Here is a 57,139-nt window from a genome sequence, read left to right as displayed (position 1 = left end):
CGACCAGATACTCGCGGGTTTCCAACCCCCGGCATTCCCGGCTGTGCCGGCGCAGCAAGGTGATAGCCTTGTAGGAGGGAGTGCGGCTCCACGGCATGGTCGGCTCGCGCGGATGAGTGGTGGCGGGGGCACCTATTACAATGGAGAAATATTACGCGAATGCGAGAGACGCCATGAAAATTCTTCGTTGCGCACGGGACCCTGCTTTGCTCGGAGCGGTTACGTAAGACGGGCCCGCAACGCATCACGCGCAAGCCTGTCTGCCGCCCGGCCGTTGAAAAGAGAGGCGATGCGCGTGGGCACGTCCGGTGCGTTGATGGCGGTGAGCGCTCTCGCCCTTCTGGTGACGGCGGTGTCCTATGATCCGACGCCCTTGCGCGTCCTCGTGACCACCCTGTGCTGCAGGCTGGACGGCTTCTTTCTGGGTCACCGCTGAGAAGCGCGTCGGTTCCGAAGCAAAATGGAGTTATCCGGTCCGTTAATCATTGCATCTCCGCCCCCGTGTGGCATGAACGCCCTGTGGAGTTTGAAGAACATCCACCGCAGACGGTCCTTGTCCAGCTGCCGCCCGCGCCGGCTCGGCCCGTCCGGGCGCAGGGGCGGCAGCCCTCCTTACATCAGATTTTCTTGGCGATGCCCCATTACCTGCGTCTGTTTCTCTTGCTCGTGGCCGCCGTGGTGCCGCTCGCGGCGCTCCAGTTCATGACGCAGCACAGCCTGCGGCAGGATCGGGAAAACGAGGTGCGGAACGACACCCTGCGCCTTCTCGACCTGCTGGACGTCGAACAGCAGCGCATCGCCGCGGAGGCCCGGCAGGTGCTGGCGACGATCGTCGAATCCGGCGTGCCGCAGGCCGGGCCGCCGGACTGCCAGCAGACCATGGACCGGCTGCGCGCCCGCTACCCCGCCTATCTGTCCGTGGAGGTGGCCGACCGGGAGGGCCGGGTGTGGTGCGCGACCGACCCGGTCTCGCTGGGCGTCGATCTCGGCGGCATCCGCACCTTCCAGAACGCGCTGTCCACAGGCGCCCTGACGACGGGAGAATACGGGCTGCGCTACCCCAACCAGCGCCCCATCCTGCCCTTCCGGCTGGCCTATCCGGCGCCGGACGGCACGCCGGGCGCGCCTCCGGGCGGTGTGGTCACCGTGCTTCTCGACGCCCGCTGGCTCGAGGAGAATCTGGGCAACCGCCCCCTGCCCCCGGGCATGGAGATGGTGATCGCCGACCGCCAGGGCCACACGGTCGCACGCCTGCCGGAGGCACCCGACGTCATCGGGCAGCCCCTGCCCACCGCCATGCTCCAGGCCATGCACGCGGCGCGGGGAACACGGTCGGCGGCCGTGTTCTATACCGACGGGACGGAACGGATGGTGGTTTCCGCCCCCCTCGACACCGGCACCCGCGAATCGATGATCGCCATCGGGATCGACCGCGATGCCGCGATGCGCCCGGTCCGGGACGCCATGGCTTTTTCGCTGACTCTGTTCGGCGGGGTGCTTCTGCTCACCTGCCTGGGTGCCGCCTGGGGCATGCGGCAGTTCCTGCGCGTGCGCGATCGGATGCTGGAGACCGTAGTCGAGAAGGCGTCGGTCCTGGAGAGCACGACGGACGCCGTGGCCGAACTCGACCGGTCCTGGCGGGTCGTCTTCGTCAATGAACGGGCCCGGACCCTCCTGCCCGAGTCCGGCGACGCCATCGGCCGGAACGGACGCCAGACTTTCGCGGAACTGATGGCCGGCGAGTCCGGGCGGACCCTGCAGCAGGCCATGGAGAGCCGCGAGGCGGTGGAGTTCGAGACGCAGGGGCCGCGCAGCGGCGTCTGGTTCGCCGTCCGCGCCTTCCCCTCGCGCAAGGGTTTGGCCCTCTACTTCCGCGACGCCACCGACCGCCGGCGCCTGGAGGACGAGCGCACGCACCTGACCCGGCAGCTCGAAGCGGAGCGCAGCCTGCTGACGGCCATTCTAGACCATCTGCCCTCGGGACTGCTGGTGGCGGAGGCGCCGAGCGGGCGGATCGTCAAGGTCAACGAGACGGCGCTTCGCCTGCTCGGTGGTCCGCCGCCGCCGGTCGCCGGCTGCGGCTGCGGCTGCGGCGGCGCGCGGGCCTGCAACGGGGGCGCCTGCTTCGGCGAAGGTCGCTGCCCGCTGTCCCGCGCCCTGCGGCAGGGCGAGACGGTGGAGCAGGAGGATTTCCCCTACAGCCGGCCCGACGGCGCCGCCATGACCCTGTCGGTCAGCGCCACCCCGGTCCGTGCCCCCGACGGGCGGGTGACCCTGGCGATCTGCACGCTGCGCGACGTCGGGGAGCGCAAGGCCATGGAACTGGCGCTCCAGCGCGCCAAGGAGGAGGCCGACGAGGCCAACCGCGCCAAGTCGAAGTTCCTCGCCGCGGCCAGCCACGACCTGCGCCAGCCGATGCAGTCGATGTTCCTGTTCACCGGCATCCTGCACCGTTTCATCAGCGACGAGCAGGGGCAGCGCAGCCTGGAAATGCTGGAGCGCGGCCTGGACACGCTGAAGGGGCTGCTGGACAGCCTGCTGGACGTCTCGCGACTGGACGCCGGGGCGGTCGACCCGCGCGTGGAGCCCTTCGCCCTCAACAGCCTGCTGGATGAGATCGCCGCCTCCTACGCGCCGATCCTGGAAAGCAAGAAGCTGGCCTTCCGCATCGTGCAGGACCGTTCGGTGACGGTGCGCAGCGACCGCGTGCTGCTCGGCCGCATGGTGCGCAACCTGCTGGAGAACGCCGTCAAGTACACCGAGCGCGGGGCGGTGCAGATCGCCATCCGGACCCAGGATGGGAAGACACAGGACGGGAAGACTGGGGACGGGAAGACTGGGGACGGGAAGACTGGGGACGGGAAGACTGGGGACGGGCTGGCGCGGATCGAGGTCAGCGACACCGGAATCGGCATCCCGCCCGACCAGCTGACCCGGATCTTCGCGGAGTTCCACCAGATCAACAACCCGGAGCGGGACCGGGCGCGCGGGCTCGGGCTCGGGCTCGCCATCGTGCAGCGCCTGTCGACGATCCTCGACCATCCCGTGGAGGTGAAATCCCAGCCGGGCCGCGGCTCGGTCTTCGCCATCACGGTCCCTGTGGCCGCCGTGGAGGCCCCGCCGCCGCCGCCACCGGCCGCCTCCCTCTTCACCGGCGGCCGCGATGCCCCGCGCGCCCTGCTGGTGGACGACGACGCCATCGTCCTGCTGGGGCTGCGCGACATGTTCCGCGAATGGGGCTACGAGGTGCTGATCGCCGGCTCCGCCGACGAGGCCGTGGCGAAGGTCGAGGCGGACGGCCGCATGCCCGACGTGATGCTGGTCGACTACCGCTTGCGTGAAGGGCGCGTCGGGACAGAGGCGGTGGTGCGCGTCCGCGCCATGGCCGGATGGGATGTGCCCGCCATGATCCTGACCGGGGAGGCCGGTCCGGAATGCGAGACGGACGCCGCCGCGCACGGGCTGGAGGTGGTCCGCAAGCCGGTGACGCCGCGCCAGCTCCGCCGTGTCCTGGACCGCGCCATGGCGAAGCAGCCCGGAAGGACGGCTGACAGCATGACCGGTGCGGAGGGTGAGCGTCTGTCGCTGTAGAGGGCTCCCGGCCGCCGGAAAAGAAAGTGGCCCGCCGTCCGGTTGAACGGCGGGCCCTTGAGGTGCAAAACAGGGAGGCACACGCCCTTGGGGCAAGCTGAAGATAGCAACGGCGCCCGCTCCGCGCGAAAGGGGGGAAGTCGTAGCGTTCGGCGTGTTCGGAGTGCACCGAAGGGAGCGGACGCTCTCCCCGAAAAAATGATGGCCTCGAAAGATTTCGCTTGAGCGCCGGCGGCGGCACGGCTATATCAGCGCTCCCGCGTCGCCCCAAGGGATGCGGGACAAAGAGCAGACGATGCGCTTGTGGCGGAATTGGTAGACGCGCTAGGTTCAGGTCCTAGTGGCTGAAAGGCCGTGGGGGTTCGAGTCCCTCCAAGCGCACCAACACTTCTTGTGTTGGTCTGATCGAAAAGTGGGGCCATAGCTCAGCTGGGAGAGCGCTACAATGGCATTGTAGAGGTCAGGAGTTCGATCCTCCTTGGCTCCACCATCATGAAGCCAGCAACCTTGACGGGTTGCTGGCTTTTCCTTTTCTCCGGCCTCCCACTTTCAGGCCAGTGCCGACAAGGCTTCACCGGGCATTTCAGGAACAGGCGCCCCGGTACCGCCTTTGAAAGCATCGACGCCCTCTACCTCCCGTTCAGTTGACGGGACCGCGGCTTGCGGCGGCGGCACAACGGGCCATTTTCAATGTTTTAAAGCACAGATGCCGTCAGGAGCGTGCCTTCATGAATCCCCGGTTGCTCGCCGAGGTGCTGGAACCCGTGCTGAACGCCGCGGAGAAGGATGACGCGGCGATGCTCGACGCCGTGAATCTGTCGGCGGAGGCGCTGGCCGCGCTTGGTGCGGTCATTCTGGACCGCGATGGACGACCGGCCGACGGCGTGTCCGATGAACGCGCGGTGGTCGCCGCGCTCAACACCCACGCCCACACGCTGATGCAGTGCGGGCGGCTCGACGACGTGGTCGAAGCGTTGCAACTGGCCGAACGGATCGGCCGGCTGGGCCGCTTGCCCCACCATCCGCGCATGTCCGACGGCTAGCCACCTACGGTTAGGCGGGAGGAACACCGCACCGCCCCGGTTGTTGTGCGAGCCGTGCCGCCCAACAGGGGAGACGTGTCTTGCCGACAGCGCCCAAATCGAATGCATTTTCCGGCCCTATCGAGGGCGAGGCCCTGTCCCTGCTTCAGGACAAACTGCTTCCCGGCTTCCTGACCGGACGGCGCTGGTACGCCGCCAAGGACGCCGGCACGCCCACCGTGCGCATCGTCGATGCGCTCCCTCTTCCCCTCACTTCCGGTTCCGCCCAGCTCTGCCTGCTGCGGGTGGAGACGCCGGGGCGCGAGCCGCAGCTCTACCAGCTTCCCCTGGTGCTCAACCGCGACGGCAAAGCCGATACCGCCGATCCCTTCTCCATCGCCGGCCCCGAGGCGCTCCCCTGGTCGGGCAGCCTGCGCGACGGCTACGGCGACGAGGAGGTGGTTCGCGCCCTGCTCGACGGCATCCGCAAGGGTGGGGAGAGCGGGGGCCTGCGCTTCGGGCAGAGCCGCGCCCTCGACGCCGTGAAGGGGGCGCTGGGCAACGGCGCGCCGCTGCGCTGGACCGGTGTGGAGCAGTCCAACACGTCCGTCCGCGTCGGCGACGCGGCGATCCTGAAGGGGCTGCGCAAGCTGGAATCCGGCACCCATCCGGAGCTGGAGGTCGGGCGCTTCCTGACCGAGGTCGCCAACTTCCGCAACACCCCCGCCCTGCTCGGCTGGGTGGAGCGCACGGGCGACGGCGAGGCCGCCACCCTGTGCATCCTGCAGGAGCTGGTCCCCGACGCCCGTGATGCCTGGAGCCACGTCACCGCCGAGCTGGCGAAGCGCGTCGAGCGCTTTGACGACGACAAGGCGGACGACGTCGCCTTGATGACCTTCATGCGCCGCCTGGGTCGCCGCACGGCGGAGATGCACCGGGCGCTCGGCACCCCCGGCGGCGGCGACGCCTTCACGCCGGAGCCGGTGACCCCGGCCATGCTGAGGGGCTGGGCGGACGGCGTGCGCACCCTCGCCCGCCGCGTGCTGGGCAAGTTGCGCGAGGCCGCCCCACAACTGAACGCCGACCTCGCCCCCTATGCCGCGTCGCTGGCCGACAGCGAGGCGACGGTGATGCGGCAGATCGAGACGCTGACGCCGCCGCGCGGGACCTTCCACGCCATGCGCCTGCACGGCGACTATCACCTGGGGCAGGTGCTGGCCGGCAAGGACGACCTGTACATCGTCGATTTCGAGGGCGAGCCGATGCGCCCGCTGGCCGAACGTCGGGCCAAGCACTGCATCCTGCGCGACGTGGCGGGGATGCTGCGCTCCATCACCTACGCCGCCGCCGGAGCGCGGGCCGCCCTGCCCGCCGACCTGGACGAGACGGCGCGCGGCGCCCGCACCGCATGGTTGAACTGGTGGGAGGGGGAGGCGGCCTCCGCCTTCGTCGCCGGCTACCGCGAGGCCATCGGCGATTGCCAGGGCTGGCCTGCCGACGCGGCCACCGCCACGCAGCTTTTGAAACTCTTCCTGCTGGAGAAGGCCCTCTACGAGATCGGCTACGAGCTGGCGAACCGGCCCGACTGGCTGGCCATCCCCCTGGCCGGGGCCATCGGCATCCTGGGCGCCGACGCCGGGCCGGAGGTGGCCGACCGCGCGTCCGGCCCGGTCGGGCTGGCCGCCCCCGGCGCCACCCGCCTCGGCGAGGCGCGGGCGCACGCCATGCCCTTCGGCGCGCAGGTGCAGCCCGACGGCTCCGTCCGCTTCACCCTGTGGGCGCCGGGGACCGAGCAGGTGTCGCTGTGGCTGGAGGACACCCAGGCCCTGCTGCCCATGGTGCGGCGGGCCGACGGCTGGTTCGAGTGGACCACCGCCCAGGCCCAGGCGGGCAGCCGCTACCAGTTCGAGCTTCCGGACGGGCTGCGCGTGCCCGACCCGGCCTCCCGCCACCAGCCGGAGGACGTGCACGGGCCGAGCGAGGTGATCGACCCAACCGTCTTCCGTTGGTCCGACGCCGCCTGGACCGGCCGCCCCTGGCACGAGACGGTGCTGTACGAGTTGCATGTCGGCACCTTCACCGAGGAAGGCACCTTCCGCGCCGCCATCGACAAGCTCGACCACCTCGTCGAACTGGGCGTCACCGCCATCGAGCTGCTGCCGGTCGCCGATTTCCCCGGCGCCCGCAACTGGGGCTATGACGGGGTGCTGCCCTACGCCCCGGACGCCGCCTATGGCCGCCCGGAGGATCTGAAGGCGCTGGTCGATGCCGCCCACGCCAAGGGGCTGATGGTCTTCCTCGATGTCGTCTACAACCATTTCGGGCCGGACGGGAACTACCTCCACGCCTACGCCAAGGCCTTCTTCACCGACCGGCACAAGACGCCCTGGGGCGACGCCATCAACGTGGACGGGCCGCGCAACGCCACGGTGCGCGACTATTTCATCCACAACGCGCTCTATTGGATCGAGGAGTTCCACATGGACGGGCTGCGCTTCGACGCGGTCCACGCCATCCTCGACGACAGCGACAAACTGTTCCTTCAGGAGCTGGCGGAGCGCGTGCAGGACGCCGTGCGCTGCCGCCGCCACGTCCATCTGGTTCTGGAGAACGACGAGAACGAAGCCCACCTGTTGGAACGCCATCCCGAGGGTGACCCGCGCTGGCACACCGCGCAGTGGAACGACGACCTGCACCACTGCCTGCACGTCTGGGCCTCCGGCGAGGACGCCGGCTATTACGCCGATTACGCCGGCGACGCGGCGAAGCTGGCCCGCGCGATGGCCGAGGGCTTCGCCTTCCAGGGCCACGCCTCCTCCTATCGCGGCGGCGAGGCGCGCGGCGAGCCGTCGGCGCACCTGCCGCCGACCGCCTTCGTCACCTTCATCCAGAACCACGACCAGATCGGCAATCGCGCCTTCGGGGACCGCATCACCCGCTTCTCGCGGCCCGAGGCGGTGCGGGCGGCGACTTCGCTCTATCTGCTGGGGCCGGGCATCCCGATGCTGTTCATGGGCGAGGAGTGGGCGTCCGACCGCCCCTTCCCCTTCTTCTGCGACTTCGCCGACGAGCTGGCCGAGGCGGTGCGCAACGGCCGGCGTGAGGAATTCGCCAAGTTCCCCGAATTCCAGGACCCGAAGGTGCGCGACCGCATCCCCGACCCGACCGCGCCGGAGACCTTCCAGTCGGCCAAGCTCGATTGGGACGACTGCAACCGGGGTGAGCACGGTGCGTGGCTGGACTGGTACCGCCGCATCCTGGCGGTGCGCCGCAAGGAGATCGCTCCGCGGCTGGAGAACGCGCCCGGCGGGGCGGCCGCCCACGAGGTGATCGACGGGCGGGGCATCCGCGTCTCCTGGCGGCTGGGCGACGGCAGCCGCCTGCATCTGCTCGCCAACCTGTCCGACGCTCCCGTGACGGGCATGGGCGAGGCCGTGGGCCGCGTCCTGTGGACCGAGGGGAAGGGCCTCGATGCCGGAACCATGGCGCCGCTGTCCGTCCTGTGGACCATCGAGGAGACGACGGCGCTCGACCGGCTCGGGGAGCGGATGGGAATCGAGACGCACTACACCGGCGCCTCGGGCGAGACCGTCCAGGCGTCGGAGGGCACCATCCGCGCCCTGCTCGCCGCCATGGAGGTGGACGCCGACGACCCGGAGGAGGCGCTGGCGGTGCTGGAGCGGCGCGAGTTGGCCCGCCCTCTGCCCCCGGTGGCGGTGCTGCGCATCGACCGCCCGCCCTTCTCGGTCACCGTCACCCTGCCGGAAGGCAGCGGGACGCTGCGCTGGACCCTGACGCTGGAGGGCGGGGGCGACCGCAGCGGCGAGGCCGATTTCGGCGACCTGCCGCTGGTCCGCAAGGCGGGTGCCGAGGGTCAGCATTTCGAGGTGCGCCGCCTCGACCTCGGCGCGGCTCCGGCGCCCGGCTACCACCGGCTGCGGCTGGACGTCGACGGCCTGCGGGCGGAGCATCCCGGCCTGGAGACGACGGTCATCGCCGCTCCCGCCACCTGTCACCTGCCCGCCCCGCTCCAGATGGGCGAGCGGATCTGGGGCCTGTCGGTGCAGCTCTACGCCCTGCGCTGCGCCGGGGATTGGGGAATCGGCGACTTCGGCGACCTCGTCAACGTCGCGGAGATGGCCGCGGCACGCGGGGCAGGCATCGTCGGGCTGAACCCGCTGCACGCCCTGTTCCTCGACCAGCCCGATCAGGCCAGCCCCTATTCCCCGGCCAGCCGCCTGTTCCTCAACCCGCTCTACATCGACGTGCTGGCGGTGCCGGAACTGATGGGCTGCGCCGAGACCCGCGACCTGATCGCGAACGAGAGCTTCCTCAGCGCGGTGCAGGCGGCGGGGGCCGCCCCGCTGGTCGACTACGCCGCCGTAGCGGCACTGAAGCTGCCGGTCCTGGAACGGCTGTTCGCCCATTTCCAGACCGAGGGAAGCGCGGAGCGGCGTGGGGCGTTCGCCGCCTTCCGGGCCGAGCTGGGCGAGGGGCTGGACCGCTTCTGCACCTTCCAGGCCCTGCGCGAGCGTTTCGCCAAGGACGGCACGCCCGACTGGCGCCGCTGGCCTGAGGAGTATCGGGACGCCGCCTCCCCCGCCGTCCGCCGCTTCGCCGAGGAGCGGCGGGAGCGCATCGACTTCTTCGTCTGGCTGCAATGGCTGGCCGACAGCCAGTTGCAGGCGGCGGCGGAGCGGGCGCGGGAGCGCGGGATGGCCGTCGGCTTCTTCCGCGACCTTGCGGTCGGGGCGGACAGCGGCGGGGCGGAGACCTGGGCCGACCCGCATGTGGTGGTGGCGCAGGCCCATATCGGCGCCCCGCCCGACCTGTTCAACCCGGCCGGGCAGGACTGGGGCCTGCCGCCCTTCCACCCCCACGCGCTGCGCGAGGGTGGCTACGCCCGCTTCATCGAGCTGCTGCGCGCCAACATGCGCCACGCCGGGGCGCTGCGCATCGACCACGCCATGGCGCTCCAGCACGTCTACTGGATACCGGAGGGGCATCCGCCCTCCGAAGGGGCCTACGTCGCCTACCCGATGGACGACCTCCTCGGAATCCTGGCCCTGGAGAGCCAGCGCAACCGTTGCCTCGTCGTCGGCGAGGATCTGGGCACCGTGCCCGAGGGATTCCGCGAGCGCATGGCGGAGGCGGGTGTCCTGAGTTACCGGGTGATGTTCTTCGAATGGACCGAGGACGGCGGGTTCCGCGGCCCCGACGACTACCCCTACACGGCGCTCGCCACGGTGGGCAACCACGATCTCGCCACGCTGCGCGGCTGGTGGGAGGGGCACGACATCACGCTGAAGGAGGAGCGCGGCCTGTACCCGGCGGAGGGCGAGGCGGAGCGCCAGCGCGACCGCCGCAAGGCCGAACGCGCCCGCCTGCTGGAGGCCCTGGCCGACGCCTTCCTGCCGCTGCCCGCCAGCTTCGGCCCCGACAGCCCCTACGGCGAGGCGTTGGGCCACGCGGTGCACGCCTTCCTGGCCCGCACCGGCTCGGCCATCGCCATGGTCCAGATGGACGACCTGACCGCCGAGCTGGAGCAGGTGAACCTGCCCGGCACGGTGGACCAGTACCCCAACTGGCGCCGCAAGCTGCGCCTTGCGCTGGAGGACATGGCCGACTGCCCGCAGGCCGGCGCCATCGCCGCCATCATGGCCGCCGCCCGGCCGGCCGCGGTGGCCGATGGGAGACGCAACGATAACTCCCTCTCCCCTCCGGGGAGAGGGTTGGGGTGAGGGGGGCCCGCAACTCCCGAACGTCCGGCACACGCACAACCCCCTCACCCTCCCCTCTCCCCAGAGGGGAGAGGGTAAATCTTCAGGAGACCACCCAATGGCGGCGGACGCCGATAAGCCGATCCCCCAGGCCACCTACCGCGTGCAGCTGCGCGCCGAGTTCGGCTTCGACCGCACCGCCGAAATCGCCGACTACATGGCGCGGCTGGGCGTCAGCCACCTCTACGCCTCGCCCTACATGAAGGCGCGGCCGGGCAGCACCCATGGCTACGACATCGTCGACCACAACGCCCTGAACCCGGAGCTGGGCAGCGAGGGGTCCTTCCACGCCATGGTCGACGCGCTGAAGCGCAACGGGCTGGGCCAGATCCTCGACTTCGTGCCGAACCACATGGGCGTCGGCGGGTCGGACAACGGCTGGTGGCTGGACGTGCTGGAATGGGGGCCGGACAGCCCCTACGCCGGCTATTTCGACATCGAGTGGGAGCCCGACCGCCGCTACCTGCACGGCAAGGTGCTGGTGCCGCTGCTCGGCGATCAGTTCGGCGCGGTGCTGGAGTCCGGCGGGCTGGAGCTGCGCTTCGACAAGGAGGCGGGCGGCTTCGCCGTCTGGGCCTACGACACCCACAAGCTGCCCATCCGGCCCGCCGACTACGGCACGATCCTCGGCGACGACCAGCCGGACCTGGAGCGCATCGGCGACGCCTTCCGCCATCTCGATCAGGTGCGCCCGCACCAGATCCGCCGCGCCAACGCCCTCAAGGCCGAGCTGGCCGCCCTGGTCTCTGAGAAGCCCGACGTGGCCGAGGCCGTGGAGCGCCGGCTGAAGCGCTTCCGCGGCGCGGAGGGCGAGCCGGAGAGCTGGCGCCGCCTGACCGACCTGATCGCCGCCCAGAACTGGCGCGCCGCCTACTTCAAGGTGGCGGCGGACGACATCAACTACCGCCGCTTCTTCAACATCAACGAACTCGCCGGCCTGCGCATGGAGGAGCGGGAGCTGTTCGACGTCGCCCACCGGCTGGCCTTCAAGCTGGTCGACGACGGCACGCTGGACGGGCTGCGCATCGACCACATCGACGGCCTCTACGACCCCAAGGGCTATTGCGAGCGGCTGGCCCAGGCGACGGAGCGGCCCTTCTATCTGGTGGTCGAGAAGATCCTGGCCCGCCACGAGCGGCTGCGCGAGGACTGGCCGATCGACGGCACCACCGGCTACGAGTTCGCCAACCTGATGGGCGGGCTGTTCGTGGACCCGAAGGGGGAGGAGGCGTTCACCCGCCTCTACGCCGACTTCACCGGGCGGCGCGAGAGCTTCGACGAGGTGGTCCGGACGAGCAAGATCCGCATCATGGAAAGCGAGATGGCCAGCGAGCTTCACGTGCTGGCCCGGCAGGCCTCGCGCATCGCCCGCGCCAACCCGCGCACCGCCGACTTCACCGCCAACATCCTGCATCAGGCGCTGAAGGAGACCATCGCCCGCTTCCCGGTCTACCGCACCTATGTCGACTGGCGCGGCGTCAGCGAGCTGGACCGGCGGAGCATCGACTGGGCGATCACCCAGGCGCGCAAGGCCGACCCGAACACCGACGCCTCCGCCTATGATTTCCTGCACAGGCTGCTGACCACCGATCTGGTGGCCCAGCCGCGCAGCGGCTACAGCCGCCAACAGGTGCTGCGCTTCGCCATGCGCTTCCAGCAGTACAGCGGCCCGGTGATGGCCAAGGGGCTGGAGGACACCGCCTTCTACCGCTACAACCGGCTGGCCGCGCTGAACGAGGTGGGCGGGCATCCGGAGCATTTCGGGGTCGGCACCGCCAACTTCCACAACGCCAACGCCGAGCGCGCCGCCCGCTGGCCCCACGCCATGCTGGGCAGCACCACCCACGATACCAAGCGCGGCGAGGACACCCGCGCCCGCCTCTACGCCCTGTCGGAAATGCCCGAGGAGTGGGAGCGGCAAATCCAGACCTGGAGCCGCCTGCTGCGCGCCCGCCGCGGCGACGTGGAGGGCACCGCCCCGCCCGACCGCAACGACGAGTATCTGTTCTACCAACTCCTCGTCGGCGCCTGGCCGGCGGAGCTGACCGGGGCGGACCCCGCCAGCCTCGACCCGCAGGCCATGACGGAGTTCGCGGAGCGCCTTGCCGGCGCCATGACCAAGTCGATGCGCGAGGCCAAGGTCCACAGCACCTGGGCCGCCCCCGACGAGGCCTATGAAAGCGCCATGACCAGCTTCGTCCACGACGCGCTGGACGTGTCGCGCAGCACCGCCTTCTTCGACGCCTTCCTGCCCTTCCAGGAGCGGCTTGCCCGCATCGGCATGGTCAACGGGCTGACCCAGACCCTGCTGAAGCTGACCAGCCCCGGCGTGCCGGACATCTACCAGGGCTGCGAGCTGTGGAACTTCAGCCTCGTCGATCCCGACAACCGGCGCCCGGTGGACTACGACGCCCGCCGCCGCCTGCTCGACGAGGTCGAGGGAGCGGAAATCGGCAGCCTGCTGAGCCGCTGGCAGGACGGCGCGGTGAAGCTCTCCCTGACCCGGCGCGCCCTGGCCCTGCGGGCGGCCATGCCCGCCCTGTTCGCCACGGGTGAGTACCTGCCGCTGGAAGCGACGGGCGAGCGGGCGGAGCATGTGGTGGCCTTCGCCCGGCGGCTGGGCGACGACACCGTCGTGGTCGCCGCCCCGCGGCTGGTGGGGGCGCTGGGCGAGACTCCGGACTGGGGCGATACCTCCGTCCCGCTGCCGCGCGGGCAGCGCTGGCGCAACGCGCTGACCGACGGAACGCTGGAGGCCGCGGACGCGGTGACCGCCGCCGACCTGTTCCGGGACTTCCCCGTCGCCCTGCTGGTGCGGGAGGGGTGAGTTCCATGGACCGCAACCCGCCGCCGCGCCGCACGCTCGTTCCCATCGACCAACGGCTGATCGGGAGCGATCCCGGCAAGCCCGCCGTCTTCGGGACCGTGCTGTCCGGCGACCCTCGGGAAAGTTTCCTGAACCTCTACGACGGCGGCGGGGGGCGGTTCGCCTGCGGGGTCTGGCAATGCACGCCGGGCACCATCGCCATGGCCGACTGGCCCTATGAGGAGTTCTGCGTGCTGCTGGCCGGGCGGGTGATCATCACCCCCCGGGACGGCGCGCCGCAGGAGCATGGGGAGGGCGACGCCTTCGTCATTCCCCGGGGTTTCACCGGCGTCTGGGAGGTGCGGGAGACGATCCGCAAGTACTACGCGATCGAGAAGCCGCTCGGCCCCCGCGCCGCCATGGGGCGGATGCTGCGCGCCCCGCTGTCGCTGGCCCGGTGGCTGTGGCGGCGGGGCGAGCCGGCGCTTGCCCGCAGGGGCTTCTGAATCGGGCTGCCTCACAAAATACCCGATTTCTTCGCTCAGGATTGATCGAATCCCTCCGCCACGCGTTATTCCAAAGGACAGGCGCCCGAGCCGAGAAACGAGAGGCGCCTCATCGGACCATTCCTGCACCACGGGACGCGACCACAGACGGACGGGAGACAAGTCATGAGCGATCATCGCCAGTGGGTCGAGCTGGACCCCAGCAACGGCTCCGAAAACACCAAGCCGCAGGACGGGCAATCCGCTGCGGCGCCCGCGCAGAACTCCGCTCAGCCGGCGGAAGCCCCTGCATCGGGCGGTCCGGAAGAGACTCCGGACCGCTGACCAACGGTCATTGTCCAAGGATACTGTTTAAAGCATGCGAAAATGGCAGGGCGGGGCCTCAGGGCTTCAGCCCTGCCGCCGCATGGGCTGTTGTGCGGGTTGCGGCGCTGACTGGGGCGCCGGCTGCGGCACTGCGGCGGACACGCGCTCGGGCCGCCCGAACAGTTCCAGCGCCGGGGGGATGGAGGACGGGCGCAACCCCGCCAGGATTTCCCCGACAGCCCCGACCGCATCGACCAGCGCGTCGGGCATCACCGGCTTGCGCAGCAGGCCGACCGCGAAATCGCGCGCCTCCTCGCCGCGGTGGTCGAAACCGGTGATCAGAAGGGAGGGGATGTTGTGCTCCTCCCACAGCTTGCGGGCCAGCGTCAGCCCGTTCTCGCCTCCGGCCAGATAGACGTCCACCAGGGCAAGATCCGGCTGTTCCCGGACCCCCAACCGCGTCGCCTTGGCGGCGTCGCGCAGAGGGCCGACGACCGTGTATCCGGCATTCTCCATCACGGCCTTGATGGCGGGCCCGATCAACGGGTCGTCTTCGACGACGAGCAACTTCACGGCATCTGTTCCTTGTTGGCGGACGGCGCGGGCCGACGTGGCCCGCAGCGCCCATGTTTGTCGATGCGGTGCATCAATCAAGGGGCTGATTGCGCGCAATGGAGCGAGCCGGCGGGGCACCGAACGGGCAGTGCCATCCGGAGAAGCGAACCCGCCACCCTCTTTGCGTGTTTGAGACAGTCCAAGCGTGATGCAACCTCCGTGGGAGTCCTGCATGAAGTTCATCGAATTCACCGACCACGCCGGAGCGCCGGTTCTGATCAACGCCGCGGGCGTTCTGTACCTGCGCGGGATCGAAGGGGAGCGGACCGAGATCACCTTCGCCGGACGCTCCGAACCGCTGGTGGTCGCCGCCCCGCTGGACGAGGTGGCCCGGACGTTGGAAGACGCCACGCCGATACCGCCCGACCCCACCCTGGCGCTCGTCTCGTGACGGGCCGGCTTCACACGTCGTAGATCGGCCCCGGCGTGGACGTGTTGGCGCCGCCGCGCTTCTGCTCCTCCTTCTCGGTCAGTTCGGCCTCGCCGCCCTGGTCGGGCTTGACGGTGCCTTCACGGGCCTCGTCGATCCGGTCGTCCTTGCGCTGGGGCTCGGTGGCGGGTGTCCGGTCGTCACTCATGACGGTCCTCATGCTGATTGTCGGTTCACTGTATTCAACATTTCGGGGGCCGCGACGTTGCGCCCGTCGCCTGCCCCTTCCGGAGGGCTGATCCGCGCACGGCGCGGGTTGCCTGAAACCGTTCGCTCCATCACTTTTCGGGGCTGGAGACAAACCGGAAGGACCGCCATGATCGACCTTCACTATTGGCCGACCCCCAACGGGCACAAGATCACTCTGTTCCTGGAAGAGGCCGGGCTGGATTACACGATCCATCCCGTGGACATCTCCGCCGGGGACCAGTTCAAGCCGGACTTCCTGGCGATGTCCCCCAACAACCGCATGCCGGCCATCGTCGACCGCGCTCCGGCCGACGGCGGGGAGCCGGTGTCGGTCTTTGAATCCGGCGCGATCCTGATTTATCTGGCGGAGAAGACCGGCAAGTTCCTGCCCGCCGACCTGCGGGGCCGCAAGACGGTTCTGGAGTGGCTGTTCTGGCAGGTGGGGGGCCTCGGCCCGATGGCCGGGCAGAACCACCATTTCGTGCAGTACGCGCCCGAACAGATCCCCTACGCCATCGACCGCTATGTGAAGGAAACCAATCGCCTCTACGGCGTCCTGAACAAGCGTCTGGCCGGCCGCGCCTTCATCGCCGGGGACGAGCTGACCATCGCCGACATGGCCTGCTACCCCTGGGTCGTCCCGCACGAGCGGCAGCGCCAGAATCTCGCCGACTTCCCCGAGCTGAAGCGCTGGTTCGAAGCGATCCAGGCCCGCCCGGCGACCGTCCGCGCCTATGACAAGGGCGCTGAACTGGCCAAGCGTCCGTCGGTCACCGACGAGGGCAAGAATATCCTCTTCGGCCAGACCGCCGCCAACGTCCAGAAGTGACCGTCACTCCCCTCGCGCCCCCAACCGGGCGCGAGGGCAGCAAAGTCCTTACTGTGCGGTCCAGCCGCCGTCCATCAGCAGGCTGGCGCCGGTCATCTGCGCCGCCGAATCGGAGCACAGGAAGACCGCCAGCCCGCCCAGTTCGTCCGGCGTCACGAAGGCGCCGGAGGGCTGCTTGGCGCCGAGCAATTCCGCCTTCGCCTGCGGCTCCGGGATGTTCTTGGTCGAGGCGATCGCGTCGATCTGCTTCTGCACCAGCGGGGTCAGCACCCAGCCCGGACAGATGGCGTTGCAGGTGACGCCGGTCCCCGCCGTCTCCAGCGCCACCGTCTTGGTCAGCCCGACCACGCCGTGCTTGGCCGCGACGTAGGCCGACTTGTTGACCGATGCGACATGGCCGTGCACCGAGGCGATGTTGAGGATGCGACCCCAGCCGCGCCGCTTCATGCCCGGCAGGGCGTGGTGGGTGCCGTGGAAGACGGCGGACAGATTGAGCGCGATCACCGCGTCCCAGCGCTCCGCCGGGAAGTCCTCCACCGGGGCGACGTGCTGGATGCCGGCGTTGTTCACCAGCACATCCACGGAACCGAACGTCTCCTCCGCGTAGCCGATCAGCCCGGCAATCTCCGCCGGCTTGGACAGGTCGGCGCCGTGATAGCCGACGCGCACGCCGAACTCCGCCGCCAGACCGGCGCGCAGTTCCTCGATGGCGGCCGCGTCGCCGAAACCGTTCAGCACCACATCCGCCCCGGCTCCGGCCAGCGCCCGCGCGATGCCCAAGCCGATCCCGCTGGTCGAGCCGGTGACCACCGCGACCTTCTGAGTCAAGGTCATGGCTTATCCTCTGTTGTCTTGTTGGTTTGGGTGCCCTCCCCCCGCCCGGGGGGAGGGCTGGACGCCGGTCAGCCTTCCAGTTCCGGGCGCTCGCGGAACTCGTCGAGCGCCATGGGATTGGCCAGCGCCTCGGTGTTCTTGATCGGGCGGCCGTGTACCGCGTCGCGCACCGCCAGTTCGGTGATCTTGCCCGAGCGCGTGCGCGGGATGTCCTTGACCGCCACGATGCGCGCCGGGACGTGCCGCGGCGAACAGTTCTCCTTGATGCGCTTGCGGATCGTGTCCTCCAGCGCCTTGTCGAGGGTCAGCCCCTCGCGCAGCACCACGAACAGGATGACGCGCACGTCGCCGTCCCATTCCTGGCCGATGCACACCGCCTCCAGGATCTCCGGAAGCTGCTCGACCTGCCGGTAGATCTCCGCCGTCCCGATGCGCACCCCGCCGGGGTTCAGCACCGCGTCCGAGCGCCCATAGATCACCCAGCCGCCATGCACGGTGCGCTCGATGAAGTCGCCGTGCGTCCACACGTTGGGGAAGCGCTCGAAATAGGCCGCGCGGTACTTCGCCCCGTCCGGATCGGCCCAGAAGCCCACCGGCATGCAGGGGAAAGGCCGCGTGCAAACCAGTTCGCCCTTCTCGCCGCTGACCGCGTGGCCGGTGTCGTCGAAGGCCGCCACCGCCATGCCGAGCCCCGCCGTCTGCAACTCGCCCGCCCACACCGGGGCCGTCGGGTTGCCCAGCACGAAGCAGGACACGATGTCCGTGCCGCCGCTGATCGAGGCCAGATGGATGTCGGATTTGATCGCCCGGTAGACGTACGCGAAGTTCTCCGGCATCAGCGGCGAGCCGGTCGAGGCCAGCGCCCGCAGCGTGTCGAGCCGGTGCGTGCGCATCGGCTCCAGCCCCGACTTCTCGGCCTGCTGGATGAACTTGGCCGAGGTGCCGAACAGCGTCATCCCCTCGGCGTCGGCGTAGTCGAACAGGATGTTGCCGTCCGGCGCGAAGGGTGAGCCGTCGTAGAGCAGCAGCGTCGCCCCGGCAGCCAACCCGGAGACCAGCCAGTTCCACATCATCCAGCCGCAGGTGGTGTAGTAGAACACCCGGTCGCCCGGCCTCACGTCGCTGTGCAGCCGGTGCTCCTTGACATGCTGGAGCAGCGTGCCGCCGGTGCCGTGGACGATGCACTTGGGCTTGCCGGTGGTGCCCGACGAATAGAGGATGAACAGCGGGTGGTTGAAGGCCACCCGCTCGAAGCTCGGTTCCGCCGCCGCGAAGGGCGCGATGAAGTCGCCCCAGGTGACGCCGCCGCGGATGGCCGAGACGTCCGGCGTCTCGTTGACGTAGGGGATGATGACCGCGGCCTTGACGGTGGGCAGCTCGGTCAGCACCTGGGCGATCTTGGCCCGGATGTCGTGGCTCTTGCCGTTGTACCAGTAGGCGTCGGGGGCGAAGAGGACGGTCGGCTCGATCTGGCCGAAGCGGTCGGTGATGCCCTGGGCGCCGAAGTCGGGGGAGCAGGAGGACCAGATGGCCCCCAGGCTGGCCGTGGCGAGCATGGCGGCCAGCGTCTCGGGCATGTTGGGCACGACGGCGGCGACGCGGTCGCCCTTGCCGACGCCGGCGGCCTTGAGCGCCTGCTGGAGGCGGGACACCTCGGCCTTCAGATCGGAGCCGGACCAGCGGCGCTTGACCTTGTCCTCGGCCCAGAAGACGACAGCCTCGCCCTCCGGCGCGTTGGCGAGCATGTTCTCGGCGTAGTTCAGGCTGGCCTCGGGGAACCAGCGGGCGCCGGGCATCTTGTCGCCATCGGCCAGGGCCACGCCGCCGAGATCGCCCTTGAGTCCGGCCCACTCCCACAGGAAGCGCCAGAAATCCTCCTTGCCGGCGACCGACCAGTCGTAGAGCGCGTCGTAATCGTCCAGCCGCAGCCCGAAGCGGGCGCTCGCGGCCTGCCGGAAAGCCGTCAGGTTGGAGGCGGCCACGCGCGCCTCCGACGGGGTCCACAACGGCTGATCAGAAAGCGGCTGATCAGAAAGCAATTGACCAGGGGGCGGTTGATCCATCTTGCGGTTCCTGATTTTGGCTTTTTATGCCGTTCGGTTCTTGACGTTCAGCGACGGCCGAAGCGGGCCTGGAGTTCGCCCACGATACCACGGCGGAAGACCAGCACGCAGACCACGAAGATGGCGCCGATCACCACCGGAACCGGCATGCTGGTGGCGGCCAGATAGCTTTCCAGCGTGACGACGATGGCCGCCCCCACCACCGGGCCGAGCAGCGTGCCCATGCCACCGAGCAGCGTCATCAGCACCACCTCGCCCGACATCTGCCACGTCACGTCGGTCAGCGAGGCGAGCTGGAAGACCAGCGCCTTGGTCCCGCCGGCCAGACCGGCGAGGCTCGCCGACAACACGAAGGCCAACAGCTTGTAGCGCTCCGTCCGGTAGCCGAGCGACACGGCGCGCGGCTCGTTCTCGCGGATCGCCTTCAAAACCTGGCCGAAGGGGGAGTGCACGGCGCGCCAGACCACCGCGAAGCCGACCAGGAACACCGCCAGCACGAAGTAGTACATGGCCAACGGCTGGTTCAGGTCGATCACCCCGAACAGATGCCCGCGCGGCACCGCCTGGATGCCGTCCTCGCCGCCCGTGAACTTGAGCTGCAACGCCATGAAGAAGACCATCTGCGACAGCGCCAGCGTGATCATGGCGAAGTAGATGCCCTGACGGCGGATCGCCAGCGCGCCGAAGGCGAGGCCCAGCAGCGCGGAGAAGCCCATGCCGAGCAGGATGCTGACCTCCGGCCCCAGCCCCCAGACCTTGGCGGAATGGGCGGTGATGTAGGCCGCCCCGCCGAAGAAGGCGGCGTGGCCGAAGCTGAGCAGGCCGGCGAAACCGATCAGCAGGTTGAAGGCGCAGGCGAACAGCGCGAAGCACAGCACCTTCATCACGAAGACGGGGTACAGCACGTAGGGTGCGGCCAGCGCGATCAACAGCCCGATGCCGAGGATGATGGCGTTGCGGGTGCTGTCCTGCCCCGGACGGCGCAGCGCGATGGTGGTCGTCTGGGTGTCGGCCGCTTTGATGCCGGTCGTCTTGCTTTGGGTGGCCATGGCTCAGCGCTCCCGTCCGAAGAGGCCCGCAGGCTTGATGAGAAGGACGATCGCCATCACGACGAACACCACGATGTTGGAGGCTTCGGGGTAGAAGACCTTGGTCAGGCCCTCCAGCAGCCCCAGCCCCAGGCCGGTGACGATGGCGCCGAGGATGGAGCCCATGCCGCCGATCACCACCACCGCGAAGACGACGATGATCAGGTTGGAGCCCATCAGGGGCGACACCTGATAAATGGGTGCCGCCAGCACGCCGGCGAGTCCGGCCAGCGCGACGCCGAAGCCGTAGGTGGCGGTGATCATCACCGGCACGTTGATGCCGAAGGCCTGGACCAGCACCGGGTTTTCCGTGGCAGCGCGCAGGTAGGCGCCGAGCCGCGTCCGCTCGATGGCGAACCACGTCCCGAAGCAGACGATCAGCGAGGCGACGACGACCCAGCCGCGGTAGTTGGGCAGGAACATGAAGCCGAGGTTCTGGCCGCCCTTGAGCGCGTCCGGGATCGGATAGGGCTGGCCCGACACGCCGTAGAAATGGCGGAAGGCGCCTTCCATGATCAGGGCGAGGCCGAAGGTCAGCAGCAGGCCGTAGAGATGGTCGAGCTTGTAGAGGCGCGACAGCATGGTCTTTTCGAGAACCACGCCCAGCAACCCGACGATCAGCGGCGACAGGCCCAGCGCCCACCAGTAACCGAGGCCGAGCTTCGTCAGCAGCAGCCACGCCACGAAGGCGCCGATCATGTAGAGCGCGCCGTGGGCGAAGTTGATGACGTTCAGCATGCCGAAGATGACCGCCAGCCCAAGGCTGAGCAGCGCGTAGAAGGACCCGTTGATGAGGCCGAGCAGAAGCTGGCCGAACAGGACCTGGGGCGGCACCCCCAGCAAGTCGAACATGACCGTCCCTCCCTGTGTATCGGACTTTTGATTTTTTGATTGGGTGCTTGGGGTGGGCCCCCACCCAACCCTCCCCCTGCAAAGCGGGGGGAGGCCGGAAGGGGTGCCCGTTTCAGAACCTTACTTCACCAGCGAACAACCGCTCTTGGCCGGGTCGAGGAACGCCTGCTCGGCCGGGATGGTCTTCACGATCTTGTAGTAGTCCCAGGGAGCCTTGGACTCGCCCGGGGTCTTCACCTGGGCCAGATACATGTCGTGGAACATGCGGCCGTTCGCGGCGATCTTGCCGTTCTTGGTGAACATGTCGCTGACCGTGGTCTCGCGCATCTTGGCGGCGACCTTGTCCGCATCGTCCGAGCCGACGGCCTCGACCGCCTTCAGATAGTGGCGGACGGCGGAGTAGACGCCGGCCTGGACCATGGTCGGCTTGCGGCCAGCCTTGGCCTCGAACTTCTTCGTCCACTCGCGAGTCTGCTCGTCCGTGTCCCAGTAGAAACCGGTGGTCAGCAGCAGGCCCTGGGAGGCCTGGAGGCCCAGCGCGTGGATGTCGCTGATGAACAGCAGCAGCCCGGCGAGGCTCTGGCCCGACTGGGTGATGCCGAACTCCGACGCCTGCTTGACGGCGTTGGTGGCGTCGCCGCCCGCGTTGGCGAGGCCGATCACGTCGGCCTTCGAGGCCTGGGCCTGAAGCAGGTAGGACGAGAAGTCGGCGTTGCCCAGCGGATGGCGGACGTTGCCCGCGACCTTGCCGTCGAGCTGCTTGACCATCTTCGAGGTCTCATCCTCCAGCGAGTGGCCGAAGGCGTAGTCCGCGGTGATGAAGTACCAGTTCTTCTTGCCCTGTTCGACCAGCGCGCGGGCGGTGCCGGCGGCCATGGCGTAGTTGTCGTAGGTCCACTGGAAGCCGTAGGGGCTGCAGGACTTGCCGCTGAGGTCGGTCGAGCCCGGGCCGGACATCAGGAAGATGCGCTTCTTGTCCTTGGTGATGCCCTGGACGGCCAGCGCCGCGGCGGAGTTCGGCACGTCGGCGATGACGTCCACGTTGCCGGCGTCGATCCACTCGCGCGCCGTGTTGGCGGCGATGTCGGCCTTGTTCTGGTGATCGGCGACGACGATCTCGATCGGCGCGCCGGCGATCTTGCCGCCGAACTCCTCAGCCGCCAGACGAGCGGCGATGGCCGAGCCTTCGCCGGCGAGGTCGGCGTAGATGCCGGACCGGTCGTTCATCACGCCGATCTTGATCACGTTGTTGGAGACCTGGGCGTGCGCGGCCCCGGCGGTCAGCGCCAGCAATGCGGTCCCGCAAAGCAACGTCTTGAGCATTTCAAACTCCCTTCGATTGGCTTTGTTTTGAGTGTGTTCAGCAGAGGGGGGGGTTAACGGGTCAGACACCCAGATAGGTGTGCAGCTTGTCCATGTTCTGGGCGAGCTGGTCGTTGGGGATCATGTCCACGACATGGCCTTCCTCCATCACGTAATGGCGGTCGGCGATGGTCGCGGCGAAGCGGAAATTCTGCTCCACCAAGACGATGGTGAAGCCGCGCTGCTTCAGCTTGCGCACCGCCACGCCGATCTGCTCGATGATGACGGGGGCGAGGCCCTCGGTCGGCTCATCGAGAAGGATCAGGTCGGCGCCGGTGCGCAGGATGCGCGCGATGGCCAGCATCTGCTGCTCACCGCCGGACAAGCGCGTGCCCTGGGTGGTGCCGCGGCCCTGGAGGTTGGGGAACAGCTCGTAGATCTGCGGCACGGTCATGCCGCCCGACTTCACCACCGGCGGCAGCATCAGGTTCTCGTCCACGCTGAGCGAGGCGAAGATGCCGCGCTCCTCCGGGACATAGCCGATGCCGAGGCGGGGGATCTTGTGCTGCGCCATGCCGATCAGCTCCTTGCCCTGGAAGCGGATCGAGCCGTTGCGCTTGCCGACGATGCCCATGATGGAGCGCATGGTGGTCGTCTTACCGGCGCCGTTGCGGCCCAGCAGGGTCACCACCTCGCCCTGGCGCACGTCGATGTTGACGCCGTGCAGCACGTGGCTTTCGCCGTAGAAGGCCTGGAGGTCGCGGATCTCCAGCATCGCGGTCTTCACGGTCGCACCGTCAGGCATGGCCCACCTCACCCGTCCCCATATAGGCTTCCATGACCTGCGGGTTGCGCGATACGACGTCGTATGCGCCCTCGGCCAGGATCTCGCCGCGGCGGAGCACGGTGATGGTGTCCGACAGGTGGGCAACGACCGACAGGTTGTGCTCCACCATCAGAATGGTGCGGTCGGCGGAGACGCGCTTGATGAGGGCGGCGGTGCCCTCGATGTCCTCGTGGCCCATGCCGGCCAGCGGCTCGTCGAGCAGCATCACCTCCGGGTCGAGCGCCAGCGTCGTGGCGATCTCCAGCGCACGCTTGCGGCCGTAGGGCAGCTCGGCGGCGGTGTGGCCGGCCCAGGGGGTCAGGTTCACCGCCTCGATGAGTTCCTCGGCGCGGTCGTGCAGGTCGTGCAGGCTGGCCTCCGGCTTCCAGAAATGGAAGCTGGTGCCGCGCGGGCGCTGCAACGCGACGCGGACATTCTCCAGGACGCTGAGGTGCGGGAAGACCGCGGAGATCTGGAAGGAGCGCACCATGCCGAGCAGCGCCACGTCGGCGGGCTTCATGGCGGTGATGTCGCGCCCCTTGTAGAGGATCTGGCCGCGCGTCGGCGTCAGGAACTTGGTCAGCAGGTTGAAGACCGTGCTCTTGCCGGCGCCGTTCGGGCCGATCAGCGCGTGGATCGTGCCGCGGCGAACCTGGAGGTTCACCTCCTTCACCGCGATGAAGCCCTTGAACTCCTTCGAGAGTCCGCGCGCTTCCAGAATGATGTCGTCGGCCATGGGTGCCGCTTTTCCCTCCCTGTTCGTCCGCGTCGTCTGCCGGTCCGCGTTTTTGGTTGAGCTGATATAAGCACAGGGCATGCCAATTGCGGGGAAATTCGTTAGTTCATTGAAACTGTTGAATTCATCAAAGGCGGCGACAGCATCGCACGCGGTTCGGAGTGTCAGCTTTCCAGACAGACTGTACCGATCTTCCGACACACCAACGGCGGGATGGGCGGACCGTTCCGGGTTCGATGGCACGCTATCCGGGCGCCAAATGGCCGCTTGCAAATCGGGGGTCCGCCTGCAATTCTGCGCCCCCGACGGTGCCCCGTCCGCCGTGAAGGCGCGGGGATAATAGGGAATGCGGTGCGGATCCGGATGGGGTCCAAGGCCGCGGCTGCCCCCGCAACTGTATGCGGCGAGTCCGCCTCCGGAAATGCCACGGGCCGACAGGCCGGGAAGGCGGGAGGCGCGGCAACGACCCGCGAGCCAGGAAACCTGCCGCCAGACCGAAACTCATCCAATCCGCCGGGTGTGGCGGAGACAGGGAAACCAGATCATGACGCATCGCGCCGCCCTCCGTCCGTCCGCCGGGAAGACCCCGGCCACCGTCATCACCGGCTTTCTCGGCGCCGGCAAGACGACGCTGATCCGCAGCCTGCTGGAGCAGGCCGGCGGGCGCCGTCTGGCGCTGATCATCAACGAGTTCGGCGATGTCGGCATCGACGGCGAGATCCTGCGCGCCTGCGGCGACCCGACCTGCACCGAGGACGACGTGATCGAGCTGGCGAACGGCTGCCTGTGCTGCACCGTCGCCGACGACTTCGTCCCGGCCATCGAGAAGCTGCTGTCGCGCCCCCAGCCGCCGGAGCACATCATCATTGAGACGAGCGGCCTTGCCCTGCCGAAGCCGCTCGTCCAGGCCTTCCACTGGCCGGCGATCAAGACGCGGGTGACGGTGGACGGGGTGGTCGCGGTGGTCGACGCCGCCGCCGCCGCGGAGGGCCGCTTCGCCCCCGATCCGGCGGCGCTGGCCGCCCAGGCCGCCGAGGCCGGACAGCTCGACCACGAGACGCCGGTGGAGGAGGTATTCGAGGACCAGCTCCTCTGCGCCGACCTGATCGTGGTGAACAAGACCGATCTGGTCGAGGCCGCCGATCTGGCGAAGGTCGAGGACCTGATCCGCGCCGCCATGGCAGAGGGCGGCACTGGGCGCGAGGCCAAGATCCTGCGCGCCAGCAACGGCAAGGTCGATCCGGTGGTGCTTCTCGGCGTCGGGGCCGGGGCCGAGGACGACCTCGCCAACCGCCCCAGCCACCATGACGAGGAGGAGGGTCACGATCACGACGATTTCACCAGCTTCGTCGTGGAACTCGGCCCGCAGCCCGACCCGGCGGCGCTGGCGAAGACGCTGGAGCGGGTCGCCGCCGCCCATGGAGTGCTGCGCCTGAAGGGCTTCATCGACGTGCCGGGCAAGCCGATGCGCCTTCTGGTGCAGGGCGTAGGGACGCGCATCCAGACCCATTTCGACCGCTTCTGGAAGCCCGACGAGCCGCGCCGCAGCCGTCTGGTGGTGATCGGCGAGACGGGCCTGGACCGCGACGCCGTGACCGCGGCGCTGGAGTGATTTTTGGCCTTCACAACCCTCTCCCCTCTGGGGAGAGGGTGGCCCGCAGGGCCGGTGAGGGGGGTGCGCTTACGCCGGACGTTCCGCCACGCGCCCCCCCTGACCCTAGCCCTCTCCCCAGAGGGGAGAGGGACATTTCGAAAAGCTCTCGGTCATGCACCTACTCGCCGCCCGCCAGGAAGACCTCGACGCCGGCCCCCAGGCCGTGGATCTGGGGCAGAGTCCGGCGGACCTCGTCGTTCTGTCCTTCTCCGACAGCGACCTGACGGCGCTCGCCGCCTGCTGGAAGCGCCACCGCGACACAATGCCGACCCTCCGGCTGGCGAATCTCGCGCGGCTGGGGCACCCGCTGTCGGTGGATCTCTACGTCGACTCCGTGATCCGCAAGGCGAAGCTGGTCGTGCTGCGCCTGCTCGGCGGGGCGGGCTACTGGCGCTACGGGCTGGACCATGTCGCCGCCGCCTGCCGGGAATCCGGAGTGGCGCTGGCCGTGCTGCCCGGCTGCGCCCAGCCGAACCCCGCCCTGGAAGGCTACGGCACGGTTCCGGCCAAGGCCGCGCAGCGGCTGTGGCGCGGTTTCACCGAGGGCGGGCCGGACAACATGGCCAACCTGCTGGCCTACGCCGCCACTCTGAGCGGGCAGGACCGCCCCTGGCGCGAGCCGGCGCCGGTCCCCCGCTTCGGCGTCTATGAGGGCTGGTCCGGCCACGTCACCGGGCCATGCGCGCCGGTCGTCTTCTACCGCTCCCACCTGCTGGCCGGCGATCTGGAACCGGTGCACGCGCTGTGCGACGCGCTGGCCGCGCGCGGCCTCGCCCCGCTGCCGCTGTTCGTGGCGAGCCTGAAGGAGCCGGACTGCGCCGCCTGGATGCGCGCCACCCTGACCGCCCGCGACGCCGCCGTCGTGATGAACCTGACCGGCTTCTCGGCGGCGCGCGAGGACGGGTCGCCGCTGGAGGCCAACGGCACACCGGTGTTGCAAGCGGTGCTGTCCACCACGCCGGAGGAGGGCTGGCGCGGCTCCGCCCGCGGCATGGGGCCGTCCGACCTCGCCATGAACGTCGTGCTGCCGGAGATGGACGGGCGCATCCTGACCCGTGCCATCGCCTTCAAGGCCGAAGGGGCGCTGGACCCCGACCTGGAGTTCGCTCCGACGCTGATTCGCCCGGTGCCCGACCGGGTGGCCTTCGCCGCCGATCTGGCCGCCGCCTGGGTTCGGCTGGGCGCCACCCCGCGGGCCGGGCGCAAGCTGGCGCTGGTGCTGTCCGACTATCCGGGGCCGGGCGGCGGCATCGGGCACGCGGTCGGCCTCGACACCCCAGCGAGCGTCGTCAGCATCCTGGAGCGGCTGCGCGCCGAGGGCTACGCGCTGGACGGGCTTCCCGCCGGGTCCGCCGCCCTGATGGAGACGCTGACTGGCGGCACGACCGCCGCGCTGAGTTTGGAGGACTACCGCCGCCTCGCCCCCGCCGAGGTCCGTGGCCGCATCGCCGCCACCTGGGGCGACGAGGGGGCCGACCCGCATTCCGACGGCACCGCCTTCCGCTTCACGGTGCTGACCTGCGGCAACGTCGCCGTCGCCGTGCAGCCGAGCCGCGGTCACGGCCCGCTGACCACCACCCAGCACCACGATCCGGAGACGCCACCCAGCCACGGCTATTATGCCTTCCACCTCTGGCTCCGCCATGTTCTGGGCGTCCACGCGCTGGTGCAGGTGGGGGCGCATGGGACGCTGGAATGGCTGCCGGGCAAAGCCGTCGCCCTGTCCGCCGACTGCTGGCCGGAGATCGTCGCCGGTCCCCTGCCCTGCCTCTACCCCTTCATCGTCAACAACCCCGGCGAGGGTGTGCAGGCGCGCCGCCGGCTGGGCGCCGTCCTGATCGGCCATCTGACCCCGTCGCCGGTCGAGGCCGGGCTGCACGGCGACCTTGCCGCGCTTGAAACGGCCATCGATGAATACTCGATGGCGACTGGGCTGGACCCGCGGCGTCTGGGCACGCTGCGGCAGACCATCCTGGACCTCGCCTGGAGTTCCGGCGTCGCCGCCGACTGCAACCTCCGGCCCGACGACGACCCCGACGCCATCCTCAGCCGCCTCGACGCCCATCTCTGCGACATCAAGGAGATGCAGATCCGCGACGGGCTGCATGTCTTCGGCACCACGCCGGAGCCGGAGCGCCGCGCCCGCCTGCTCGCCGCCGTCGCCCGCTTCGGCAAAGCGGAGGAGGTCTCCCCGGCGCTGGACGCCTGCGGCGAAGCCGAGATGGCCGCCTTGCTGGACGGGCTGGACGGGCGCTTCGTGAGACCCGGCCCCGGCGGTTCCCCGGCAAGGGGGCGGGCCGACACGCTGCCCACCGGACGGAACCTCTACGCGCTCGACCCGCGCGGCGTGCCGACGCCGACCGCCTGGACGCTGGGCTGGCAGGCGGCGGACGCGCTGATCACCCGCTACCTGCAGGACCACGGCGACTGGCCGAGGCGGCTGGTGGTGGATTGCTGGGGCACGCCGGCCATGCGCACCGGCGGCGACGAGTTGGCCCAGGCCATGGCCCTGCTCGGCGTGCGCCCTCTGTGGGAGAACGGCTCCGGCCGGGTCACCGGCTTCGAGGTGATGCCGGCCTCCGTCCTCGGCCGTCCGCGCGTGGACGTGACTCTGCGCATCTCCGGCCTGTTCCGCGACGTCTTCCCGCAGCAGATCGCCCTGTTCGATCAGGCCGTCCGCGCCGTGATGGCGGAGGACGAGCCCGACGACGTGAACCCCGTCGCCGCCGCGCTCCGCACCGACCGCGCTGAATTGGAAACCGGCGGCACCCCGGCGGCGGAGGCGGAGCGCTGGGCCAGCGCGCGGGTCTTCGGCGCGGCCCCCGGCGCCTACGGCACGGCGCTGCCCGGCCTGATCGCGCGCGGCGACTGGGCCGCGCGGGCCGACTTCGGCGCCGCCTATCTGGAGGGAAGCTGCCACGCCTACGGCAAGGGGCTGGAGGGCGTGCCGCTGCCCAGCCTGTTCCGCCGCCGCATCGGCGGGGCCGACGCGCTGGTCCACCACCAGGACCAGCGGGAGCACGACGTCCTCTCCACCGACGGCTTCATGCAGTATGAGGGCGGCTTCTCGGCCGCCGCCGCCTTGGTCGACAACGACCCGGCGCTCTATCACCTCGACAGCTCCGAGCCGGAGAGCCTGACCGTCCGCACGCTGGGCGAGGAGATCGCCCGCGTCCTGCGCGGCCGGGCGGCCAACCCGCGCTGGATCGACGGAATGATGCGCCACGGTTACCGCGGCGCCGGGGAGCTGGCGGCGAGCGTGGACACGCTGTTCGCCTTCGCCGCAACCACCACGGCGGTGCGGCCCCATCATTTCGAACAGTTGTACGACGCCTATGTGGACGACCAGCAGGTGTGGGACTTCCTGGCACAGTCCAATCCGGCCGCCGCCCGGCATATCCTGGACCGGTTGACCGAGGCCCTGGAGCGCGGTCTCTGGCACCCACGCCGCAATTCGACGGGCGACGATCTGCGCCGCCGCAAGGAGATGTCCGCATGAGCGCGATCACCCAACGCCGCAATCCACCCCGCCGGCGCGGCACGTGCCCCGGCGTGCTCGCCCCCATGGAGGTCGGCGACGGTCTTCTGGTCCGCGTGCGCGTTCCGGCGGGTGTGCTTCCCGCGGCCTCGGCGACGCGGATCGCGGAACTGGGGCGTCGTTACGGCAACGGTCTGGTCGACCTCAGCCACCGCGGCAACCTGCAACTGCGCGGCGTCGCCACGGCGGACATGGCGGCGCTGATCGCGGAGCTTCGCGCGCTCGGCTACGTCTCGGAGGACGCGGAGAGCGAGGCGGTGCGCAACGTGCTGACCTCCCCGACCGCCGGGCTGGACGGGACGGCGGTGCTGGACGTGCGCCCCTACGCCCTGGCGCTCGATGCCCGGCTGGCGGCCGACCGTGACCTCCAGCGGTTGCCCCCGAAATTCGGCTGGCTGGTCGACGGCGGCGGTCAGGCCACCCTGTCCGACAGCAGCACCGACGTGCGCTTCGACGCGGTGGCCGGGGCGGTGGATGGGGCGGTGGACAGGCCGCTGTTCCGTGTCGGGCTGGGCGGAACGTTGGAGGGTGCCGCGCTGCTGGGCCACTGCCGTCCCGACGATCTGGTCGAGCTTGGGGCGGCGCTGGCGCGGGCCTTCCTGGAGCTTCGCCAGCCTCTGGCCGAGCCGCCGCGGCGCATGGCCGGGCTGGTCAAGGCGCTGGGGGTGGAGGTGTTGCGGGAGCGGGTGGCAGGGCTGCTGTCTTGCCCCTACCCTTCCCATGCTGCGCATGGGCCCCTTCCCTCCCCCGCTGGGCGGGGAGGGAAAATTCTCCCCCGCAAACCTCATTCCCTCCCCCGCCCAGCGGGGGAGGGTCAGGGTGGGGGAAGACGTCGCCGCCCCGACTCTTCCTCGGCCGCCAACCCTCCTGGCTCGGCGTCGCCTTCCCCTTCGGCCGCCTCGACTGCGACAAGCTGGAGGCGCTGGCCGCCCTCACCCAGGAGATCCGCATCACGCCCTGGCGCGCCCTGCTGCTGGCCGCCCCGCAGGAGGGCGCCGCGGAGAAAGCCACCGTCCTCGGTGGCATCCTCGACCACGGTGACATCCGCCTGAAGCTCACCGCCTGCAGCGGCGTCACCGGCTGCGACGTCGGCACCACCGACACCCACGCGGACGGCCTTGCCATCGCCGAGCGCGCGGCGGGCTTGCTGGAGGCGGTGCGGATGGTGCATGTCTCCGGCTGCGCGAAGGGCTGCGCCCATCCCGGCGCGGCGGATGTCACGCTCACCGCGCGGGACGGCGTCTATGACGTCGCGCTGAACGCCGCCCCCGGCGGCACGCCCTGGCGGTCCGGCCTGACGCCGTCCGAGGCCATAAATGCCGTTGCCTCTTTGTCTGGGGCCGATCTGTCTGTTGAGGAGTTGTTCCGTGTCCGCTGAGCCGCTTTACGACTACATCCGCGATGGAGCGGCCATCTACCGCCAGTCCTTCGCCACCATCCGGGCGGAGGCCGACCTGTCGGCGATCCCCGACGACCTGAAAGCGGTGGCGGTGCGCGTCATCCACGCCTGCGGCATGGTGGACGCGGCCCAGGACCTGATGTTCTCCCCCGACGTGGGGACGGCGGCGCGAATGGCTCTGCGTAATGGCGCGGTGATCCTCTGCGACAGCGAGATGGTTGCCCACGGCATCACGCGGGCGCGCCTGCCGGCGGACAACGCGGTCGTTTGCACGCTGCGCGACCCCGCCGTGCCGGAGCTTGCCAAAAAGGTCGAAAACACCCGATCCGCCGCCGCGCTGGAGCTGTGGGTGCCCCGGCTGGCCGGTTCCGTGGTCGCCATCGGCAACGCGCCGACCGCCCTGTTCAAGCTGCTGGAGATGATCCGCGACGGCGCGCCGAAGCCGGCGGCGGTGCTGGGCTTCCCGGTGGGCTTCGTGGGTGCGGCGGAAAGCAAGGACGCGCTGGCCGAGGCGCCCTTCGGCCTGCCCTTCCTGGCGATCAAGGGCCGGCGCGGCGGCAGCGCCATGGCGGCGGCGGCGGTCAACGCCCTGGCGAGCGACGTGGAATGAGCAACGCACCCCATAGCACCGGCACCCTCTACGGCGTCAGCGTCGGCCCCGGCGACCCGGACCTGATGACCGTCCGCGCCATGCGCACCATCGGCGCCTGCCCGGTGGTCGCCTATTTCTGCAAGCGCGGCACCTCCGGACAGGCCCGGCGCATCGCCGACGTCTGCATCACGGCGGAGCACATCGAGCTGCCGATGGTCTATCCGGTGACGGTCGAGTTGCCGCCCAGCCACCCCGACTATGGCCGCCAGATCGAGGCCTTCTTTGACGAGTCCGCCGAGCGGCTGGCCGAGCATCTCGCCGCCGGGCGTTCCATCGCCGCGCTGAACGAGGGCGACGCCTTCTTCTACGGCAGTTTCATGCACCTGTTCCTGCGGCTGGCCTCGCGCTTCCCGACGGAGGTGGTGCCGGGTGTCACGTCGATGATGTGCAGCGCCTCGCTGCTGCCGCGCCCGCTGACGCTGCGCGACGACGTGCTGTCGGTCATCCCCGGCACGCTGGGGGAGGAGGCGCTGCTGCGGGCGCTGCGCAACGCCGACGCCGCGGTCATCATGAAGCTGGGCCAGAACCTGCCGAAGGTCCGCCGCGCCGTCGAGGCCGCCGGGCTGGCCGACCGCGCCTGGTACATCGAGCGGGCGAGCATGGCGGACCAGCGCGTCATGCCCTTCCGCGAGGCACCGGAGACGGCCCCCTACTTCTCGCAGATCGTCATCCCCGGCGAGGGGCTGCGGCGATGACCGCCGATCCGCAGGCCGGATGGTTGAAGGTCGTCGGGCTCGGCCCCGGCACCGAGGACTGGCTGACCCCGGAGGCCCGGCGCGATCTGGCGGAGGCGACCGACCTCGTCGGCTATTTCCCCTATGTGGACCGGGTGCCGCCGGGGCCGCAGGTGCGCCACGCCTCCGACAACCGGGTGGAGTTGGACCGCGCCCGCCATGCCCTCGAACTGGCGGCGGAAGGTCGCCGGGTGGCGGTGGTGTCGGGCGGCGACCCCGGAATCTTCGCTATGGCCGCCGCGGTGTTCGAGGCGCTGGACGACCCCGCCGCGCCCGAGGCATGGCACCGCGTGCCGCTGTCGGTCGATCCCGGCATCTCCGCGATGCAGGCGGCGGCGGCGCGGGCCGGCGCGCCGCTCGGCCATGATTTCTGCGCCATCTCGCTGTCCGACAATCTGAAGCCGTGGGAGGTGGTGCTGAAGCGCCTGCGTCTGGCGGCGGAGGCGGATTTCGTCATTGCGCTCTACAACCCGATCAGCCGCGCCCGCCCCTGGCAGCTCGGCGCCGCCTTCGACGCGCTGCGCGACCTCCGCTCGGCCGAAACGCCGGTGATCCTCGCCCGGGCGGTCGGGCGCCCCGACGAGGCGCTGACCATCACGACGCTGGGCGCGGTGGACGCGGCGCAGGCCGACATGCGGACCTGCGTCATTATCGGCGCGTCGCACACCCGGCTGGTCCCGCGCGAGGGCGCGCAGCCGTGGGTCTACACGCCGCGCAGCTACGGGGTGCGGGGGTGAGAACATTGTCGAAACGGGCCCCCACCCTAACCCTCCCCCGCTGCGCAGGGAAGGGAATCATCTCCTCCCCCTGCTCTCGGCGGACCAAGGTCCGCCTGACGCGTCAGCGCAAGCTACGCTTGCGCGAGAGCGCAGCGGGGGGAGGTCGGGAGGGGGGCTCGACTCTACCGCGCCTCCAGCCATGCCAACGCCGCAGCCGCATCATGCATTTCGGCCACACCATTGCCGGGCGGTCGCTCCACCATCACCACGGGAATCCCCCGGCGGCGCGCCGCCTCCAGCTTCGCTTCCGTAGCGCTCCCGCCGCTGTTCTTGCTGACGATGACATCCACCCGGTGCTTTTCCAGCAGGGCGCATTCCCCCTCCAGCGTGAAGGGGCCGCGGTCGAGGATCAGGCCGTAATCCGGCAGGTTCGGCGCCGGCTCCGGCGGATCGACGGCGCGGATCAGGTAGCGCTTGTCCGGCACCGCCTCGAACGCCGCGACCTCCTGCCGGCCGATGGTCAGGAAGACGTTTCCGCCCAGCGGGCGCAGAGCCTCGGCGGCGGCGGCCATGTCCGGCACGCCGATCCAGCGGTCGCCCTCGCCCGGTTCCCACGGCTTGCGGGTCAGCACCAGCAGCGGCACGCCCACCTGCGCGCAGGCCGCCGCGGCGTTGGCGGAGATCTGGTCAGCGAAGGGATGCGTGGCGTCCACGACCGCACCGACGCCGTTCTCCACGATATGCGCCGCCAGCCCATCCACACCGCCGAAGCCGCCGATGCGGGTCGGCAGGGGCGGCAGAACCGGCTGTTTGGTGCGCCCGGCCAGCGACACCGCCGCGTCGATGCGCGGGTGGCCGCTGAGAAGGCGAGCCAGCGCCGTGGCCTCGGTGGTGCCACCCAGAATCAGCGCCTTCATGCTTGTCCTCCTTGGGGTGCGCCATGACCACCAAAGCCAATAGCACAGGACCGGGGCGTTGGCTGAGCGTCGTCGGTATCGGCGAGGACGGGTGGGACGGACTGTCGCCCGCCGTCCGCGCGCTGGTGGATGGCGCGGACCTGCTGGCCGGCGGCGCCCGCCATCTGGCGCTGGTGCCGGAAACCGCCGGACAGGAGCGGCTGCCCTGGCCCTCCCCCCTGTCGGACGCCTACCCCGCCCTGCTGGCGCGGCGCGGCCAACGCGTCTGCGTGCTGGCGAGCGGCGACCCGTCCTGGTACGGCATCGGCGCCACGCTGTCCAAACTCGTTCCGGTTGAAGAACTTTCCATCGTTCCAGCCCCGTCATCCTTCAGCCTTGCCGCCGCCCGCCTGGGCTGGCCGTTGCAGGACTGCGGCACCCTGACCGTGCACGGACGCCCGCTGGAGCTGGTCATTCCGCATCTGCAACCGGGCGCTCGGCTGCTGGTTCTGTGCTGGGACGGAACGACTCCGGCCAAGCTGGCGGCGCTGCTGACGGCGCGCGGCTTCGGACCGTCGCGCCTGACCGCTCTGGAGTCCATGGGCGGACCGCGCGAGCGCTGCATCGTTGCGACGGCGGAAGAATGGTCGGCGGAGCGGGTGGCCGACCTCAACACGCTGGCGGTGGAGTGCGTCGCCACCCCCGGCGCCCGCGCCCTGCCGCGCACGCCCGGCCTGCCTGATGACTGGTTCGAGCATGACGGCCAGATCACCAAGCGGGAGATCCGCGCCGTCACCCTGTCCTGGCTGGCCCCGCGCCGCGGCGAGCTGCTGTGGGACATCGGCGCCGGCTCCGGGTCCATCGGCGTCGAATGGATGCTGAGCGACCCGACGAACCGCGCCATCGCGGTGGAGCACAAGGCCGACCGCGCCGACCGCATCCCGGCCAACGCTGCCGCCTTCGGCGTGCCGGGGCTGGAGCTGGTGCGTGGCAAGGCGCCGGAGGCGCTGGACGGATTGCCGGCACCGGACGCCGTGTTCATCGGCGGCGGGCTGACCAACGACGGCGTGCTGGACGCCTGCTGGTCGGCGCTGAAGCCCGGAGGACGGATCGTCGCCAACGCCGTGACGCTGGAAAGCGAGGCGATGCTGATCGCCACCCACAAGCGGTTGGGCGGGCAACTGTCGCAGATCGCCGTCAGCCGCGCCGCCCCTATCGGCGGTTTCACCGGCTGGCGCCCGCTGATGCCGGTCACGTTGTGGCTGGCTGAGAAACCGCTGTGACGGCGCATCGCTTCATCGCAGCGGGCATCGGTTGCCGGGCCGGCTGCCCCGGCGCCGAGATCGCCGGGATGCTCCGCGCCGCCTTCGAGGAAGCCGCGCTGGACGAGGCCGCACGCCGCGCCGTGCAACTGGCGGCACCGATGCGCAAGCGCAACGAGGCCGGGGTGGCCGAGGCGGCGCGTCTGCTCGCCCTGCCGCTCCGGTTCGTTGACGATTCAGCGTTGGCGGCGGTTCAGGACCGGGTGCAGACCCGCTCCGCCCGCGTCGAGGCCGCGGTGGGCGTCGCCTCGGTCGCGGAGGCCGCGGCGCTGGCCGCCGCCGGGCCGGGCTCCACCCTTCTGCTGCCGCGCCGTTCCACCCCGCGCGCCACCTGCGCGCTGGCGATTTCTGGGGAAGTTTCCGCATGACCGTGCATTTCATCGGCGCCGGACCGGGCGCCCCCGACCTGCTGACCCTGCGCGGGCGCGACCTGATCGCGTCCTGCCCGGTCTGCCTCTACGCCGGATCGCTGGTGCCGAAGGAGATCATCGCCCACGCCCCGCCGGGCGCCCGGATCGTCGACACCGCCCCGCTGACGCTCGACCAGATCGTCGCCGAGTTCAAGGCGGCGCACGCGGCCGGGCAGGACGTGGCGCGGCTGCATTCCGGCGACCTGTCGGTCTACAGCGCGCTCGGCGAGCAGACGCGGGCGCTGCGCGAACTGGACATTCCCTACGACATCACGCCGGGCGTGCCGGCCTTCGCCGCGGCGTCGGCCGCGCTGGGGCGGGAACTGACCCTGCCGGAGGTCAGCCAGACGCTGATTTTGACACGGACGGAGGGCCGGGCCTCGGCCATGCCGGCGAACGAGACGCTGGAGGTGCTGGGGCGGTCGGGCGCGACGCTGGCCATCCACCTGTCGATCCACGTCATCGACCGGGTGGTGGAGCGGCTGACCCCGCTCTACGGCGCCGACTGCCCGGCGGCGGTGGTCTACCGGGCGAGTTGGCCGGAGGAGCGCGTGCTGCGCGGCACGCTGGCCGACATCGCCGCCCAGGCGGCGGAGTCGCCGATGGAGCGCACCGCCCTGATCCTGGTCGGCCCGGCGCTGGGGGTGGAGGATTTCCGGTGCAGCGCGCTCTATGACGGGTCGCATGTGCGCCGCTACCGGGGGCTGGGCGAGTGAAAAGCTCAGGGCTCTGCCCAGCCGGAACCACCGACGATGGTGCCCTGGCGGTCGGTGACCAGCACCTCGACCGCGACGGGAGCGCCGTCCAGCGTGTCCAGCGCCGTGCGCTGGGCCAGCGCTGCCACGCGGTCGGCCAGCGGCAGGCCGGCCTCCCTGGCGATGCTCAGGACCTGCGCGGCGGTGTTGGCGGCGCGGGCCTCGGCCACGGTGTTGGGGGCAGCGCCCAGCTCGACCATGCGGTCGGCCAGCCAGTCGAGATCGACGCTGCCGCGCTTGGAATGCAGGTCGAGCAGGCCGCGCGCCAGCTTGCCGAACTTGGCGAAGCCGCCGCACAGGGTCAGGCGCGGGATCGGGTGACGCCGCAGGTACTTCAGCGTGCCGCCCGCGAAATCCCCCATGTCGAGCAGCGCGTGCTCGGGCAGGCCGTAGCGCGCGACGACCGCCTTTTCCGAGGTGTCGCCGGTGCAGGCCGCGACGTGGCTCAGCCCCGCCGCCCGCGCCACGTCGACGCCGCGCTGGATCGAGGCGATCCAGGCCGCGCAGGAATAGGGCACGACGATCCCCGTCGTTCCCAGGATCGACAGGCCGCCGAGGATGCCCAGACGCGGGTTCATGGTGCGGCGGGCCAGCGCCTCCCCGTTCTCGACGGAGACTTCGACGACGACGTCGGGAGCCTCGCCGGCCAGCGCCGCGGCCTCCGCGACCGCTTGGCGGATCATCGCGCGGGGCACCGGGTTGATGGCCGGCTCGCCGACGGGGACCGGCAGGCCGGGACGGGTCACCGTGCCCACCCCTTCGCCTGCGCGGAAGACGACGCCCTGGCCCGGTTCGGCGCGGCTGACGCGGGCACGGATCAACGCGCCGTGGGTGACGTCCGGGTCGTCGCCGGCGTCCTTCACCACCCCCGCCGCCGCCCAGCCGTCGCCGCGCTCCGTCCAGGCAAGCGCGAAGGCTGGCGTCTGGCCGCCGGGCAGGGTTACCGTCACCGGATCGGGGAAGTCGCCGGAGAACAGCGCCCCGCAGGCCGCCCGCGCGGCGGCGGTGGCGCAGGCGCCCGTCGTCCAGCCCCGCCGCAGCGCCTTGCCGTCGCCGCCTCCGTCGCCGTTCCTCTCTCCGCCGTCCACACCGTTTTCCGTCGCTGAGTGCTCGTCCATGACCGCAGAGCCGTCGCCCGACTCCCTTTCTCTTCCTCTGGAACTGGCCGACTTCCGGCCCGGCAGCGTGTGGCTGGCGGGGGCCGGTCCCGGCGATCCCGGCCTGCTGACCCTGCTGGCCCTGCAAGGTCTAAGGCAAGCCGACGTGATCGTCCATGACGCGCTGGTCGGCGAACGGATCATGGCGCTGGCGGCGCCCTCGGCAAGGCTGGAGTTCGCCGGGAAGCGCGGCGGCAAGCCCTCCGCCCACCAGGACGACATCACCAACCGCCTGATCGAGCTGGCGCGCGAGGGTCACCGCGTGCTCCGGCTGAAGGGCGGCGACCCCTTCGTCTTCGGGCGCGGCGGGGAGGAGGCGCAGGCCCTGGCCGAGCGGGGCATCCCCTTCCGCATCATCCCCGGCATCACGGCGGGCCTCGCCGGCCCGGCCTACGCCGGCATCCCGGCCACCCACCGCACGGCCAACCAGGCGGTGATCCTGGCGACCGGCCATTCCTGCGCCGGCGGGCCGGACTGGAAGGCCCTGGCCGCGACGGGCGCGCCGCTGATCCTCTACATGGCCTGGAAGGGCCTGCCCGGCATCGCCGCGGCGCTGATGGAGGGCGGGCGGCCCGCCGACACGCCGGTCGGCGTGGTGACCGACGCGACGACCGAGCGGCAGCGCGTGCTGGTCACCTCGCTCGGCGCCTGCGTCGCCGACCTGGAGGCGAGCGGGATGGAACCGCCGGCCATCATCGTGATCGGCGAAGTGGTGCGGCTGCGCCCCGTGCTCGACTGGCTGCCCAAGGAGGCTCCCCATGGCTGAGGCCCCCATGTCTGAGGCTGCACCGCGCGGGCTGATCGTCGGGGCGCCGGCCTCGGGCACCGGCAAGACCACCGTCACGCTGGGACTGTTGGTCGCGCTGAAGGCGCGCGGCCTGCGCGTCGGTGCGGTGAAGGCGGGGCCGGACTACATCGACCCGGCCTTCCATCAGGCGGCGACCGGGCGGCCCAGCGTCAACCTCGACAACTGGGCGATGGGGGCGGACCTGCTGGATTCCCTGGCCCGCCGCGCCGGGGACGGCACCGACCTGCTGGTCTGCGAGGCGCTGATGGGCCTGTTCGACGGGGTGGCGGGCGTCGGGGCGACCGGCACCGGCGCCACCTCCGAACTGGCGGCGCGCACCGGCTGGCCGGTGATCCTGGTGGTCAACGCCAAGGGCCAGTCGCAATCCGCCGCCGCCCTGGTCAAGGGCTTCGCCACCTACCGCGACGATGTGCGGATCGGCGGGGTGATCCTGAACAACATCGCCAGCCCGCGCCACCTCGCCTTGGCCGGCGGCGCCATCGAGGCGCTGGGCATCCCCGTCCTCGGCTCCCTGCCCCGCACCCCCGACGTGATCCTGCCCGAACGCCATCTCGGCTTGATCCAGGCGGAGGAGACGGCAGACCTTCAGGAGCGTCTGGCGGCGCTCGGCCGCTTCATCGCGCAGCATGTCGATCTCGACCGGGTGGCCGCTCTGGCGGCCCCTTCCCGCGCGCCGGAAGGACGTTATGCGCCTGCCCTGCCACCGCTGGGCCAGCGCATCGCCATCGCGCGGGACGCCGCCTTCACCTTCGTCTACCCGCATCTGCTGGAGGGCTGGCACGCGGCGGGCGCCGAGGTGACGCATTTCTCTCCGCTGGCCGACGAGGCACCACCCGACGACGCAGACGCCGTCTATCTGCCCGGCGGCTATCCCGAACTGCACGCCGGACAACTCGCCGCCGCCGGACGCTTCCGCGACGGCATGCACCGCGTCGCCGCCCTCGGGCGCCCGGTCTACGGCGAGTGCGGCGGCTACATGACGCTGGGCGAATCGCTGGAGGACGCGGCGGGCACCACCCACCCGATGCTTGGACTGCTCGGTGTGCGGACCTCCTTCGCCAAGCGCAAGCTGCATCTGGGATACCGGCGCGCCGTCCTGCTGGGCGACACGCCGCTGGGCCGGGCGGGCACCTCGCTGCGCGGGCACGAGTTCCACTACGCCTCGATCCTCGACCGCGGAGCCGACGAACCGCTGGTCACCGCCACGGCGGCGGACGGGTCGGACCTCGGGTCGCTCGGCGGACGGCGCGGCAGCGTCTTCGCCTCGTTCTTCCACGTCATCGCGGCAGACCAATGAGCGATCACGCCTTCGCACCGGAGGAGCGGGACGCGCTCTACAAGGCGATCTTCTCGCGCCGCGACGTGCGCGGGCAGTTCGCCCCCGACCCGGTGCCGGAGGAGGTGCTGACCCGCGTGCTGACCGCCGCGCACCACGCGCCGTCGGTCGGCTTCATGCAGCCGTGGAACTTCATCGTCGTTCAGGACCCGGCGGTGAAGGCGCAGATCCACGCCGACTTCTCCCAGGCCAACGAGGAGGCCGCCGCCCTCTTCACCGGGGAGCGCAAGGCGCTCTACAGCCGCCTGAAGCTGGAAGGCATCCGCGAGGCGCCGGTCAACCTGTGCATCACCTGCGACCGCGAGCGCTCCGGCCCGGTGGTGCTGGGGCGGACGCACATCCCGACCATGGACCTCTATTCCTGCGTCTGCGCGGTGCAGAACCTCTGGCTGGCCGCGCGGGCGGAGGGGCTGGGCGTCGGCTGGGTCAGCATCCTGCACGAGGACCGCCTGCGCGAAGCGCTGGGCATCCCGGAGCGGATCGTCCCGGTGGCCTATCTCTGCCTCGGCTACGTCTCCCATTTCCACGATACGCCGGAACTGGAGAAAGCCGGCTGGCGCAGCCGGCTTCCCCTTGAGGACCTCGTTTTCCGCGACCGCTGGGGCGGGACGACGTAACCGGCGGCCGTCAGGCCCCGAAGCCGCCGTCGATGGTCTGGAACGAGCCGGTGATCATGGCGCCGTGCGGGCCGGCGACGAAAGCGGTCAGTTCGGCGACCTCGCTGGCGTGGGCGTGGCGCTTGATCGCCATGAAGCCGTGCATGGCGGCGGCCATCGGGCCGTCGGCCGGATTCATGTCGCTGTGGGTCGGCCCCGGCTGGATGGCGTTGACGGTGATCCCGCGGTCCCCGAAGTCGCGCGCTAGACCGCGCACCATGCCTTGGACCGCCGCCTTGGTGAGCGCGTAGGCGGCACCACCCGCGAAGGGCATGCGGTCGCCGTTCACCGACCCGATGACGATGATGCGCCCCGGCCCGGTCATGTGGCGCGCCGCCTCGACCGCGGCGTGGTAGGGGCCGCGCACGTTGATGTCGATCATGCGGTCCACCTCGTCGGGGTCGAAGGTCAGCGGATCGCCGATCATGGCGACCCCGGCGTTGACGACCAGCACGTCCAGCGCGCCCCGCCCGGCCACCGTGGCGATCACCGCGTCGCGGTCGGCGCTGTCGGTGCGGATCGCCTCGGACCCGGTCTCTGCGGCCAGCGCCGCGGCGGCGTCCGCCGAGCCGGCGTAGGTGAAGGCGACCTGCCCGCCGCCCGCCGCGAAACGCTGGACGATGGCCTTGCCGATGCCCCGGCTGCCGCCCAGCACCAGGATGTTCTTGCCCGCGAAGTCGCTCATGATCGGTTCCTTGAATTAATGTAGTGACCGCTATATAAAATCACCAAAGGGCATCGCGCAAGGATTTTTTATAGTGGTCGCTACAAAAAAACCGGAGCCGCGCGGACGGCGGCGTTCCTTCGACGTGGACGAGGCGGTGGAAACGGCGATGCGGCTGTTCCACGCCCGCGGTTACGACGCGGTCGGTGTGGCCGAGCTGGGCGCCGAGCTGGGCATCAAGCCGCCGAGCTTCTACGCCGCCTTCGGCAGCAAGGCCGGGCTGTTCGAGCGGGCGCTGCGGCGCTACGCGGCGGGCGAGGCGAACATCTTTGCGCGGGCTCTGGCGGCGGGTGGCGACGTGGCGACGGTGATCGGGCGGACGCTGGCGCTCGCCGCGCAGCTGTATCCCGGCCAGGGTGGGACGGCGGGGTGCCTCGTGCTCGACGGGGCGCGCAACAGCGCCGACCCGGAGGCTCAGGCCCTGGCCGACGCGGCCAAGCAGGAAGGCCGCGCCGCAGTCCGCGACTTCATCGCCACCGAAGCGCCGGACCGCGCCGACGCGCTGGCCGATCTGGTGGTGGTCGCGATGATGGGGATGTCGGCCGCCGCCCGCGACGGCGCGGACCGGGAAAGGCTGGAGCGGGTGGCCGCCATGATGGACCGCGCCTTCCGCCGGGAGCTGTCGGGCGCCTGACGGGTCCCCCCTGCGGAGGAAGGTACAGGATTTCCGTCACGTCTTGGTCCTTACGACTGACCGGCGGGCGGTGCAGGATCAGCGGCAGCCGGGAACCTCCCGCATCCCCACTGAGGACCAACCGCCATGTCCCCGCGTCTCGACTACCACGCAACCGCCCCTGCCGGCATGAAGGCCCTCGCCGACGCGCATGGCTACATCGCCCAGTGCGGGCTTCCGGTCACGCTGATCGATCTCGTGTACCTGCGTGTGTCGCAAATCAACGGCTGCGCCTATTGCATCGATCTGCACAGCCGCGATCTGCTGAAGAACGGCGTCACCATGGACAAGCTGGTGCTGGTGCCGGTCTGGCATGAGGCCGAAACGCTGTTCACCGACCGCGAGCGCGCCGCGCTGCGCTGGGCGGAGACGGTGACGCGGGTGGCCGACACCGCCGTCCCGGATGCGGAGTTCCAGGCGGTGTCGGCCCAGTTCTCCGAGAAGGAAGTGGCCGACCTGACGATCGCCATCGGCCTGATGAACCTCTACAACCGCCTCGCCATCAGCTTCCGCACGGTTCCCGCCGCCGCCCGTTGAGCGCGTTCTTGCAGAGTCAGCCGTGCCGCTTCACCAAGTCGATCAACCGGCGGCAGTCGTCGGACAGGCGCCGTTCCTGCAGATTGGTGATGCCCAGCAGCAGGCCCCGGGGGCGAGCGGCCTCCGGGCCATCGGCGTACCAGGGCGACAGCGGCACCGGAGCGAGGCCGTCCGCCTGCGCCGCCGCGGCGATGGCGATGTCGCGGCTGCCCGGTGGCAAGACCAGCCGGACCGACAGGCTTCCGGACGCCTCCACCGCCATCGGTGACTCCGCCCCCGCGGCGTCGCCCATGGCCGCCAGAAGTGCCTGCTGGCGGACGGCGTAGAGCCGCTTCATCCGGCGCAGATGCCGGAAATAATGCCCGCTCGCCATGAAGTCGGCCACCGCCCGCTGCATCACCGCCGCCGGGGCCGGGGACAGGCAGGCGGCGGCCTCGCCGAAGAGGCCGGCCAGCCCCGGCGGCACCATCAGGAAGCCGAGCCGCAGCGCCGGGCTGATCGTCTTGCTGAAGGTGCCGGCGTGCAGCACCCGCCCATCCCGGTCGAGGGAGGCCAGTGCCGGAGCGGCCCGTCCCTTCAACTGCAGTTCGCTGAGATAGTCGTCCTCGACGATCCATGCCCCGGCTCGCGAGGCCCATTCCAGCAGGGCGAGGCGGCGCTGCAACGTCATGGTCACGCCGAGCGGCGCCTGCTGGCCGGGCGTCACCACGGCCAAGCCCGCCGTCGGCGCTCGTGCGAGTCCCGCATCCACGTCGATCCCGGCGGCGTCCGTCGGCACGGGCACCACGGTCATGCCGGCGAGGTGAAGGGCGCGGCGGGTCAGGGGAAAGCCGGGCTCCTCCATCCAAACGGTGCCGCCGTCCAGCCGCAAGGCCCGAATCACCAGGCCGAGCGCGCCGGAATAGCCCGCCGTGATGCAAATTTGCTCCGGCGTGCAGCGGATGCCGCGGGCGATGGCCAGCACGGCGGCGATCTCGCGCCGCAGATCCGGATGGCCGCGCGGATCGGGATAGCTGACCGGGGCCGCCGCCGCGGCCCGCGCCGCCCGCCCGACGATCCGGGACCACAGCGTGAAGGGAAAGGCGTCCTGCGCCGGCACACCCATCTGGAAGGGCAGCGGCGCCCGCTCGAAATTGGAAAACAGCTCCGGGAAGGACGGGGCCTGGACCGGCCCGCCGGGGGACGGCCCCGCCATGGCCCCCTCGGCCACCCGCGTCCCCGCGGCGCCCAAGCCGACCGCAAGCTGTTCGTCGATCAGCCGCTCATAGGCGTCGCGCACCGTCCCACGGGACACTCCGAGTTGCACGGCCAGATCCCGCCAGGACGGCAACCGCGCCCCTCCGGCCAGCCGGCCATTGCGGATGGCGTCGCGCAAGGCGGCGTGGATTTGAGCGGACAGCGGAACCTTCGCGGTCCGGCTGAGGGCGATATCCAGGGCTTCCGGCGGCGGCAGGGCGGGCATGGGCCGCAGGATAGCGCAAGCTTGCCCATCCGCAATCCACCGCAAGCTTCCTGGATTGCCCGCCGGCAGGCACCCGGGTGTCCGGCGCGCCGTGGACGAAAAAAAGGCCGGAGCAACCGCTCCGGCCTTGAGTCTAGGGAGGAAACGCCCCGAGAATGGGCTGGCGGAGAATAGGGGCACCCCTTTCAAACTGGTATTACCAATCCGGAATGGGTGCGGTGCAGCATCCGCATAGGCCAATAATTCCCTGTGAATAGTATGGTTTTTTTTGGCCTTTCCGCTTTCCCCTATGGTGTCAGTGTGCCGTCCCGTCGTGGAACGGGGCGATTTGTCATCCTCGGTACAGCTTCACCACCGACGCGCGAACGCGCATAATCCGGCGCGGAACCGGGGGTGCGGCCCGCAGCGGCGATGGCCGTGCGGGCGCTGTATGGGGAACGACGGCATGGGATTCGGCAGGGGCGTCTGGCTGCGCCCGGTGGTCGCGCTGCTTCTCGGGATTCTGACCAACGGGATTTCGGCCGGCGAACCCGCGTGGGCGGACCCCACCCGCTTCACCATTCTCTACGCCCACAGCACGACCGAGTTGGAGGACGTGCAGGGACGCGGCGGCATTGCCCGGCTCGCCACGCTGGTCCACCAGGAACGGGCGGCGGGCGCCACCGTGCTGGTCCTGCACGGCGGGCAGGCGCTCGCCCCTTCCGTCCTGTCCTTCTACGACCAGGGGGCGCACGTCATCGACCTGCTGAACGGGGTCGGCATCGACGCCATGGCGGCGCTGAACCGGGAATTCCATCACGGCGACGATGTGCTGATGACACGCGCCTTCGAAGCGAACTTCCCCATGGTCGTCTCCAACGCGGCGGACCGCCAGACCGGCAAGCCGCTGGACGGGCTGGAGGACCGCGCGATGCTGAACGCCGGGCCGGTGCGCGTCGGGGTGCTGGCCGCGGCACCGGCGCGGACGGGAGAGATCACCCGCTCGCCGCGCACCGACTTCCTGCCGCCGGGTCCGGTGCTGGCCCGGAAGGCGAAGGACCTGCGCAACGCCGGGGCCGATCTGGTGGTGGCGCTGACCGGCGATTCCGGCGGCACCCACCGCGACGTGATCGCCTCCGGCGCCGCCGACATCGTGCTCTACCAGGACCGCGGGCGGGTGGTCGCCGTGGAATACGACGGCAAGACCCTGAACGCGACGGTCGAGCCGCAGGCCGCCTGGGTGCTGGCCCTGGACATCACCGCCGAGAAGGTGACCAAGGGCGACGCCACGCGCACGGTGTGGAGCAGCGGCGTGCGCGCCATCGACACCGCCACCGTGGCGCCGGACCCGGCGCTGGACGCGCAGGCCAAGGCCTATCGCGCGCGGCTGGACAGCATGCTGGGCATGCAGGTGGGCCGTCTGGACGCCCCCATCGACACGCGGCGCGAAGCGGTCCGCGCCAGCGAGAACGCCTTCGCCAACACCGTCGCCGATTCGCTGCGCGAGGCGATGGAGGCCGACGTGGCGCTGATCAACGGCGGCTCCTTCCGCGGCGACCGCGCCTATGCGGCGGGCACGGTGTGGACGCGCCGGGACATCCAGACCGAATTTCCCTTCCACGACACCGCCGTGCTGATCGAGGTCACCGGGCAGCAATTGCGCGACGCGCTGGAGTTCGGCTTCTCCGGAATCGAGCAGTTGCAGGGCCGTTTCCCGCACCTGTCCAACGCCCGCGTCATCGTCGACCCGTCGCGCCCGCCCGGCCAGCGGGTAATGGCGCTGACGGTGGGCGGCAAGCCGGTGGAGCCGACGGCCCGCTTCCGGCTGGCCACCGGCAGCTACCTCGCCAACGGCGGGGACGGCTATGCGATGCTGACCACCGCCCCGCGGCTGGTGGACGACCGGGACGCCGATTTCGTCTCGACCATCCTGGCCAGCCGGATCGCCCGCACGGGCAGCTTCGCGCCGCGGCTCGACGGTCGCCTGACGGTTCAGCGGTAGCCGCGGAATGGACGCCACGCCGCCCTCCGCCGACCGCACCGATGCCACCGCGCCCCTGCGCCGGCGCCGTGGTGCGCGCGCCGGCATCGTGCTGCGCATCTCCATCGGCCTGACCATCATGACGATGCTGGTCCTGCTGGTCGGCGTCGTGTCGCTGTCCTCCTTCCAGCAGTTCCGGGGGGAGGTGTCGGTGCTGTCCACCACCACCCTGCCGAAGGTCATCACCAGCGCGGAGCTGCGCGGCTCGCTCCAGAAGCTGGTCGCCCGCCTGCCCGTCCTGGCCGGCGCGGCCACCACCCCGCAGCGCCGGGCCATCTACGACGAACTCATCAGCGAACTGGAGTTCCTGAGGAAGCTGGTGGAGCGCATGCGGGACCTCCACCAGCAAGGCGAGCCGGGCGGCGACGGCGAAAGCGACGAGTTGCGGCTTCTGGAACAGGCCCAGTCCACCCTGCTGATCCTGGCGGCGACGGTGGCCGACCTGAACGCCGAGGTCGGACGGCAGATCGAGGCCGGTGCCCGCCAAGCGGAGGCGATCCGCGCCCTGGCCCAGCTCGCCGACGCGCTGGAGCGATTGCCGGGCGCGGAACCCGGAACCGGACCGGCCACGGCGGCGCCCGGCGGGGGCGGAACGCTGGGAGCCTGGGCGGTTCGGGCGGGCGCGCTGATGGCCCGGGCCGCCGGGGCGATGCAGACGGACCACCTCAACCGGCTGCGGGTGGAGCGCCGCAACGCGGAGCACACGCTGGCCGAGCTGGGCCGCCTGGCGGCCGCCACGCCCGAGCCGGAGGGCTCCGCCATGGAGCGCATCCGGGCCGACCTCGCCGCGATCCTGGTGGCGCCGGAGGGACTGTTCGACAGCTCCGCCGAACGGCTCCAGGCGCGCAACCGCGCCCAGGCGCTGTCCGGCCAGTCGCGCGTCCTGGTGGAGACGGTGGACCGCTTCACGCTGGCCCTGTTCGACGCCATCCACGACCAATCCACCGACCGCACCGGCGATCTGGCGGCGATGATCCAGGAGCGCTCGCGCATGGTGATGGTGCTGGGCGGCGCCTCCATCCTGCTGGCCATCCTCGTCCATCTCTTCTTCCGGCGCTTCCTGACCTCGCGGCTGGTCGCGCTGAACGGCGCGGTGCTGGCCCGGCTGTCCGGCAGCGACGCGACGGTGCCGGTGGAGGGCAACGACGAGATCACCGACATCGCCGCCTCCATCCGCTACTTCATCGACGAGATCGACCGGCGCCAGATGGATCTAGCCGACAACGAGCGGCGGTTCCGCGACCTCGTCGAAGGCTCCATCCAGGGCATCATCATCCACCGCGATTTCCGTCCGCTCTACGCCAACGAGGCGTTCCTGCAGATGCTGGGGAGCAGCCTGGACCGGGCGTTGCGGGTGCGGTCGGTGCTCGACTTCATCGCGGAGGACAGCCGGCCGCTGGTCGAGGACAACTACCGGCACATCGTCGCCACCGGCCTGCCCAGCGAGCGGCGGCGGCTGCGCGCCCGCCGGCTCGACGGATCGGAGCGCTGGATCGAGCTGACCAGCCGCCGCATCGATTGGAAGGGGGAGACCGCCGTCCAGTCCATCGTCGTGGACGTGACCCGCGAGGTCGAGGCCGAAGCGGCGCTCCGCCGGTCCCGCGATTCGGCCGAACAGGCGCTGCGCGAGTTGAAGGAGACCCAGGCCAGCCTGATCCAGGCGGAGAAGATGGCGTCGCTCGGCCAGCTCGTCGCCGGGGTGGCGCACGAGGTGAACACGCCCATCGGCATCACCATCACCGGCGCCTCGCAGCTTGCCCTGCAGTTCGAGGAGCTGACCCGGCAGCTCGCCGCCGGGGCCATCAAGAAGTCGGAGTTCCAGCGCTTCCTGGCCGACGGCGGCGAGATGGCCCGCCTGATCCTGTCCAACAGCACGCGCGCCGCCGATCTGGTGCAGAGCTTCAAGATGGTCGCGGTGGACCAGTCCAGCGACGAGCGGCGGCGGTTCGAGCTGAAGACCTACATCGGCGAGCTGTTGCGCAGCCTGCGCCCGACCTACAAGGACGTCGGCGGGCTGGACATCGTCGTGGACAGCCCCGACGAGCTGGAACTGGACGGCTATCCCGGTGCCCTGTCGCAGATTTTGACGAACCTCGTCCTCAACGCGCTGGCTCACGCCTTCACGCCGCACCATCCGGGCCGGCTGACCATTGCCGCCCGCCTGCTGCCGCAGGATCAGGTGGAGCTGACGGTGGCCGACGACGGGCTGGGCATCCCGTCGGACATCCTGCCGAAGATCTTCGACCCCTTCTTCACCACCCGCCGCGGCAACGGGGGCAGCGGGCTGGGGCTGCACATCGTCTACAACCTCGTCACCGGCACCTTGCGCGGAACCATCACCGTGCAGAGCATCCCCGGCGAAGGCACCCGCTTCACCCTGCGCTTCCCGCGCGTCACCCCGACGGCGGGGACAAGCGTGGGAAAGGCGGAATTGGTGTGATCCGGCGTCGCTCCGGAGATCGGGGTCAGCGCACCTCGCCCTCGAACCAGTGTCGGCCCTTGCGGTCCTCGACCTCGATCACCCACACGTCGGGGTCGTAGCGGGTCTGGCGGGCGATGTAGGCGTCCGCCGTCGCCTCGTCCACCGGTTCGGCACCGGTGCCGCGCGACCAGCGCAGCCGCTCCTCGTCGCGCACCTGGACCAGCACGCTGAAGGTCCGGTCCAGCCGGTTCAGTTTCAGGATGACCGTGCCTCGGCTGGGGTCCCCCTTGCGCAGAACCATCATCGTGACGCCCTCGGCATCGGCGGCGCGGATGTGCGCCATCACCCAGAGGTGAGTCGGCAGACGGTCGTCCATGGAAATCCTCGCTCCGGGAAGGTCCGGGGGCTCGCCTTCGGCAAGGCCCCGGTGTAGACAACGGGCATGGCGACACTCCTGGACGTTCTCGACGCCGCCGTCAACCACCACATGGCCGGGCGCCTCGCCGAGGCGGCGCAGGATTACCGCGTCGTGCTGGCGGTGGAGCCGGCGCAGCCGGACGCCCTGCATCTGCTCGGCGTGGCGGAGGCCCAGCGCGGCGTCCACGCCGCCGCTGCGGCGCTGATCGCCCGCTCGTTGCGGCTCCGCCCCGACGCGGCGGCTCCCTGGGGCAACCTCGGCGGCGCCCTGCGTGCGCTCGGCGCGGCGGAGCGGGCCGACGCCGCGCTGGCCCGCGCCCTGGTCCTCGACCCGGCTTCGCCCGATGCCCTGACGAACCTGGGTTCGGTGCGCCACGCGCTGGCCGATTATCCGGCCGCGCTGGCGTGGCTGGAACGCGCCGAACGGCTGCGCCCCGGCCAACCGGACACCGCGCTCAACCGCGGCGTCGTGCTGCGCGACGCGCGACGCTTCGCGGAGTCCGACACCTGCCTGGACGCCCTGCTGGCCTCCCGGCCCGACCATGCCGACGCGCATCTGGCGCGCGCGGTCAGCCGGCTGGTGCGGGGCGACCTGCGCGCCGGATGGGACGAATTCGAGTGGCGCCCGCGCCGCCTGCCCGCCCCGCCCTGGGCCGGAGAGCCGCTCGACGGCCGGCGCGTCCTCCTGCACGCCGAGCAGGGATTCGGCGACACCATCCAGTTCGCCCGCTACGCCCCGCTGGTGGCGCGCGCCGGGGGCCGGGTGATCCTGGACGTGCATCCGTTGCAGTTCCGTCTGCTGCGCTCGCTGGGACCGGAGATCCAGGTGCTGGTGCGCGGCCCCGCCCCGGCGCCGCACGACCTGCACTGCCCACTGATGAGCCTGCCGCGCGCCTTCGGCACCGATCTGGCGAGCGTCCCCGCTCCTCCCGCCTACCTCGCCGCCGAGGCGGACGAGGTGGAGCGCTGGGGCCGCCGGATCGCCGAAGTTGATACGGGGGCGGGGTCCGGACCACGCGTCGGCCTCGTCTGGGCGGGCAACCCGAACCACCGCAACGACCGCAACCGCTCCATCCCCGTCGAGCGGCTGGCCCCGCTGCTCGACGCGCCGGGCCTCCGTCTGTTCAGCCTGCAGACCGGCGATGCCAAAGCGGCCCGCCCCGCCACCCTGCCCGACCTGACCGCGGGCATCCGCGACTTCGCCGACAGCGCGGCCATCCTGGCCAATCTGGACCTCGTCATCGCGGTCGACACGGCGACCATCCATCTGGCGGGCGCGCTCGGCGTGCCGGCGTGGCTGCTGCTGCCCTACGCGCCGGATTGGCGCTGGCTGCTCGACCGCGCGGACAGCCCCTGGTACCCGTCGCTGCGCCTGTTCCGCCAGCCCAGCCCCGGCGACTGGGACAGCGTCCTGCGCGCCGTCGCCGCGGCGTTGGAGCGGTTCACCGCCGCTCAGTTGGCGCCGCAGAAGCAGTTGTAGGGATCGTCCCCGCTCCAGGCCGGACGGGTGGACGAGAGAGGGCTTGCAACGGGCAACGCCGGCATCTCCGCCGCCAGCAGGGTGGCGTTGAAGGTGGCCACATCGAAGGACTGCGGGTCCGGAAGATCGAAGCGGAGCGGCGCGCCGCTCAGCGCGTGCCCCAGAAGGGCAGCCCCCAGCAACGGTATCAGAAATTGCTCCACACGGTCCAAGCCGCCCTCCCCCGGCGGCCTCACCGCCGGCGTGTGTCCCGTTTGCTCTCCTCCCTTCTACCGCAGCCCCGGTCCGGCCACGCCCTGTCCTTAGGTCATATCGATCGGACAGGAGCTTTCTTCCCTCCCCCGCACAGGCAGCTAGGCCAATTTTTCCCAGCGCGCGGCAAAAAGGGGTCCGGCATGGTCGCTCCGGAGGCTTGTTCATACAAATCAGTGCGTTAGGGAAGAGCCGGAAGTTGGCATCGTCCTTGCTTACCCGAATGGCAACGATTTTTGCCCTTCCGTTTGGAGATCCCTGGCCATGAGCATCTTCGGTTCGATGACCACCGCCGTCCTCGGCCTGAGCGCGCAGTCGAAGGCCCTCGGTCACATCTCTGACAACATCGCCAACGCCTCGACGGTCGGCTACAAGCGGGTCAACACGGCGTTCGAGACGCTGGTGCTGCAATCCAACGAGCGGTTGCACGCGCCGGGCGGCGTGACGGCGGCACCGGTCTTCATGAACAACATCCAGGGCAACCTGACCCAGGTGCAGAGCCCGACCAACGCCGCCATCCAGGGCCAGGGCTTCTTCAGCGTGTCCAAGCTCAGCCGCGGCCTGACCGGCCCCGGCCAGCAGGGCGAGACGGTGCAGACCCAGACCGGCACGCTGAACGCCGACAACGTCTATTACACCCGCGTCGGCGACTTCGAACTGGACAAGAACCGCTATCTGGTGAACAGCGCCGGCTTCGCGCTGAACGGCTGGATCGTCGACGACGTGACCGGCCAGTTGAAGAAGGACGTGGTGCAGCCGCTCCAGGTCAACACCCTGACCGACAAGCCGCAGTCGACCAACAGCATCACGCTGGGCGCCAACCTGCCGGCCACCCCGACGCCGGGCGTGCCGATCCCGTCCTCCAGCATCCAGGTCTACGACACCCAGGGCAACGCCCGGACCATCCAGTTCAACTGGCGCCAGGACGCCGCCAACGCGTGGCGCCTGGGCATCGACGCGCCGGGCAGCTCGACTCAGCCGGTCGCCGGCTCCTTCACCGGCGGCGCCGCCTCCATGGCGGCGGGCAGCCAAGTGTCCGGCGTGACCCCGGTGGCCCAGGTCAGCCAAGTGCTGGTCAACGGCACGACCTCCGTGCCGTCCTCGTCGGTCACCGTCAGCGGACGCACCAACTACTATCCGGACAACACGTCGCAGGACAACATCCGGGTCGGCGACACCTACACCCTGAACATCAACGGCAGCGCCCCTATCACAGTCGCGGTGACCGCCGCAAACATCGCGAGCTTCTCGAGCTTCACGGACGTGGCAAACGCGCTGGCCAGCGCCGTCAACGCGATGGTGCCCGCCCCCTACACCGCTGAGATTGACAGCAGCGACCCGCGTAAGATTCTGGTGAAGAAGCTGGACGGTTCTCCGGTTGAGGTCAGCGGCAGCTTCTCGAACGCAGCGCCGCAGCTCAGCACGGTCAGCGGTCCCTCGACCAACCTGACAGGCTCGGTCAGCGGCGACCAACGCAGCACATTCACCTTCTCCACCGCCGCGATCGACGTGGGCGACGAGTTCCGCATCACCGTAGCGGGCAAGGAGTTCAAGACGCGCGTCACCTCGGCCAACATCGGCGCGCTGGGCAACATCAACGGCGTGGTCGCCGATCTGGCAAGCCAGATCAACGGCGCCGTACCGCCGCTGGGCATCAACGCCCTGATCGGCACGGCCACAGTCCCGGCGGGCACGGCCAACCAGCTCGTGCTGGACGGCACGGTCGCAACGCAGACCTTCACGGCCACCTATGGCGTGACCAACGCGGACAGCCGCAAGAACAACATCACGACCTCCAGCCCGGTGGACTACACGGCGGCCACGATGACCCCCATCCAGGTCGCCACCGCCGCTCTGCCCGAGATCACCCAGGTTACCTTTCCCACGGCGGCGACCCTGAAAGTGCCGGACCAGTACATCGTCAACGTGCTGGGCACCGAGTTCAAGACCACGGTCTCCTACTCCAACATCAACGCGCTGAGCGACATGAAGGGCGTCGTCAACGATCTGATGACGCAGATCAACAACGCCGGCCTTGCCGTGGGCGCCACGGTCAACGCCGCAGGTGATCTGGTCCTGACCGGTACGACGAACGGCACGGCCCTGAACGTCAGCGGCAACAAGCTGGACATCACCGCCACCGACAATGTGCGGGTGGGCGACAGCTACACCGTGCGGGTGGACGGCGTACCCTACGCGGTCTCGGTGACCGCCGACAACATCCTGACCATGGGGACCTACGGCGGCATCGCCAACGCGCTGGCGGCCCAGATCAATTCGGCCCGGCCCCAGGCGCCGGTCATCGCGTCGGTGGTGAATTCGCAGTTGCAGGTCACCGCCCGCAACCCCGGCACGCCCTTCAAGATCGACCAGGAATACACCTCGGGCGCGGCCTCCAACAACCAGGTGAACGGCCCGACGATCAGCGCGCCGACGGACTCGCGCGGCCAGCGTCAGGAATTCTCCTACCCGCAGACGCAGATCGACATCGGCGACGTCTATTCGGTGTCGATCGACGGCACGCCGATCTCGGTGAAGGTGGACAAGTCCAACTACGGCAACTTCCAGGACATCAACGGCGTCCTTCAGGAATTGGCCAACCGCGTCAACGCCGCCAACCTGAACGTCGTCGCCACATCGACCGGCGGCCGGCTGACCCTCACCCACAACACCTCGACCACCGGCAAGTTCGAGGCGAAGGCCAGCATCCAGAACGCCACCGGCAGTTCCGGCACGCTGACCGCCTCCACCACCACCTCCAACGTGGCGGGGGTGCGGCAGTCGGAATCGGTGACGCTGACCGGCACGCCGGGCGACAAGGACGCAGAATACACGGTCATCGTCAACGGCTCGCCGATCACCTACCGAACGACGGGTGAGGAAACCTCGATGGAGACCATCGCGGCCAGCCTTGCCAATCTGGTGAACAAGAACACCTCCTTGCCGGTGACGGCCAGCGCCGAGGGCAGCGTGCTGAAGCTCGTCGCCAAGTCGGCGAGCGGCACTGTGGCCGACCAGTTCACGCTGGAAACCGCCGCCCAGGCCGGCACCACCCCCGCGCACGTCCTGCTGAACTTCGGCACCGATCCCGGCAACGTCGGCACCATCACCAGCGTCAGCACGGCGAAGGTCGGCACCGGCACGGCGGTGACCTCCGCCAACCAGGGGCTGGGAGCGGACGCCAACGTGACCTTCACGGTGGACTACGGCTTCGGCCCGCAGCAGATCACGCTGAACCTCGGCCAGATCGGCAAGTCGGGCGGCGTCACCCAGTTCGCCGGCAGCGAGATCAACGTGCGCGAGCTGGTGCAGGACGGCGCCTCGCGCGGCCAGTACAAGGAGGTGGTCTACGGCGACAACGGCGACGTGATCGTGAACTACGACAACGGCCGCAGCCGCACCATCGGGCGCATCCCGGTGGTCACCTTCAACAGCCCCAACGCGCTCCAGCGCGAGGCGGGCGGCGTCTACATCGAGACGGACGAAGGCGGCCGGCCGAACTTCAACGACCCCGACACCAACGGCGCCGGCGCGGTGGTCGCGAACAGCGTGGAGTCCTCCAACGTGGACATCGCGGACGAGTTCACCAAGCTGATCGTCACCCAGCGCACCTACTCCGCCAACACCAAGATCGTCACGACCTCCGACGAGATGCTTCAGGAAGTCCTCGGGCTGAAGCGCTAGGCGCGGTCCTGATCCAGCGGGCGGGCCGCGTGACCCGCGGCCCGCCCGGTCAACAGCAGACCGCTTTCCCCGTAGACGAAAGGTCCAACGGCCATGTCCCTCTTCGGCGCCCTCGGCAGCGCGACGGCCAGCCTCCGTGCGGTCCAGGCCCAGGTGAAGCTGGTCTCGGACAACGTCGCCCGCGCCGACGACCCCACCCGCACCCGGCACACCGTGTCGAACGTGCTGGATTCCAACGGGTTCGTCCTCACCTCCCAGTACCGCCGCGAGGTCGATTCCGCCCTGCTCAGCCAGGTGCAGGATCTGACCGCGCGCGAGGGCTCGTCGGCCACCAAATCGTCCTACATGCAGCAGTTGGGCGACCTGCTGCGCACGACCAGCGGCAAGCCGCAGTTGAACCAGTACGCCGAAGCCTTCCAGACCGCCTGGAAGGCGGTGGAAACCTCCCCGGAAAGCGAGGTCGCGCAGTACCAGCTGATCCAGGCCGCCGACACCTTCGCGCGCGAGATCAATCGCGTGTCCCAGGGCGTGGAGGACATGGACCGCGAGATCCAGGGGGACCTCGGCCAGTCGGTCGGCGAGGTGAACCGGCTGCTGAAGGAAATCGAAAGCATCAACAACAATATCGTGTCGCTTCAGGGTTACGGCTCGGCCGGCAACGAGGTGGCCGACAAGCGCGACGGGCTGATCCGCGAGCTGAGCACCTATGTCGGCGTGCGCACGATGAACCGCCCGGACGGCCGCATCGCCGTCTTCACCCCCACGGGGCTGGCCCTGGTCGACAGCCAGGCGGCAAATCTTTCCTACGAGGGCGGCAATATCAACCTGACGGTGGGCAATCAAGTCACCAACGTCAACCAGCACCTGAAGGAAGGCAAGGTCGCCGCGCTGATGAACCTGCGGGCCGACGGCTCCACCGCCAACCCGCCGCAGGCGGCCAGCGCCGACCCCACCACCGAGGTGATCCGCAAACTGCGCTCGCAGCTCGACGCCTACGCGCAGATGTTCACCGGCTCCACCAAGCCGGGCGAGCCCACCAGCTTCCGCGACGCCTACGATCAGGCCAAGACGGTCCCGGGCGAGGAAGGCACGCAGTTCTTCATGGGCAACGACCGCTTCACCATCCACGTGAACGAAAACCTGCTGAACAACACCAAGAAGCTGAAGAGCGCGGCCGTCAAGGACGTGGTCACGGCGCTCAGCGCGACGGGCCGCAGCTTCCAGGCCGACGGACTGAAGCTGGAGGGCGCGTCCTTCAGTTCCATCACCAGCAACATCACCGGCGGCTGGATGTCCGCGGCCAAGACCGCGATGGACAAGTCCTCGTTGGACAAGGACTCCCGCCAGATCCTGGAGGAGCGCTACCACGCGACGACCGGCGTCAACATCGACGAGGAAATCGCGAATCTGCAGCAGCTCCAGACCTCCTACGCCGCGTCGGCACGGGTCATGCAAGTGGCCAACACGATGTTTGACGCGCTGGAGGCGATCGTCCGATGAGCTCCGTCACTCAAGTCAGCAGCTACGCCAAGTATCTTGGCCTGGTTCGCAACCTGACCAACGGCCAGAACAAGGTGGACACGCTCTCGGAGCAGTTGACCACCGGGAAGAAATCCACCGACCTGAACGCCTACGGGGCCGAGACGCAGAAGCTGCTCGCCCTGCGCGCCGAGCTGACCCAGCGCGAGTCCTACGTCCAGAACATCAACACCGCGTCGCCACGCGTCAAGGCGACCGACACGGTGCTGAACAGCCTGGAGAAGCTGGCCACGGATTGGCAGAGCAGCAACCTGATGCCGTTCCAGCCGGGGCCGGCCACCGTCACCTCCCCCTTCAACAGCAATCCCGACGCGCTGAAGCTGACGGTCAACGGCGACAAGTCCACCTTCACCCAGAACGCCCGCTACACCGTGACCTCCATCCCCTCGAAGGATGGCGTCAACGGCTCGTTCGACGTGACGGTGACTGACGGGCTGGGCGGCAAGACCACCCGCACCATCAATCTGAAGACCGTGCCCCCCAGCGACGGCGGCGGCTACAACTTCAAGATCGATGGCGGCCCCGGCGAAGGCGCGGTCCTGAACCTCAGCTTCGACCAGCTCACCGCGGCGTCGAGCAGCACCTTCAACGTGAGCTGGCCGCAGGCCAACGACATGCGCGACCGGGTCGAGGGCGCGCTGCGCGACATCCAGCAGCTTCTGAACGAGCAGTTCGGCGACCGCTACCTGTTCGCTGGCTCGCGCTACGGCACGGAGCCGGTCGGCGACCTGCTGGCCCAGCCGCAGTCCACCCGCGTGACGCTGAACGGGTCGATGGTCAACGCCGACGACTACTTCGAGGTGTCGATCGACGGCAAGCCCTTCGGCTATCAGGTCCAGCCGGGCGATCCGAAGACCGTCACCTTCGTGGCCAGCACGCTCAACAGCCTGATCCAGTCGGCCAACCCGAAGCTGCCGATCATCGCCGCCGCCGCCAACGGCGTCATCTCGCTGATCAGCGAGGACCCGAGCCAGAAGTTCGACGTGAAGGCGCGCGTCCAGAACTCGATGAGCATCGACAATTCGATGACAGCGCCGACCACCACCCAGGCGGCCACCCTGCCGGCGCCCGCCGGCACCGGGCTGAAGCAGATCGACAGCTTCGCGCTGACCGGCGATGGCGTGGACATCGGCGACACCTACGAGATCAACGTCACCGTCGGCGACCCGGACGATCCCTTCAACCGGAAATACTACTCGGAACATCCGGACGAGCCCGAGGACCTGCCGCCCTATCAGCAATACACGGTCCGCTACACGGTCACGGAGAAGGACTACAACAACGGCGTCACCGACGTGTCGAAGGTGGCCGACATGCTGCGCGCCGAGTTCGGGAAGACCAGCCCGGTGCCGCCGGTGAGCATCGACGCCGCCGGCAACGGATCGACCGTCCAGTTGACCAGCAACACCACGATGGACCCCAATCATCCGTCGCGCGTGCAGCAGTTCACCACCTCGGTGAGGGCGGTCAATGGCCAGATCGACAACACCATCTCGGTCGCCACCCTGCCGTCGCAGGCCGACGCCCTGACCGACCTGCCCTATGTGGACCCGCCGGACCTGCCCTTCTACGATTCCGAATACATGTCGAACCGGAAGAACAGCAAGGCGTGGGACAAGGCGGCGGTCACCATCGACGACGGCCAGACTCTGACCTACGGCGTCACCAGCGACGACCGCGCCTTCCAGAAGCTGGTCGCCGCCTTCCGCATGGCCCACGTCGCCGCGTCCAATCCCGGCAAGTACGAGGAGTACATCACCAAGTCGAGGGAGCTGATGGCCCAGGCCAAGGACGAGGTGCGCTCGGTCCACTCCAAGGTGGCGTCCGACCTCGCGACGCTGGAGGAGAAGAAGACCGCCCACACCACCGCCTCGGCAACGGTGGTCGAGCGCATCGCCGGCATCGAAGGCATCGACGAGACCGAGGTGGCGGCCCGCCTGCGCACCTCCATGAACGCCCTGGAGGCTGCCTACACGGTTGCCGGTCAGCGCCAGAAGCTGTCATTGCTGAATTACATCGCCTGAAGCGGCGATGGCTCCCTCCCCTGCGACGAGGGGAGGGTACGGCCGCCAAACAAAAAACCGGCGCCCCAAAGGGCGCCGGTTTTTCTTTTGAAGC

At 70.0% G+C, this 57,139-nt stretch carries 46 protein-coding genes, 2 tRNA genes and 1 riboswitch (1 of these 49 only partly in view); of the genes, 32 read left to right on the top strand and 16 right to left on the bottom strand.

The window, feature by feature from the left end; all coding sequences use genetic code 11:
* On the bottom strand, positions 1-97 hold the 5' portion of the coding sequence (locus ACWPXE_RS09400) for a hypothetical protein (RefSeq protein ID WP_237905741.1). The gene continues 92 nt to the left of window position 1, outside the view; 97 of the gene's 189 nt are visible here — the first part of the coding sequence; its start codon is at positions 95-97; the stop codon falls past the left edge of the window.
* Between the two features lie 192 nt (positions 98-289).
* On the opposite strand from ACWPXE_RS09400, the gene ACWPXE_RS09395 reads away from it, so the two are divergent.
* The 9 genes from ACWPXE_RS09395 to ACWPXE_RS09355 all read left to right on the top strand — a co-directional run bounded on the left by ACWPXE_RS09395 (position 290) and on the right by ACWPXE_RS09355 (position 14,029).
* Positions 290-436 (top strand): hypothetical protein, encoded by a 147-nt coding sequence (locus ACWPXE_RS09395; protein WP_454017593.1) that lies wholly within the window; start codon positions 290-292, stop codon positions 434-436.
* Positions 437-633: 197 nt separating this feature from the next.
* Complete coding sequence (locus tag ACWPXE_RS09390; RefSeq protein ID WP_454017592.1) at positions 634-3,591, top strand: hybrid sensor histidine kinase/response regulator; 2,958 nt, start codon at positions 634-636, stop codon at positions 3,589-3,591.
* A gap of 297 nt (positions 3,592-3,888) precedes the next feature.
* A tRNA-Leu gene (locus tag ACWPXE_RS09385) sits at positions 3,889-3,975 on the top strand.
* A 30-nt stretch (positions 3,976-4,005) separates the two neighbouring features.
* Positions 4,006-4,081 (top strand) — tRNA-Ala (locus tag ACWPXE_RS09380).
* 238 nt (positions 4,082-4,319) lie between these two features.
* Positions 4,320-4,634, top strand: a complete 315-nt coding sequence (locus tag ACWPXE_RS09375) for a hypothetical protein (RefSeq protein ID WP_035677092.1) — start codon at positions 4,320-4,322, stop codon at positions 4,632-4,634.
* An 80-nt stretch (positions 4,635-4,714) separates the two neighbouring features.
* The gene (gene treZ, locus ACWPXE_RS09370; protein WP_454017591.1) at positions 4,715-10,354 is read left to right on the top strand and encodes a malto-oligosyltrehalose trehalohydrolase; all 5,640 of its coding nucleotides are present in this window, start codon (positions 4,715-4,717) and stop codon (positions 10,352-10,354) included.
* Between the two features lie 97 nt (positions 10,355-10,451).
* Positions 10,452-13,220: a malto-oligosyltrehalose synthase gene (treY, locus tag ACWPXE_RS09365; RefSeq protein ID WP_454017590.1), complete on the top strand. Its 2,769-nt coding sequence runs from the start codon at positions 10,452-10,454 to the stop codon at positions 13,218-13,220.
* Positions 13,221-13,225: 5 nt separating this feature from the next.
* Positions 13,226-13,705: a cupin domain-containing protein gene (locus ACWPXE_RS09360; RefSeq protein WP_454017589.1), complete on the top strand. Its 480-nt coding sequence runs from the start codon at positions 13,226-13,228 to the stop codon at positions 13,703-13,705.
* A gap of 165 nt (positions 13,706-13,870) precedes the next feature.
* Complete coding sequence (locus tag ACWPXE_RS09355) at positions 13,871-14,029, top strand: hypothetical protein (protein ID WP_170295962.1); 159 nt, start codon at positions 13,871-13,873, stop codon at positions 14,027-14,029.
* A 66-nt stretch (positions 14,030-14,095) separates the two neighbouring features.
* Here the strand turns inward: ACWPXE_RS09355 and ACWPXE_RS09350 are convergent, their stop codons facing one another.
* Positions 14,096-14,584, bottom strand: coding sequence for a response regulator (locus tag ACWPXE_RS09350; protein ID WP_454017588.1), 489 nt, complete (start codon positions 14,582-14,584; stop codon positions 14,096-14,098).
* A 214-nt stretch (positions 14,585-14,798) separates the two neighbouring features.
* Here ACWPXE_RS09350 and ACWPXE_RS09345 point away from each other — a divergent pair, with 214 nt between their 5' ends.
* A complete protein-coding gene (locus ACWPXE_RS09345) occupies positions 14,799-15,017 on the top strand; it encodes a hypothetical protein (RefSeq protein ID WP_040134431.1) in 219 nt (72 codons plus the stop codon).
* Positions 15,018-15,027: 10 nt separating this feature from the next.
* Here ACWPXE_RS09345 and ACWPXE_RS09340 read toward each other — a convergent pair whose 3' ends face one another.
* Positions 15,028-15,204, bottom strand: a complete 177-nt coding sequence (locus ACWPXE_RS09340; protein ID WP_454017587.1) for a hypothetical protein — start codon at positions 15,202-15,204, stop codon at positions 15,028-15,030.
* A 168-nt stretch (positions 15,205-15,372) separates the two neighbouring features.
* Here ACWPXE_RS09340 and ACWPXE_RS09335 point away from each other — a divergent pair, with 168 nt between their 5' ends.
* The gene (locus ACWPXE_RS09335; protein WP_454017586.1) at positions 15,373-16,074 is read left to right on the top strand and encodes a glutathione binding-like protein; all 702 of its coding nucleotides are present in this window, start codon (positions 15,373-15,375) and stop codon (positions 16,072-16,074) included.
* A 48-nt stretch (positions 16,075-16,122) separates the two neighbouring features.
* Here the strand turns inward: ACWPXE_RS09335 and ACWPXE_RS09330 are convergent, their stop codons facing one another.
* The 7 genes from ACWPXE_RS09330 to ACWPXE_RS09300 form a co-directional block, all read right to left on the bottom strand.
* Positions 16,123-16,908: a 3-hydroxybutyrate dehydrogenase gene (locus tag ACWPXE_RS09330; RefSeq protein ID WP_454017585.1), complete on the bottom strand. Its 786-nt coding sequence runs from the start codon at positions 16,906-16,908 to the stop codon at positions 16,123-16,125.
* Between the two features lie 68 nt (positions 16,909-16,976).
* Positions 16,977-18,971, bottom strand: coding sequence for an acetoacetate--CoA ligase (locus ACWPXE_RS09325; RefSeq protein WP_454017584.1), 1,995 nt, complete (start codon positions 18,969-18,971; stop codon positions 16,977-16,979).
* A 47-nt stretch (positions 18,972-19,018) separates the two neighbouring features.
* On the bottom strand, positions 19,019-20,020 hold the full coding sequence (locus tag ACWPXE_RS09320) for a branched-chain amino acid ABC transporter permease (protein ID WP_454017583.1): 1,002 nt from the start codon (positions 20,018-20,020) through the stop codon (positions 19,019-19,021).
* A gap of 3 nt (positions 20,021-20,023) precedes the next feature.
* Complete coding sequence (locus tag ACWPXE_RS09315) at positions 20,024-20,911, bottom strand: branched-chain amino acid ABC transporter permease (RefSeq protein WP_014197554.1); 888 nt, start codon at positions 20,909-20,911, stop codon at positions 20,024-20,026.
* Between the two features lie 120 nt (positions 20,912-21,031).
* Entirely contained in the window at positions 21,032-22,234 is a 1,203-nt protein-coding gene (locus tag ACWPXE_RS09310) for an ABC transporter substrate-binding protein (RefSeq protein ID WP_454017582.1), read from the bottom strand.
* 61 nt (positions 22,235-22,295) lie between these two features.
* On the bottom strand, positions 22,296-23,018 hold the full coding sequence (locus ACWPXE_RS09305; protein ID WP_145690030.1) for an ABC transporter ATP-binding protein: 723 nt from the start codon (positions 23,016-23,018) through the stop codon (positions 22,296-22,298).
* Complete coding sequence (locus ACWPXE_RS09300) at positions 23,011-23,775, bottom strand: ABC transporter ATP-binding protein (protein WP_040134438.1); 765 nt, start codon at positions 23,773-23,775, stop codon at positions 23,011-23,013. The genes ACWPXE_RS09305 and ACWPXE_RS09300 overlap by 8 nt, the downstream gene beginning before the upstream one ends.
* A 289-nt stretch (positions 23,776-24,064) precedes the next feature.
* Positions 24,065-24,280: riboswitch (cobalamin riboswitch) on the top strand.
* Positions 24,281-24,319: 39 nt separating this feature from the next.
* On the opposite strand from ACWPXE_RS09300, the gene cobW reads away from it, so the two are divergent.
* The 7 genes from cobW (at position 24,320) to cobJ (ending at position 32,489) form a co-directional block, all read left to right on the top strand.
* Positions 24,320-25,387, top strand: coding sequence for a cobalamin biosynthesis protein CobW (gene cobW / locus ACWPXE_RS09295; RefSeq protein ID WP_454017581.1), 1,068 nt, complete (start codon positions 24,320-24,322; stop codon positions 25,385-25,387).
* Between the two features lie 154 nt (positions 25,388-25,541).
* The gene (gene cobN, locus ACWPXE_RS09290; protein WP_454017580.1) at positions 25,542-28,928 is read left to right on the top strand and encodes a cobaltochelatase subunit CobN; all 3,387 of its coding nucleotides are present in this window, start codon (positions 25,542-25,544) and stop codon (positions 28,926-28,928) included.
* Entirely contained in the window at positions 28,925-30,019 is a 1,095-nt protein-coding gene (locus ACWPXE_RS09285; RefSeq protein ID WP_454017579.1) for a hypothetical protein, read from the top strand. Before cobN ends, ACWPXE_RS09285 begins: the two co-directional genes overlap by 4 nt.
* Before the next feature lie 110 nt (positions 30,020-30,129).
* Positions 30,130-30,345: a hypothetical protein gene (locus ACWPXE_RS09280; RefSeq protein ID WP_454017578.1), complete on the top strand. Its 216-nt coding sequence runs from the start codon at positions 30,130-30,132 to the stop codon at positions 30,343-30,345.
* Positions 30,335-30,976, top strand: coding sequence for a precorrin-8X methylmutase (locus ACWPXE_RS09275; RefSeq protein WP_454017577.1), 642 nt, complete (start codon positions 30,335-30,337; stop codon positions 30,974-30,976). Before ACWPXE_RS09280 ends, ACWPXE_RS09275 begins: the two co-directional genes overlap by 11 nt.
* Positions 30,973-31,713, top strand: a complete 741-nt coding sequence (locus ACWPXE_RS09270; protein ID WP_454017576.1) for a precorrin-2 C(20)-methyltransferase — start codon at positions 30,973-30,975, stop codon at positions 31,711-31,713. Before ACWPXE_RS09275 ends, ACWPXE_RS09270 begins: the two co-directional genes overlap by 4 nt.
* Positions 31,710-32,489: a precorrin-3B C(17)-methyltransferase gene (gene cobJ / locus ACWPXE_RS09265; protein WP_454017575.1), complete on the top strand. Its 780-nt coding sequence runs from the start codon at positions 31,710-31,712 to the stop codon at positions 32,487-32,489. Before ACWPXE_RS09270 ends, cobJ begins: the two co-directional genes overlap by 4 nt.
* Positions 32,490-32,653: 164 nt before the next feature.
* Here cobJ and ACWPXE_RS09260 read toward each other — a convergent pair whose 3' ends face one another.
* Positions 32,654-33,388: a cobalt-precorrin-6A reductase gene (locus ACWPXE_RS09260; RefSeq protein WP_454017574.1), complete on the bottom strand. Its 735-nt coding sequence runs from the start codon at positions 33,386-33,388 to the stop codon at positions 32,654-32,656.
* Positions 33,389-33,411: 23 nt separating this feature from the next.
* On the opposite strand from ACWPXE_RS09260, the gene cbiE reads away from it, so the two are divergent.
* The 3 genes from cbiE to cobM are packed head-to-tail and all read left to right on the top strand — an operon-like array spanning position 33,412 to position 35,815.
* Entirely contained in the window at positions 33,412-34,650 is a 1,239-nt protein-coding gene (gene cbiE / locus ACWPXE_RS09255; protein WP_454017573.1) for a precorrin-6y C5,15-methyltransferase (decarboxylating) subunit CbiE, read from the top strand.
* Positions 34,647-35,057, top strand: coding sequence for a cobalamin biosynthesis protein (locus ACWPXE_RS09250; RefSeq protein WP_454017572.1), 411 nt, complete (start codon positions 34,647-34,649; stop codon positions 35,055-35,057). The genes cbiE and ACWPXE_RS09250 overlap by 4 nt, the downstream gene beginning before the upstream one ends.
* Positions 35,054-35,815, top strand: a complete 762-nt coding sequence (gene cobM / locus ACWPXE_RS09245; protein WP_454017571.1) for a precorrin-4 C(11)-methyltransferase — start codon at positions 35,054-35,056, stop codon at positions 35,813-35,815. Before ACWPXE_RS09250 ends, cobM begins: the two co-directional genes overlap by 4 nt.
* A 5-nt stretch (positions 35,816-35,820) precedes the next feature.
* Here cobM and ACWPXE_RS09240 read toward each other — a convergent pair whose 3' ends face one another.
* Positions 35,821-36,972, bottom strand: a complete 1,152-nt coding sequence (locus ACWPXE_RS09240; protein WP_454017570.1) for a cobalt-precorrin-5B (C(1))-methyltransferase — start codon at positions 36,970-36,972, stop codon at positions 35,821-35,823.
* Here ACWPXE_RS09240 and cobA point away from each other — a divergent pair.
* Genes cobA through bluB form a run of 3 tightly spaced genes read left to right on the top strand, consistent with a single transcriptional unit; the run spans position 36,971 to position 39,772 of the window.
* Positions 36,971-37,777, top strand: a complete 807-nt coding sequence (gene cobA / locus ACWPXE_RS09235) for a uroporphyrinogen-III C-methyltransferase (RefSeq protein ID WP_454017569.1) — start codon at positions 36,971-36,973, stop codon at positions 37,775-37,777. The genes ACWPXE_RS09240 and cobA overlap by 2 nt on opposite strands.
* Positions 37,770-39,116, top strand: a complete 1,347-nt coding sequence (locus tag ACWPXE_RS09230; protein ID WP_454017568.1) for a cobyrinate a,c-diamide synthase — start codon at positions 37,770-37,772, stop codon at positions 39,114-39,116. Before cobA ends, ACWPXE_RS09230 begins: the two co-directional genes overlap by 8 nt.
* The gene (gene bluB, locus ACWPXE_RS09225; protein ID WP_454017567.1) at positions 39,113-39,772 is read left to right on the top strand and encodes a 5,6-dimethylbenzimidazole synthase; all 660 of its coding nucleotides are present in this window, start codon (positions 39,113-39,115) and stop codon (positions 39,770-39,772) included. Before ACWPXE_RS09230 ends, bluB begins: the two co-directional genes overlap by 4 nt.
* 10 nt (positions 39,773-39,782) lie before the next feature.
* On the opposite strand, the gene bdcA is transcribed toward bluB, so the two are convergent.
* On the bottom strand, positions 39,783-40,496 hold the full coding sequence (gene bdcA, locus ACWPXE_RS09220) for an SDR family oxidoreductase (RefSeq protein ID WP_454017566.1): 714 nt from the start codon (positions 40,494-40,496) through the stop codon (positions 39,783-39,785).
* A 73-nt stretch (positions 40,497-40,569) separates the two neighbouring features.
* On the opposite strand from bdcA, the gene ACWPXE_RS09215 reads away from it, so the two are divergent.
* On the top strand, positions 40,570-41,169 hold the full coding sequence (locus ACWPXE_RS09215) for a helix-turn-helix domain-containing protein (protein WP_454017565.1): 600 nt from the start codon (positions 40,570-40,572) through the stop codon (positions 41,167-41,169).
* Positions 41,170-41,295: 126 nt separating this feature from the next.
* Positions 41,296-41,745: a carboxymuconolactone decarboxylase family protein gene (locus ACWPXE_RS09210; protein ID WP_454017564.1), complete on the top strand. Its 450-nt coding sequence runs from the start codon at positions 41,296-41,298 to the stop codon at positions 41,743-41,745.
* Between the two features lie 16 nt (positions 41,746-41,761).
* On the opposite strand, the gene pdxR is transcribed toward ACWPXE_RS09210, so the two are convergent.
* Positions 41,762-43,207 (bottom strand): MocR-like pyridoxine biosynthesis transcription factor PdxR, encoded by a 1,446-nt coding sequence (gene pdxR, locus ACWPXE_RS09205; protein WP_454017563.1) that lies wholly within the window; start codon positions 43,205-43,207, stop codon positions 41,762-41,764.
* A 445-nt stretch (positions 43,208-43,652) separates the two neighbouring features.
* On the opposite strand from pdxR, the gene ACWPXE_RS09200 reads away from it, so the two are divergent.
* Together ACWPXE_RS09200 and ACWPXE_RS09195 are read left to right on the top strand one after the other, a co-directional pair.
* Positions 43,653-45,188 (top strand): bifunctional metallophosphatase/5'-nucleotidase, encoded by a 1,536-nt coding sequence (locus ACWPXE_RS09200; protein ID WP_237905708.1) that lies wholly within the window; start codon positions 43,653-43,655, stop codon positions 45,186-45,188.
* A 7-nt stretch (positions 45,189-45,195) separates the two neighbouring features.
* Positions 45,196-47,667, top strand: a complete 2,472-nt coding sequence (locus tag ACWPXE_RS09195) for an ATP-binding protein (protein ID WP_454017562.1) — start codon at positions 45,196-45,198, stop codon at positions 47,665-47,667.
* A gap of 25 nt (positions 47,668-47,692) precedes the next feature.
* On the opposite strand, the gene ACWPXE_RS09190 is transcribed toward ACWPXE_RS09195, so the two are convergent.
* Complete coding sequence (locus tag ACWPXE_RS09190) at positions 47,693-48,025, bottom strand: DUF1491 family protein (protein ID WP_014197577.1); 333 nt, start codon at positions 48,023-48,025, stop codon at positions 47,693-47,695.
* Between the two features lie 66 nt (positions 48,026-48,091).
* Here ACWPXE_RS09190 and ACWPXE_RS09185 point away from each other — a divergent pair, with 66 nt between their 5' ends.
* Positions 48,092-49,546 (top strand): tetratricopeptide repeat protein, encoded by a 1,455-nt coding sequence (locus ACWPXE_RS09185; RefSeq protein WP_454017561.1) that lies wholly within the window; start codon positions 48,092-48,094, stop codon positions 49,544-49,546.
* On the opposite strand, the gene ACWPXE_RS09180 is transcribed toward ACWPXE_RS09185, so the two are convergent.
* The gene (locus tag ACWPXE_RS09180) at positions 49,519-49,749 is read right to left on the bottom strand and encodes a hypothetical protein (protein WP_454017921.1); all 231 of its coding nucleotides are present in this window, start codon (positions 49,747-49,749) and stop codon (positions 49,519-49,521) included. The genes ACWPXE_RS09185 and ACWPXE_RS09180 overlap by 28 nt on opposite strands.
* A gap of 313 nt (positions 49,750-50,062) precedes the next feature.
* Here ACWPXE_RS09180 and ACWPXE_RS09175 point away from each other — a divergent pair, with 313 nt between their 5' ends.
* From ACWPXE_RS09175 to ACWPXE_RS09165, 3 genes are all read left to right on the top strand, one after another.
* Positions 50,063-53,482: a flagellar hook-basal body complex protein gene (locus ACWPXE_RS09175; protein WP_454017560.1), complete on the top strand. Its 3,420-nt coding sequence runs from the start codon at positions 50,063-50,065 to the stop codon at positions 53,480-53,482.
* A 93-nt stretch (positions 53,483-53,575) separates the two neighbouring features.
* Positions 53,576-54,982, top strand: a complete 1,407-nt coding sequence (gene flgK, locus ACWPXE_RS09170; protein WP_454017559.1) for a flagellar hook-associated protein FlgK — start codon at positions 53,576-53,578, stop codon at positions 54,980-54,982.
* Entirely contained in the window at positions 54,979-57,045 is a 2,067-nt protein-coding gene (locus tag ACWPXE_RS09165; protein ID WP_454017558.1) for a flagellin N-terminal helical domain-containing protein, read from the top strand. Before flgK ends, ACWPXE_RS09165 begins: the two co-directional genes overlap by 4 nt.
* Positions 57,046-57,139 lie beyond the last annotated feature (94 nt).

This window comes from Azospirillum sp. Marseille-Q6669 (assembly GCF_965111635.1).
Note: the sequence above shows the minus strand (reverse complement) of the source record. Positions and strands in the feature narration are given on the sequence as shown.

Bases quoted from the DNA above. Each gene is read 5' to 3' on its own strand.
- flgK (WP_454017559.1), top strand. From the start codon at position 53,576: ATGTCCCTCTTCGGCGCCCTCGGCAGCGCGACGGCCAGCCTCCGTGCG.
- ACWPXE_RS09270 (WP_454017576.1), top strand. From the start codon at position 30,973: ATGAGCAACGCACCCCATAGCACCGGCACCCTCTACGGCGTCAGCGTC.
- ACWPXE_RS09175 (WP_454017560.1), top strand. From the start codon at position 50,063: ATGAGCATCTTCGGTTCGATGACCACCGCCGTCCTCGGCCTGAGCGCG.
- cbiE (WP_454017573.1), top strand. From the start codon at position 33,412: ATGACCACCAAAGCCAATAGCACAGGACCGGGGCGTTGGCTGAGCGTC.
- ACWPXE_RS09325 (WP_454017584.1), bottom strand. From the start codon at position 18,971: ATGGATCAACCGCCCCCTGGTCAATTGCTTTCTGATCAGCCGCTTTCT.
- ACWPXE_RS09210 (WP_454017564.1), top strand. From the start codon at position 41,296: ATGTCCCCGCGTCTCGACTACCACGCAACCGCCCCTGCCGGCATGAAG.
- ACWPXE_RS09390 (WP_454017592.1), top strand. From the start codon at position 634: ATGCCCCATTACCTGCGTCTGTTTCTCTTGCTCGTGGCCGCCGTGGTG.
- ACWPXE_RS09230 (WP_454017568.1), top strand. From the start codon at position 37,770: ATGGCTGAGGCCCCCATGTCTGAGGCTGCACCGCGCGGGCTGATCGTC.
- pdxR (WP_454017563.1), bottom strand. From the start codon at position 43,207: ATGCCCGCCCTGCCGCCGCCGGAAGCCCTGGATATCGCCCTCAGCCGG.
- ACWPXE_RS09305 (WP_145690030.1), bottom strand. From the start codon at position 23,018: ATGCCTGACGGTGCGACCGTGAAGACCGCGATGCTGGAGATCCGCGAC.
- cobM (WP_454017571.1), top strand. From the start codon at position 35,054: ATGACCGTGCATTTCATCGGCGCCGGACCGGGCGCCCCCGACCTGCTG.
- bluB (WP_454017567.1), top strand. From the start codon at position 39,113: ATGAGCGATCACGCCTTCGCACCGGAGGAGCGGGACGCGCTCTACAAG.
- ACWPXE_RS09200 (WP_237905708.1), top strand. From the start codon at position 43,653: ATGGGATTCGGCAGGGGCGTCTGGCTGCGCCCGGTGGTCGCGCTGCTT.
- ACWPXE_RS09285 (WP_454017579.1), top strand. From the start codon at position 28,925: ATGAGCGCGATCACCCAACGCCGCAATCCACCCCGCCGGCGCGGCACG.
- ACWPXE_RS09300 (WP_040134438.1), bottom strand. From the start codon at position 23,775: ATGGCCGACGACATCATTCTGGAAGCGCGCGGACTCTCGAAGGAGTTC.
- ACWPXE_RS09355 (WP_170295962.1), top strand. From the start codon at position 13,871: ATGAGCGATCATCGCCAGTGGGTCGAGCTGGACCCCAGCAACGGCTCC.
- ACWPXE_RS09330 (WP_454017585.1), bottom strand. From the start codon at position 16,908: ATGACCTTGACTCAGAAGGTCGCGGTGGTCACCGGCTCGACCAGCGGG.
- ACWPXE_RS09260 (WP_454017574.1), bottom strand. From the start codon at position 33,388: ATGAAGGCGCTGATTCTGGGTGGCACCACCGAGGCCACGGCGCTGGCT.
- cobN (WP_454017580.1), top strand. From the start codon at position 25,542: ATGCACCTACTCGCCGCCCGCCAGGAAGACCTCGACGCCGGCCCCCAG.
- ACWPXE_RS09345 (WP_040134431.1), top strand. From the start codon at position 14,799: ATGAAGTTCATCGAATTCACCGACCACGCCGGAGCGCCGGTTCTGATC.
- ACWPXE_RS09340 (WP_454017587.1), bottom strand. From the start codon at position 15,204: ATGAGTGACGACCGGACACCCGCCACCGAGCCCCAGCGCAAGGACGAC.
- cobW (WP_454017581.1), top strand. From the start codon at position 24,320: ATGACGCATCGCGCCGCCCTCCGTCCGTCCGCCGGGAAGACCCCGGCC.
- ACWPXE_RS09375 (WP_035677092.1), top strand. From the start codon at position 4,320: ATGAATCCCCGGTTGCTCGCCGAGGTGCTGGAACCCGTGCTGAACGCC.
- ACWPXE_RS09190 (WP_014197577.1), bottom strand. From the start codon at position 48,025: ATGGACGACCGTCTGCCGACTCACCTCTGGGTGATGGCGCACATCCGC.
- ACWPXE_RS09315 (WP_014197554.1), bottom strand. From the start codon at position 20,911: ATGTTCGACTTGCTGGGGGTGCCGCCCCAGGTCCTGTTCGGCCAGCTT.
- ACWPXE_RS09240 (WP_454017570.1), bottom strand. From the start codon at position 36,972: ATGGACGAGCACTCAGCGACGGAAAACGGTGTGGACGGCGGAGAGAGG.
- ACWPXE_RS09195 (WP_454017562.1), top strand. From the start codon at position 45,196: ATGGACGCCACGCCGCCCTCCGCCGACCGCACCGATGCCACCGCGCCC.
- cobJ (WP_454017575.1), top strand. From the start codon at position 31,710: ATGACCGCCGATCCGCAGGCCGGATGGTTGAAGGTCGTCGGGCTCGGC.
- ACWPXE_RS09335 (WP_454017586.1), top strand. From the start codon at position 15,373: ATGATCGACCTTCACTATTGGCCGACCCCCAACGGGCACAAGATCACT.
- ACWPXE_RS09165 (WP_454017558.1), top strand. From the start codon at position 54,979: ATGAGCTCCGTCACTCAAGTCAGCAGCTACGCCAAGTATCTTGGCCTG.
- ACWPXE_RS09280 (WP_454017578.1), top strand. From the start codon at position 30,130: ATGGTGCATGTCTCCGGCTGCGCGAAGGGCTGCGCCCATCCCGGCGCG.
- ACWPXE_RS09360 (WP_454017589.1), top strand. From the start codon at position 13,226: ATGGACCGCAACCCGCCGCCGCGCCGCACGCTCGTTCCCATCGACCAA.
- ACWPXE_RS09395 (WP_454017593.1), top strand. From the start codon at position 290: ATGCGCGTGGGCACGTCCGGTGCGTTGATGGCGGTGAGCGCTCTCGCC.
- cobA (WP_454017569.1), top strand. From the start codon at position 36,971: ATGACCGCAGAGCCGTCGCCCGACTCCCTTTCTCTTCCTCTGGAACTG.
- ACWPXE_RS09310 (WP_454017582.1), bottom strand. From the start codon at position 22,234: ATGCTCAAGACGTTGCTTTGCGGGACCGCATTGCTGGCGCTGACCGCC.
- ACWPXE_RS09185 (WP_454017561.1), top strand. From the start codon at position 48,092: ATGGCGACACTCCTGGACGTTCTCGACGCCGCCGTCAACCACCACATG.
- treY (WP_454017590.1), top strand. From the start codon at position 10,452: ATGGCGGCGGACGCCGATAAGCCGATCCCCCAGGCCACCTACCGCGTG.
- bdcA (WP_454017566.1), bottom strand. From the start codon at position 40,496: ATGAGCGACTTCGCGGGCAAGAACATCCTGGTGCTGGGCGGCAGCCGG.
- ACWPXE_RS09320 (WP_454017583.1), bottom strand. From the start codon at position 20,020: ATGGCCACCCAAAGCAAGACGACCGGCATCAAAGCGGCCGACACCCAG.